This window comes from Xenorhabdus vietnamensis (assembly GCF_002127535.1).
GTDB lineage: Bacteria > Pseudomonadota > Gammaproteobacteria > Enterobacterales > Enterobacteriaceae > Xenorhabdus > Xenorhabdus vietnamensis.
In genome coordinates this window covers 1-57,671 of sequence record NZ_MUBJ01000007.1, presented here as the reverse complement: position 1 = coordinate 57,671, position 57,671 = coordinate 1, and the positions used below count along the sequence as shown (strand labels likewise).

General features: G+C 41.6%; 45 protein-coding genes, 1 rRNA gene and 2 pseudogenes (1 of these 48 running past the window's edge). 16 read left to right on the top strand and 32 right to left on the bottom strand.

The window, feature by feature from the left end; all coding sequences use genetic code 11:
• Window positions 1-1,216, bottom strand: the 5' portion of a protein-coding gene (gene metE, locus Xvie_RS26440) for a 5-methyltetrahydropteroyltriglutamate--homocysteine S-methyltransferase (RefSeq protein WP_086108866.1). It extends 1,064 nt beyond the left edge of the window; only the first 1,216 of its 2,280 coding nucleotides appear in the window; it begins with the start codon at window positions 1,214-1,216; its stop codon lies off the left edge, out of view.
• 108 nt (window positions 1,217-1,324) lie between these two features.
• On the opposite strand from metE, the gene metR reads away from it, so the two are divergent.
• The gene (gene metR / locus Xvie_RS26435) at window positions 1,325-2,281 is read left to right on the top strand and encodes an HTH-type transcriptional regulator MetR (protein WP_139838836.1); all 957 of its coding nucleotides are present in this window, start codon (window positions 1,325-1,327) and stop codon (window positions 2,279-2,281) included.
• Here the strand turns inward: metR and Xvie_RS26430 are convergent.
• The 3 genes from Xvie_RS26430 to Xvie_RS26420 form a co-directional block, all read right to left on the bottom strand.
• Window positions 2,166-3,065: a carboxylate/amino acid/amine transporter gene (locus Xvie_RS26430; RefSeq protein ID WP_086108865.1), complete on the bottom strand. Its 900-nt coding sequence runs from the start codon at window positions 3,063-3,065 to the stop codon at window positions 2,166-2,168. The two genes, metR and Xvie_RS26430, sit on opposite strands and share 116 nt — an antisense overlap.
• A gap of 22 nt (window positions 3,066-3,087) precedes the next feature.
• Window positions 3,088-4,737, bottom strand: a complete 1,650-nt coding sequence (locus tag Xvie_RS26425; protein WP_086108864.1) for a Na+/H+ antiporter — start codon at window positions 4,735-4,737, stop codon at window positions 3,088-3,090.
• A gap of 285 nt (window positions 4,738-5,022) precedes the next feature.
• On the bottom strand, window positions 5,023-6,369 hold the full coding sequence (locus tag Xvie_RS26420; protein ID WP_086108863.1) for an NCS2 family permease: 1,347 nt from the start codon (window positions 6,367-6,369) through the stop codon (window positions 5,023-5,025).
• 681 nt (window positions 6,370-7,050) lie between these two features.
• Here Xvie_RS26420 and Xvie_RS26415 point away from each other — a divergent pair.
• Window positions 7,051-8,313 (top strand): DUF1479 domain-containing protein, encoded by a 1,263-nt coding sequence (locus tag Xvie_RS26415; RefSeq protein WP_086108861.1) that lies wholly within the window; start codon window positions 7,051-7,053, stop codon window positions 8,311-8,313.
• Between the two features lie 307 nt (window positions 8,314-8,620).
• A complete protein-coding gene (gene glk / locus Xvie_RS26410; protein ID WP_086108860.1) occupies window positions 8,621-9,589 on the top strand; it encodes a glucokinase in 969 nt (322 codons plus the stop codon).
• A gap of 120 nt (window positions 9,590-9,709) precedes the next feature.
• Here the strand turns inward: glk and Xvie_RS26405 are convergent, their stop codons facing one another.
• A complete protein-coding gene (locus Xvie_RS26405) occupies window positions 9,710-10,687 on the bottom strand; it encodes a GlxA family transcriptional regulator (protein WP_086108859.1) in 978 nt (325 codons plus the stop codon).
• 146 nt (window positions 10,688-10,833) lie between these two features.
• On the opposite strand from Xvie_RS26405, the gene Xvie_RS26400 reads away from it, so the two are divergent.
• The 3 genes from Xvie_RS26400 (at window position 10,834) to nirD (ending at window position 15,609) form a co-directional block, all read left to right on the top strand.
• On the top strand, window positions 10,834-12,579 hold the full coding sequence (locus tag Xvie_RS26400) for a beta-ketoacyl synthase (RefSeq protein ID WP_086108858.1): 1,746 nt from the start codon (window positions 10,834-10,836) through the stop codon (window positions 12,577-12,579).
• A gap of 139 nt (window positions 12,580-12,718) precedes the next feature.
• Complete coding sequence (gene nirB, locus Xvie_RS26395) at window positions 12,719-15,271, top strand: nitrite reductase large subunit NirB (RefSeq protein ID WP_086108857.1); 2,553 nt, start codon at window positions 12,719-12,721, stop codon at window positions 15,269-15,271.
• Window positions 15,268-15,609, top strand: a complete 342-nt coding sequence (gene nirD / locus Xvie_RS26390) for a nitrite reductase small subunit NirD (protein WP_086108856.1) — start codon at window positions 15,268-15,270, stop codon at window positions 15,607-15,609. The genes nirB and nirD overlap by 4 nt, the downstream gene beginning before the upstream one ends.
• Window positions 15,610-15,914: 305 nt before the next feature.
• On the opposite strand, the gene Xvie_RS26385 is transcribed toward nirD, so the two are convergent.
• The 6 genes and pseudogenes from Xvie_RS26385 to ssb1 form a co-directional block, all read right to left on the bottom strand.
• Complete coding sequence (locus tag Xvie_RS26385; RefSeq protein ID WP_208612543.1) at window positions 15,915-16,334, bottom strand: 3-oxoacyl-[acyl-carrier-protein] synthase III C-terminal domain-containing protein; 420 nt, start codon at window positions 16,332-16,334, stop codon at window positions 15,915-15,917.
• 56 nt (window positions 16,335-16,390) lie between these two features.
• Entirely contained in the window at window positions 16,391-16,894 is a 504-nt protein-coding gene (locus tag Xvie_RS26380) for a beta-ketoacyl-[acyl-carrier-protein] synthase family protein (protein WP_208612541.1), read from the bottom strand.
• A gap of 447 nt (window positions 16,895-17,341) precedes the next feature.
• Entirely contained in the window at window positions 17,342-18,349 is a 1,008-nt protein-coding gene (locus tag Xvie_RS26375) for a 3-oxoacyl-[acyl-carrier-protein] synthase III C-terminal domain-containing protein (protein ID WP_086108855.1), read from the bottom strand.
• Complete coding sequence (locus Xvie_RS26370; RefSeq protein ID WP_339373946.1) at window positions 18,342-19,481, bottom strand: thiamine pyrophosphate-dependent enzyme; 1,140 nt, start codon at window positions 19,479-19,481, stop codon at window positions 18,342-18,344. The genes Xvie_RS26375 and Xvie_RS26370 overlap by 8 nt, the downstream gene beginning before the upstream one ends.
• 222 nt (window positions 19,482-19,703) lie before the next feature.
• Window positions 19,704-20,030: pseudogene (locus tag Xvie_RS26365) on the bottom strand (thiamine pyrophosphate-binding protein); the annotation flags it as partial.
• Window positions 20,031-21,643: 1,613 nt separating this feature from the next.
• Complete coding sequence (ssb1, locus tag Xvie_RS26360; protein ID WP_086108852.1) at window positions 21,644-22,162, bottom strand: single-stranded DNA-binding protein SSB1; 519 nt, start codon at window positions 22,160-22,162, stop codon at window positions 21,644-21,646.
• A gap of 271 nt (window positions 22,163-22,433) precedes the next feature.
• On the opposite strand from ssb1, the gene uvrA reads away from it, so the two are divergent.
• From uvrA to Xvie_RS26345, 3 genes are all read left to right on the top strand, one after another.
• Entirely contained in the window at window positions 22,434-25,265 is a 2,832-nt protein-coding gene (gene uvrA / locus Xvie_RS26355; protein ID WP_086108851.1) for an excinuclease ABC subunit UvrA, read from the top strand.
• Window positions 25,266-25,522: 257 nt separating this feature from the next.
• A complete protein-coding gene (locus tag Xvie_RS26350; protein ID WP_339373924.1) occupies window positions 25,523-25,681 on the top strand; it encodes a DUF5993 family protein in 159 nt (52 codons plus the stop codon).
• A gap of 12 nt (window positions 25,682-25,693) precedes the next feature.
• The gene (locus Xvie_RS26345) at window positions 25,694-26,260 is read left to right on the top strand and encodes a disulfide bond formation protein B (RefSeq protein ID WP_086108850.1); all 567 of its coding nucleotides are present in this window, start codon (window positions 25,694-25,696) and stop codon (window positions 26,258-26,260) included.
• Between the two features lie 122 nt (window positions 26,261-26,382).
• Here Xvie_RS26345 and Xvie_RS26340 read toward each other — a convergent pair whose 3' ends face one another.
• From Xvie_RS26340 to dnaB, 5 genes are all read right to left on the bottom strand, one after another.
• Window positions 26,383-27,510 (bottom strand): AAA family ATPase, encoded by a 1,128-nt coding sequence (locus Xvie_RS26340; protein ID WP_086108849.1) that lies wholly within the window; start codon window positions 27,508-27,510, stop codon window positions 26,383-26,385.
• Window positions 27,507-28,259, bottom strand: a complete 753-nt coding sequence (locus Xvie_RS26335) for an RNA ligase family protein (protein WP_086108848.1) — start codon at window positions 28,257-28,259, stop codon at window positions 27,507-27,509. The genes Xvie_RS26340 and Xvie_RS26335 overlap by 4 nt, the downstream gene beginning before the upstream one ends.
• A 387-nt stretch (window positions 28,260-28,646) precedes the next feature.
• On the bottom strand, window positions 28,647-29,840 hold the full coding sequence (locus Xvie_RS26330) for an amino acid aminotransferase (protein WP_086108847.1): 1,194 nt from the start codon (window positions 29,838-29,840) through the stop codon (window positions 28,647-28,649).
• Window positions 29,841-29,904: 64 nt separating this feature from the next.
• Window positions 29,905-30,984 carry an alanine racemase gene (alr, locus tag Xvie_RS26325; protein ID WP_086108846.1) on the bottom strand — a complete coding sequence of 360 codons (1,080 nt, stop codon included), beginning with the start codon at window positions 30,982-30,984 and terminating at the stop codon, window positions 29,905-29,907.
• A 103-nt stretch (window positions 30,985-31,087) separates the two neighbouring features.
• Window positions 31,088-32,497, bottom strand: a complete 1,410-nt coding sequence (gene dnaB / locus Xvie_RS26320; protein ID WP_086108845.1) for a replicative DNA helicase — start codon at window positions 32,495-32,497, stop codon at window positions 31,088-31,090.
• A 182-nt stretch (window positions 32,498-32,679) separates the two neighbouring features.
• On the opposite strand from dnaB, the gene Xvie_RS26315 reads away from it, so the two are divergent.
• On the top strand, window positions 32,680-33,663 hold the full coding sequence (locus Xvie_RS26315; RefSeq protein WP_086108844.1) for a quinone oxidoreductase: 984 nt from the start codon (window positions 32,680-32,682) through the stop codon (window positions 33,661-33,663).
• A 35-nt stretch (window positions 33,664-33,698) separates the two neighbouring features.
• Here Xvie_RS26315 and dusA read toward each other — a convergent pair whose 3' ends face one another.
• The 4 genes from dusA to Xvie_RS26295 form a co-directional block, all read right to left on the bottom strand.
• Entirely contained in the window at window positions 33,699-34,673 is a 975-nt protein-coding gene (gene dusA / locus Xvie_RS26310) for a tRNA dihydrouridine(20/20a) synthase DusA (protein ID WP_086108843.1), read from the bottom strand.
• Window positions 34,674-34,862: 189 nt separating this feature from the next.
• Window positions 34,863-35,879 carry a PDDEXK family nuclease gene (locus Xvie_RS26305; RefSeq protein WP_086108842.1) on the bottom strand — a complete coding sequence of 339 codons (1,017 nt, stop codon included), beginning with the start codon at window positions 35,877-35,879 and terminating at the stop codon, window positions 34,863-34,865.
• Window positions 35,880-36,035, bottom strand: coding sequence for a hypothetical protein (locus Xvie_RS26300; protein WP_208612539.1), 156 nt, complete (start codon window positions 36,033-36,035; stop codon window positions 35,880-35,882).
• Window positions 36,036-36,171: 136 nt separating this feature from the next.
• A complete protein-coding gene (locus tag Xvie_RS26295) occupies window positions 36,172-37,320 on the bottom strand; it encodes a DUF1266 domain-containing protein (RefSeq protein WP_086108841.1) in 1,149 nt (382 codons plus the stop codon).
• A 404-nt stretch (window positions 37,321-37,724) separates the two neighbouring features.
• Between Xvie_RS26295 and zur the strand changes: the two genes are divergently transcribed.
• Window positions 37,725-38,237: a zinc uptake transcriptional repressor Zur gene (gene zur / locus Xvie_RS26290; protein ID WP_086108840.1), complete on the top strand. Its 513-nt coding sequence runs from the start codon at window positions 37,725-37,727 to the stop codon at window positions 38,235-38,237.
• Window positions 38,238-38,391: 154 nt separating this feature from the next.
• Here zur and lexA read toward each other — a convergent pair whose 3' ends face one another.
• A complete protein-coding gene (lexA, locus tag Xvie_RS26285) occupies window positions 38,392-39,009 on the bottom strand; it encodes a transcriptional repressor LexA (protein WP_086108839.1) in 618 nt (205 codons plus the stop codon).
• 119 nt (window positions 39,010-39,128) lie between these two features.
• Window positions 39,129-39,500 (bottom strand): diacylglycerol kinase, encoded by a 372-nt coding sequence (locus Xvie_RS26280; RefSeq protein ID WP_086108838.1) that lies wholly within the window; start codon window positions 39,498-39,500, stop codon window positions 39,129-39,131.
• A 137-nt stretch (window positions 39,501-39,637) separates the two neighbouring features.
• Between Xvie_RS26280 and plsB the strand changes: the two genes are divergently transcribed.
• Entirely contained in the window at window positions 39,638-42,106 is a 2,469-nt protein-coding gene (gene plsB / locus Xvie_RS26275) for a glycerol-3-phosphate 1-O-acyltransferase PlsB (protein WP_086108837.1), read from the top strand.
• 74 nt (window positions 42,107-42,180) lie between these two features.
• Here plsB and ubiA read toward each other — a convergent pair whose 3' ends face one another.
• From ubiA to pgi, 3 genes are all read right to left on the bottom strand, one after another.
• Window positions 42,181-43,035 (bottom strand): 4-hydroxybenzoate octaprenyltransferase, encoded by an 855-nt coding sequence (gene ubiA / locus Xvie_RS26270; protein WP_208612538.1) that lies wholly within the window; start codon window positions 43,033-43,035, stop codon window positions 42,181-42,183.
• A 13-nt stretch (window positions 43,036-43,048) separates the two neighbouring features.
• The gene (ubiC, locus tag Xvie_RS26265; RefSeq protein ID WP_086108835.1) at window positions 43,049-43,597 is read right to left on the bottom strand and encodes a chorismate lyase; all 549 of its coding nucleotides are present in this window, start codon (window positions 43,595-43,597) and stop codon (window positions 43,049-43,051) included.
• Window positions 43,598-43,781: 184 nt separating this feature from the next.
• The gene (gene pgi, locus Xvie_RS26260) at window positions 43,782-45,428 is read right to left on the bottom strand and encodes a glucose-6-phosphate isomerase (protein WP_086108834.1); all 1,647 of its coding nucleotides are present in this window, start codon (window positions 45,426-45,428) and stop codon (window positions 43,782-43,784) included.
• Window positions 45,429-45,707: 279 nt separating this feature from the next.
• On the opposite strand from pgi, the gene lysC reads away from it, so the two are divergent.
• Window positions 45,708-47,081, top strand: coding sequence for a lysine-sensitive aspartokinase 3 (gene lysC, locus Xvie_RS26255; RefSeq protein ID WP_086108833.1), 1,374 nt, complete (start codon window positions 45,708-45,710; stop codon window positions 47,079-47,081).
• Between the two features lie 337 nt (window positions 47,082-47,418).
• Here the strand turns inward: lysC and Xvie_RS26250 are convergent.
• Window positions 47,419-48,165 (bottom strand): annotated as a pseudogene (locus tag Xvie_RS26250) (SDR family oxidoreductase).
• Between the two features lie 413 nt (window positions 48,166-48,578).
• Here Xvie_RS26250 and iclR point away from each other — a divergent pair.
• Genes iclR through Xvie_RS26235 form a run of 3 tightly spaced genes read left to right on the top strand, consistent with a single transcriptional unit; the run spans window position 48,579 to window position 50,319 of the window.
• Window positions 48,579-49,409 carry a glyoxylate bypass operon transcriptional repressor IclR gene (iclR, locus tag Xvie_RS26245; protein ID WP_086108832.1) on the top strand — a complete coding sequence of 277 codons (831 nt, stop codon included), beginning with the start codon at window positions 48,579-48,581 and terminating at the stop codon, window positions 49,407-49,409.
• 3 nt (window positions 49,410-49,412) lie between these two features.
• Window positions 49,413-49,631 carry a hypothetical protein gene (locus Xvie_RS26240; protein ID WP_139838832.1) on the top strand — a complete coding sequence of 73 codons (219 nt, stop codon included), beginning with the start codon at window positions 49,413-49,415 and terminating at the stop codon, window positions 49,629-49,631.
• Between the two features lie 46 nt (window positions 49,632-49,677).
• A complete protein-coding gene (locus Xvie_RS26235) occupies window positions 49,678-50,319 on the top strand; it encodes a bifunctional 4-hydroxy-2-oxoglutarate aldolase/2-dehydro-3-deoxy-phosphogluconate aldolase (protein WP_086108831.1) in 642 nt (213 codons plus the stop codon).
• A gap of 150 nt (window positions 50,320-50,469) precedes the next feature.
• Here Xvie_RS26235 and Xvie_RS26230 read toward each other — a convergent pair whose 3' ends face one another.
• The 6 genes from Xvie_RS26230 to rrf all read right to left on the bottom strand — a co-directional run.
• Window positions 50,470-51,030: a hypothetical protein gene (locus Xvie_RS26230; RefSeq protein ID WP_086108830.1), complete on the bottom strand. Its 561-nt coding sequence runs from the start codon at window positions 51,028-51,030 to the stop codon at window positions 50,470-50,472.
• A 226-nt stretch (window positions 51,031-51,256) separates the two neighbouring features.
• Window positions 51,257-53,017, bottom strand: a complete 1,761-nt coding sequence (aceK, locus tag Xvie_RS26225; protein WP_086108829.1) for a bifunctional isocitrate dehydrogenase kinase/phosphatase — start codon at window positions 53,015-53,017, stop codon at window positions 51,257-51,259.
• Between the two features lie 82 nt (window positions 53,018-53,099).
• Complete coding sequence (aceA, locus tag Xvie_RS26220; RefSeq protein WP_086108828.1) at window positions 53,100-54,407, bottom strand: isocitrate lyase; 1,308 nt, start codon at window positions 54,405-54,407, stop codon at window positions 53,100-53,102.
• Window positions 54,408-54,465: 58 nt separating this feature from the next.
• On the bottom strand, window positions 54,466-56,061 hold the full coding sequence (gene aceB / locus Xvie_RS26215; RefSeq protein WP_422645944.1) for a malate synthase A: 1,596 nt from the start codon (window positions 56,059-56,061) through the stop codon (window positions 54,466-54,468).
• 332 nt (window positions 56,062-56,393) lie between these two features.
• Window positions 56,394-57,323 carry a homoserine O-acetyltransferase MetA gene (gene metA / locus Xvie_RS26210; protein ID WP_086108827.1) on the bottom strand — a complete coding sequence of 310 codons (930 nt, stop codon included), beginning with the start codon at window positions 57,321-57,323 and terminating at the stop codon, window positions 56,394-56,396.
• A 238-nt stretch (window positions 57,324-57,561) separates the two neighbouring features.
• Window positions 57,562-57,671, bottom strand: a 5S ribosomal RNA gene (gene rrf, locus Xvie_RS26205); the annotation flags it as partial.

Genomic DNA, 57,671 nt, shown 5'->3' with positions numbered 1-57,671 from the left:
CCTCTGGCTTAATCGCCGCGATACGCTCAGCAACTGATGAATTATTCACCCTTGTAGAACTGCGGCGAGCGCGGATTGGAGCACTGTAGGCATCAAGCTCAGCCTGTTTATGGCCTTCTGGTGCATTTAATGCCTGTGACAGCAAGGAAAGTTCTGCGCATTTCTGCAAGGCGAAAGCAAACCAGCTTTTTACTTCTTCATCCAACCCTGTTTCATCATTCAGATCAATTGGGCTATGCAGCAATGAACAGGAAGTGCCGATCCACACATTTCTCTTATTTACCAGTGGTGCAACAAGTTGATATTTCTCACTCAAATCAGCTCGCCAGACATTGCGGCCATTAATCACTCCCAAGGAAAGCAACCAATCTTCAGGCAAAGTTTTATGCAGATTCTCCAGAGAATCCTGACCTGCAACTAAATCGATGTGCAATCCTTGTACTGGCAGTGACTTTATCGTCTCCAGATTGTGACCGATGCTATCGAAATAGGTCGTCAGCAATAATTTCACTTGTCCTTTAAGTGATTGGTAAGCTGTGGAGAATGCCGCCAGCCAATCTTCTGGTAGTTCCAGTACCAAAGCAGGTTCATCAATCTGTACCCACTCAATGCCACGTTTTGCCAGCTCTGCCAACACTTGCTGGTATACCGGAAGAATATCCTTTAACAGAGACAGACGATCAAAAACTTTGCCTTTTACCTTACCAAGCCATAAATAAGTCACTGGTCCCAAAAGAACAGGTTTTACTTTATGCCCCAATGCCAAAGCTTCATCAACTTCGTCCAACAACTGAGTCCAACCCAGCTTAAATTCCTGCCCTTCCTGAAATTCAGGCACGATATAGTGATAATTTGTGTTAAACCATTTAGTCATTTCCGAAGCAGCCGCAGGTGTACCTGTTGGTGCCCTGCCACGGGCAATACGGAACAGAGTATCCAGATCAATATTGCCATCTTCACTTTGATGACGCGGTGGAACATTGCCTAATAACAGGCTGGTGGTCAATACTTGGTCATACCAGGCAAAATCGCCAACGGGAACTAAATCAACGCCCGCTTCTTTTTGTTGTTGCCAATGATGTGCACGTAATTCACGACCTGTCTCCAGCAATTCCTGTTGGGAAATTTTGTCCGCCCAATAGTTTTCTTGCGCCTTTTTTAGTTCTCTTTTCAATCCGATACGTGGAAAACCTAATGTATGATTCAAAACCGTCATGTCGTCACCCGTAAAATTTTAGCCGTCTAGATGTTTACACTTCTATAATCAACAGGTAGTGTATAAACCACAAGCGCAAATTATTCATTATCATCTTGAAGGTTTTTCATGATCGAAATAAAACACTTAAAAACACTACAAGCACTAAACCATTGTGGCTCACTAGCGGCAGCAGCAAATCATCTGCATCAGACGCAATCTGCTCTTTCACATCAATTCAGTGAGTTGGAACATCGGCTGGGATTTAAATTATTCATTCGGAAAAGCCAACCCTTGAAGCTAACACCTCAAGGAGCGGTGTTATTAAGGTTGGCAGATCAAGTCTTGCCCTTGATTACAGCTTCTTTACGTGAATGCAATGAACCAAAAGAGACCAATTTACGTATTGCCATTGAGTGCCATAGCTGTATTCAATGGCTGACACCTGCACTTAAGCGTTTCCGTGAAAGCTGGCCACAGGTTAATGTGGATTTCAAATCTGGTGTGACATTTGATCCTCAACCTGCGCTACAAAAACGCGAGTTAGATATTGTTCTGACATCTGACATTATTGCAGACAGTCATCTGCATTACACGCCGCTGTTTGATTATGAAGTTAAGCTGGTAATTGCCCCTGATCATCCACTGGCAAATAAGCGCGATATTCGTCCACAAGATCTTGCTGCTGAAACTTTACTGATTTATCCCGTACAGCGACAACGTTTTGACATATGGCGACGCTTTCTCCAGCCAGCAGAAGTTACCCCAACATTAAAAACTGTCGATAATACGCTATTATTGATTCAGATGGTTGCGGCACAATTGGGTATCGCAGCATTGCCACACTGGGCAGTGGAGACATTCGAAAGACAAGGGCTGGTGGTAACCCAAACGTTGGGAGAAGGATTATGGAGCAGATTGTACGCTGCCAACCGAGAAGGAGAGCAGCGTCAACCCGCTATTGATACATTTATTCGTTCTGCTCGCCAGCACGCGGTGGATAAATTACCGTTTGTGAAGCGGGTTTCAGTATCCAGCGGTGATGCACCCAAAGTGATGCAACAATCAGGCTGCCCCCAATGGTAAAACTCAGCCAATTAGGGTGCTGCTGCCAAATTGCAAAATTGACCAACAATCCCGCCGGAACCAGCATATTATTCATGATAGCCAGTGTTCCGGCATCCACTTGAGTTGCCCCATAGTTCCACATAAAGTAGCCAATACCCGACGCCCCGACGCCCAGCCAAATCAAGACCCCCCACTGTAGCTCAGTGGTTGGCAATTTTTGCGGATCACCAAACATCAGCCAGCCGATAATGGCGACAACACAAGCTCCCAGATAGAACCATGAAAATGCCACTTTCTGTGGAATCGGATGAATTTCCATCAGGCGCTTATAACCAACCTGACCAACCGCAAAGAAAATATTTGCCAATTGCACTAATATCAAGCCAATCCAGAAAGATTCACTCAATTGGTCATAACGAATAACCGCTGCGCCAGCCACTGCCAATAAAGAGCTCAAGGCATAGCCCCAGCGTAGTCGCTGACGTCCCATCAAATCGTAAATCAGTGTGACATAGAGCGGCGTCATGATAGTAAACAGTAAAAATTCTGCCACTGTCAGATAGTGATAGGCATGAAATACAAATAAATACATCACACCAAGCTGGCAGGCACCGACAGCCATATACAGTGAAATGATTTTCAGCGATAGCCCCCGCCAGCGCAAAAATGGTAAAAATACCATTGCTGCCAGCACTACCCTGACAAGAACAGAAAACCAGCTATCAACCTGACCAGCAAGATAAACGCCAATCAGGCTAAATGAGGCAGCCCACAAAAATGTTGTGATCGTTAACAGCCACATAATTTATTGATCTTTTACCTTTTTATTGTTCTTTACCCACTAAAAGTGCTTCCAGCAAATCAAGCTCATGCAGCAACGTTTGTAGTGTTTCATTACTAACCTTACGGGTTGCACGCAGGTGATACAGCTCTCCTCGTTCAGCCCTTAATGCCGTCAAACGGAAACGACGTTCCAGCTCTTCAACCATCAGGTTATGCTCAATTTCATCTGTTCCCGCAGTGCGACGCCGCAAATAGCCTGTGACTCGAGAAGCAATTTCACTAATGACTTCTGCATCCAGCTGTTCTTCAGTGCTGGCCGACAAACGCTCTTCCATCTTATTCATACTGACAATAGCAACTTCAGCCATTGCAGATTTTGCCATTCTGATTTCATTGAGATCTGCCTGCTTATCACCTACCGTCATGCCACGTAGCAACAACGGTAAAGAGACGACGCCCACAAAAAGAGAGAGCAGGATCACGCCCGCAGAAATGAAAACCAACATATAACGTGCCGGGAACGGATCACCATCTGGCAAGAATAATGGCACAGACAGCGCACCCGCCAGCGTAATTGCCCCACGAACACCAGCAAATGAAGCCAACAATAATTCACGGGTAGTATAGGAAGTAAACTCAAGCGGTTTATTCTTCATCAGCACCTTGCTGGTATTTTTCATCAGCCATAACCAGCTGAATCGCAGTAATACCAGCGCACCATAAATGATCCCAACAGCAGCGAATAACATCCAAGTATCAACCGATGGGTCACGCTCAGCCTCATTCACTGATGTTTCCCAAATACCCGGTAATTGCAGCCCCAGCATGATGAATACAAGGCCATTGAAGACAAAGGCCAACATTCCCCATACGTTATCAGCACGCAGACGCATATCCAATGGAGCGTTGCGGATCACTCCCGCCTTACTGATAGTCATACCAGCCGCAACCGCAGCCAGAATTCCTGATACACCGATATGTTCAGCAATCATATAGGAGGCAAACGGCAACAACATCATAAACATGATTTGAGTTGCGGGATCATCCCCACTCCAGCGACTCATCAGTCGCAGTGACTTACTGTACAACAATGTGACGGCGATACCCGACGCCAAACCACCAATCGCAACCTTGAAAAATTCCAACGTTGCGCCAGTGACCGTGAAAGCCATCGTTCCCATGGCAATCGCCACGGCGAATTTCAGAGCCACCAGACCAGTAGCATCATTCATTAATGCTTCCCCTTCCAGTACGCTCATCATATTTTTAGGAATGCGCCCTTTTCCAACAATTGAGGACAATGCCACCGCATCCGTTGGTGACAATACAGCCGCCAGTGCAAAAGCAGCAATAAGAGGAATACTTGGCAATAACCAATGGATCAAATAGCCAATACCAACAACCGTCACCAATACCAACACTAAAACTAAGATGACGATTTCACGCCCATGCAGAAAAAATTCTCTGGTTGGTGTTTTCCAACCATCAACAAATAACAAAGGAGGGATAAGTAAAACGAGGAATAGTTCAGGATCGAAAGTAACGTGTAAACCAAAATGAGGCCAGGCCAACAGAGCCCCCATTGCTATTTGCACTATCGGCAAGGGGACACGGAATGGAATCATTTTAGTAAGAACACCAGAAACTGACACCACCAAAATCAAGATCAAGATAGTAAAGAATATTTCCATGTTACCCTTACAAATTGCCAAAAATCCGTCGATGAAGAGATTGTGACTGCTTTTTATCATTAATAACAGCGCTAATAACCGTAAATATTATAGTTATTAAAGAAAATCAAAAAACAATCACATTACGAATCAATGAGCCAAGACTCATTTGTTTATTTTATACTTATCGGCGGGGGTGTGCTGAAAAATTAGCGTATTTGGGAATGTGTTTAACAATATGACGAACAATGTGACTGACAATATAAGAAATGCGCAAACACTAATCGCTTGCGCATACTGTTTTAATTAAATGGCCCAATTTCCGGCATAAAATACAATTAATACAATGGCAAGAATAACCGTACCAATATTCAGCTTACGCCATTCACCAGAAAAAACACGTCCAACAACCAGTGTACTGAATCCCAGCATAATACCTGTCACAATGTTACAAGTCAGTACGATAAATACCGCACACAGCAAACCTGACATTGCATCAACAAAATCATCAAAATTCAGCTTCCGCACATTACTCAGCATCAATAAACCAACGTACATCAAAGCAGGAGCCGTAGCATAGGCAGGAACTAAATACGACAGCGGAGACAAGAATAAAATCAACAGGAACAAAATACCAACAACGGAAGCAGTTAATCCCGTCTTACCACCAGCTGCGGTTCCGGCGGCAGACTCAATATAAACCGCAGCAGGGGAAGAGCCGATGGCTCCCGCAAAAATACTGCTGACAGAATCTGCTGTCAGTGCCTTGCCACCATTAATAATTTGGCCTCTCTTATCCAATAAATTCGCCTGCCCAGCTACAGCCCGAATTGTTCCCGTCGCGTCAAATACTGCCGTCATTACCAATGCCAGAACACTGGGTAATACCATTGGCTGCAAAGCACCCATAATATCCATGCTGAACATCAGGGACAGACCATCTTTTCCTAACGTAGGGAATTTGAAAAATCCTTGGTATTTAACAGCTGGATCGAAAATCAATCCGATAATAGAAATCGCAATAATCACCAGCAAAATACCGCCCGGTACTTTCTTCCGTTCCAACCCGATAATTCCCGCCAGCCCCAATAGAGTCATCACCACGGGGAATGCTGTCAATGAACCAAAGGAAACAGGTAAGCCTGCGTGTGGGTTTTTAATTACCAAACCAACGCCGTTGGCTGCAATCAACAATAGAAATAACCCGATACCAATACCTGTTCCATGTGCAATGCCCATTGGCATATTGCGCAAAATCCACGCCCGCACACCCGTCACTGAAATTATTGTAAACAAGCACCCCATCAGGAAAACTGCACCGAGTGCTACAGGAATACTTACCTGCTGTCCCAATACCAAGCTGAAAGAGGTAAAAGCCGTCAACGAGATCGCACAGCCAATCGCCATTGGCAAATTCACCCACAATCCCATTAATAACGAACCAATACCGGTCACCAAACAGACAGAAATAAACACAGCAATATGGGGAAATCCGGCTTGTCCAAGCATTCCCGGAACCACAATAACGGAATAGACCATCGCTAAAAATGTCGTTAATCCAGCGAGAACTTCCTTACGTACTGTCGACCCGCGTGCAGTAATCTTAAAATACCTATCGAGTTTGCATTGAGTTAGTGCCTGCATACCAGACATGTTGTTCCCCTGCTTCTGTTGAATATGTCGCATTAGAAATCTCTCGCCCATCTTTTCCCATCCAACGAAAACGATTACGTCATAAAATGACAAAAATCAGTACGGCACTTGTTGGCCAAGCCACTCGTTTGCGCAATCGTTTGGCTTTCAAAACAAAAAAATGGTGAAAAAATTTGAGGCGGACGATTATCCAGTGAATCAGGGATAAGAATCAAGCGATAATCACAAATTTTGCAGGGAGATTCTGGAGTATTCATGCGGAATTTTGTTCGCCTAATGTAAATTAGATATTTTCATTTCTAATGAAAATAAATAACAAACACACTATCTAATTTATCAAAAAAATATTTTTTATTTGTAATAAATTTTTAAAATAAATCATATCTGACATATTTTGATACATCCGATAGATTAATATTTTTAGTGTTTATAACCGAATTGTTAAATAAATTATATTACTCTTTTAGAATACTTAATAATAAAGGCTGAAGAGCGTTCTATATGGACGTACACAGCCATCACCTGATTGTTATCAGCAAAAATGAAAAGCTGTGAATTTGTCAGCAGATGAAATGAGTCTTATGACCTATAATAATCAAGAAATTGTTTAATTCCTGTACTCTGACAAAGAAAAAATCATAGGTATGATAAATCAAACATAATGAACACATGGGGTCGGCTATGGATACATCTTTCACCTCTACCCTCTTTCCTGATAATTACCGCCAGAATATCCGGCAAATGAAACAATCCATGCGTAAACAAATTGGCGATGTTGAAGATTTGTTCAAACAAGTTTGCAACAAAGTAGAACAAGAACTCGCAGCGGCTCAGGAAGATGAAAAGAATACAGGCAGCGCTTGGCCTGAAATTCACTTATATGATTTAGCAAAAAATCGAGTCACAGCAGCCACGATACAAAAGATTAAACGCCGGGGATGTTTAGTTGTCAGAGGAAATTTTCCCCGTGATACTGCACTTGCGTGGGATAGATCCATGCTTGATTACCTTGAAATAAACCACTTTGATAGCATTTATCAAGACTCTGGCGATAACTATTTTGGCAGCCTTGAAGCATCTCGTCCGGAAATTTATCCCATTTACTGGTCTCATGCACAGATGCAGGCCCGACAAAGTAAAGAAATTGCGCAGGTACAATCTTTTCTCAATCGTCTATGGAAATTCGAATCAGATAACAAATGTTGGTTTGATCCTGATACCAGCATTATTTATCCTGACCGCATTCGCCGCAGGCCGCCGGGTACGACATCCAAAGGGCTTGGTGCCCATACTGATTCCGGCGCGTTGGAACGTTGGTTACATCCAGCTTACCAAAAAGTGTTCAGACATATTTTCAATAGTCAATTTGCAGAATACGATCCTTGGGATGCCGCATATCGTCCAGAGATAAATGAATACGAGCTGGATAACGTAACCCGATGTTCCGTTTTTCGCACTTTTCAGGGCTGGACGGCGCTATCAGATATGGCGTTCAATCAGGGATTGTTACATGTCGTTCCCGTACCAGAAGCAATAGCCTATCTATTGTTACGGCCTTTACTACATGATGTACCAGAAGATGAACTGTGTGGTGTAGCTCCCGGTAAGGCGCTGCCAACTTTGGAAAAATGGCACCCTCACCTCATTAATGGGCTATGCAGTATTCCTTCTTTACAAGCGGGGGATTCTGTCTGGTGGCACTGTGATCTTATCCATTCTGTTGCTCCTGTGAAAAATCAGCAAGGCTGGGGAAATGTGATGTATATCCCTGCTGCACCTCTGTGTGACAGAAATCTTGCTTATGCGCATAAGGTGGCAAAATCGCTTGAAGATGGCACATCTCCGGCTGATTTTCCCCGTGAAGACTATGAAAAAAACTGGAAAAATCGTTTTACTGCTACCGACTTAACGTCTATCGGCCGACATGGTCTTGGCTTGAATTAAGCCGCTAACCTAGCACCGATGGCTCTTTCGGTGTTAGGTTCCCTGAAATATCGATACATTTTTATGCGGCCTTCGCGCCTGACCTTGTGTAAAATCCCCTCAATTCGGCTTTTGACTGGTTCATTAGGATATATACCCAATGAATTTCAAGATGCGTCGCGACGGCAAGGGAGCGAATCCCCGGGAGCATAGATAACTCTATGTTCATAACAACAGTGACCGGGGTGAGTAAGCGGCGGCCAACAAAGAAGCAACTTGAAATACGAAGGGTATAGCGCATTTTGTAAGACTTAAGGAGAGATAAACTATGACAACTTATGCCCTGGTAGGCGATATCGGCGGTACAAATGCACGACTGGCATTATGTGATGTGGATACTGGACAACTGAGCGCAGTCGAACTCTATCCCTGTGCGCATTATGCTTCACTTGAAATTGTTATCCGCCAATACCTGAAACAGCAAAACTGTGAAGTCAATTATGGTTGCATCGCCATTGCCTGTCCGGTAACGGATGATGTGATCAGCATGACCAACCACAGTTGGCGTTTTTCCGTTAGCCAAATGAAAGCGTCTCTGGGATGGGAACGTTTTGAGGTAATTAACGATTTTACTGCCGTTTCCCTCGCCATTCCGGTTCTTGGGGCAAATGATGTGATTCAGATTGGCGGAAAGCAACCTCAAGCCAAGCGTCCCATCGCGGTTTATGGGGCAGGTACTGGGTTAGGTGTTGCCCATCTCATTCACACAGGAAACCAATGGATGAGCCTGCCCGGTGAAGGTGGTCATGTTGATTTTGCACCGGACAGCGTAGAAGAAGATCATATGTTGAGTGTACTGCGGGAAGAATATGGCCATGTCTCTGCCGAACGTGTCCTTTCCGGGCCTGGCTTGGTGAATATTTATCGTGCTTTGATGAAATTGAACGGTCAACCCGCAGAAGAGCTTACCCCACGCGATATTTCCGACCGTGCACTGAGCGGAAATTGCCCTATCTGCAAACAAGCGTTGGAACTCTTTTGTTCAGCGTTAGGGCGCTTTGGCGGAAACTTAGCACTGAATATTGGTGCATTTGGTGGCGTGTATATTGCGGGTGGGATAGTCCCTCGTTTCCTTGATTTCTTCCAAAAATCAGGATTCAGGCAGGGATTTGAAAGCAAAGGCCGCTTTACAAACTATTTGCAGGATATTCCCGTGTATCTGATTACCCATGATAAACCAGGATTATTGGGAGCAGGATCTTATATCCGACAATCATTGGGTAAAGAAATTGGGTAAATATATTGGGTAAATAACCTCAATATATTTATATCTACTCATGCTATTTATTTGTTTGATTTTCTGCTGAAAAATATAAGCGATATTTAGCATGAGTGTATTATGCATATTATCCATACATTAAGCTTGGAAGACTTTAGCTCTTACCAACTTACGATAAGCGGTTGGAGTCAATTTGAAATGTTGTTCAAACACTTGACTGAAGTAATAAGCATCCCTAAACCCCACTAATTGAGCAACGTGCAATAAGGTTAAACCATTATCCGTCAGCAACTTTTTGGCAGTTAATAAGCGGTGATTCAAAATGTATTTATGAGGTGAGATCCCAACCTGCCCTTTAAACCGGCGAAGCAAAGTACTTTCCGATACCCCAGCATAAGCGGCAATATCCTTAATCGTGATTTGTGAATCAATATGCTGCTTAATATAGTCTTGTGCTATCGAAACCATCTCATCAAATTGTGTATTGCCCCCAATTTGAAAAAATGGTTCTGATTGAAAATTTGAAACCTCATGCAGAAAGTGTTTTTCAATAATTTCAGCAATCGGAATACTGAAAAACTGAGCGATAAGATAAACAAGTAGTTCTGTCTGGGAATTAATACTTCTTACACAATAAATATTGTCACAATATGTAATGCTTGCTTTACGATTCACATCAAGCGTTGGAAAATGGTGCTCAAATTTGTCATAAAAATACCAATGAGTTGTCACTGTTTGTTCTTCAAGCAACCCCGCTTTCGCCAACCAACATACTCCTGTTCCTGTTGCAACGATAAGAGCTTGCTTTTCTTTTTGCCGATTCAACCATTCAAGAATATCGTCTCTGCCAGCCATAGAGGAAAGTGGATTCCCCCACATGGGAGGTAAAAACACTAAATCAAAATCAACCTGATCTGAAAACTGGTGATGTGTATTTAGCGTAATTTGCGGTATTTTTTCATGATTATTCTCCCAATCACCAACAACAGACATATGGAGAGGATCTTCTCTCTGCTGCTTTCGGCTCCGCAAGCTACTCGCGCTATTTAACATATCCGACGCCAAAGTTATCCCGCTTTGTAGTGCCCTATCATATAAAACAAAAGCTATTTTCATGCCTATCTCCGCATATTGTGCATACCTATATTTAACGCTCAAAGAATAGATATAGTGACCATATTTTCTGTTTTAGTGACATTAATGTCAGAGATAATTATTGACTCTAACTGATAGACTTCAAGAAAAATTTTTTGGAGTTAATTATGAGTAAATTACCTGTAATTGTTGGTTTGGGTGGCATCAATGCCGCAGGAAGAAGTTCTGGATTCCACGGGTATAAACGCATTGTGTCCGGCAGTCTGAAAAATGAAATAATGCAAAATACCTGGGCTGATTTATGCCATCGGATGGGCATTATCAAAAATTCAGAATCTGTTACAACCGCCAACATTGAATACGCTAAAAACGGTACACTGATAAGAAAAATCACTCAGTTCGATCCCCAAAAAGTACAAATAAACAAAATACTGACCAGCACTGACAACCATTCAGACAGGTTATTAAAAAGCACGTATACATCACTGTCTGTTACCAGCGCAGGACAATTGCCGGAGGGATTTGAAATTGGTGATTTATATAATGCAAACAACCATCCACGTGGTTTGCGCCTAACTATCTATGGTGCTTCGGATTTGTTAAATTCGATTGGAATTGCATGGTCAGATATCACAGCATTGGTGGAGCCAGATCAGATTTCCGTTTATGCCAGCAGCTCTCTGGGTCAGGTAGACCGTTTCTCAATGGCTGGATTAATCGGCAACCCATTGAATGGCTCACGTGCCAGTTCCAAAATGCTTCCACTTTCCATGGCCGATATGCCGGCTGATTTCATTAATAGCTATGTTATTAATAACCTTGGTACAACTTCGGCCAATCTTGGAGCCTGTGCCAGTTTTCTATATAACCTCAAACAAGGCATCAATGATATCAAGCAAGGTAAGTCAAAAATCTGTTTAGTTGGATGTGCCGAAGCGCCTATCGTTCCAGAAATCATTGAAGGATTCAGAGTAATGGGCGCTCTTGCGGAAGACCACCAGCTCTGCAAGCTTGATGGAACTGATATTGTTAACCATCGCCGCGCTTGTCGCCCATTTTCAACCAATATCGGATTTACTATTGCAGAATCAGCACAATTTGTATTGCTTATGAGTGATGACCTAGCCTTGCAATGCGGCGCAAATATCCTTGGTTCTGTGCCAGATGTTTTTGTTAATGCAGATGCAAACAAAAAGTCAATCTCTTCTCCGGGAATCGGCAATTACATCACTATGATGAAAGCGGCTTCTCTTGCTAACCACTTACTGGATGGAAAGTTGCAATATTCCTACGTTCAGGCACACGGGACAGGAACACCACAAAACAGAGTAACCGAAAGCCATATTATTAATGAGGTAGCTAAAACGTTTGGCCTCCATAACTGGGACATTACCGCCATTAAAGCTCATGTTGGTCACTCTATTGCTGCAGCAGCAGGGGATCAATTAACCTGCGCTTTGGGTGTGTGGCAATATGGTTGGATTCCGGGAGTTACAACGATTGATCACATAGCTGAAGACGTACATGCAACCAATTTGAATATCTTGATGCAAGATAAGTTTGTTGGCGAATATGGCGCAAAGATGAAAGCCACCATCATTAATGCAAAAGGATTCGGCGGTAATAACGCAAGTGCTGTCGTTTTATCTCCACAGCAAACGATGAAAATGCTGAGCAAAAAACACGGTAACTCTGCCATTAGCGTATATTATCAACGCAATGAAATTATCAAGAACAAAAATGAAGAGCAAGATCGAGCAATCTGCAGTGGTGAAGAAACTGTTATTTACAACTTTGGTAATGCGGTACTGCAACCATCAGATATCCGGCTTTCACGACAAGAAGTGAGATTAAATGGATTCAAACAATCTATAAAACTGCCTACCGCAGAAGAGTTCGGTGAATTTTTGTGAAATGATATACATCAGTTTTTTGAGAAAGAATTTTCTGATATTAAGTGTGATTCTTGATTTGCATCAAAGTGCTTCATGCTGTTCTTCTTAAGCTAACCCCAGTATTTTTGTTAACATCATACTGTTACTGGGGTATCAAATGAGCATATTAAGGCTTTGTATTATCGGTAATGGAATGGTCGGTCACCGCCTCATTGAAGACTTAATGGATAAAGCCGGACATGAACAGTTTGAAATTACAGTATTCTGTGCAGAGCTGCACTTAGCTTATGACCGCGTCCATCTCTCCTCTTATTTCTCCCATCATACCGCTGAAAAATTATCCCTTGTCCGAGATGGTTATTATGAAAAACATAATATCCGTATGTTACAAGGTGAACGGGCTGTCCTGATTAATCGGGATGCAAAAGTCATCCATTCCGATACCGGCAAGATAGTGGAATATGACAAACTGATAATAGCCACAGGCTCTTATCCTTGGATACCTCCAATAAAAGGCCATGAAGGTGCTGACTGCTTTGTTTATCGCACAATTGAGGACTTGAACACGATAGAAGCCTGCGCTAAACGCAGTCGCCGAGGAGCCGTTATCGGTGGTGGCCTGCTTGGGCTGGAAGCCGCCGGCGCACTGAAAAATTTAGGAATAGAAACCCATGTCATAGAGTTTGCACCTGTATTAATGGCCGAACAGCTTGATCCGATGGGAGGTGAACAGCTCAGAAAGAAAATCGAGCGGATGGGGGTCAAGGTTCATACCAATAAAAATACATTAGAAATCCTTCATTCAGGCCATAGTTATAATAAAACAATGCTGTTTGCTGATGGCAATTCGCTAGAAGTGGACTTTATTGTATTCTCCACAGGTATTCGCCCTCAGGATACACTGGCTCGCCAATGTGGACTTACCATTGCTGAACGGGGTGGTATTGTCATTAATGATAATTGCCAGACATCTGATGAAGATATCTATGCGATTGGTGAATGTGCTTCATGGCAAGGCAAAGTCTATGGCCTGGTCGCTCCAGGTTATAAGATGGCACAGGTGGCAGCCGATCATATATTGGCAAGGGACAATACTTTTCTTGGAGCCGACCTGAGTGCAAAACTGAAGTTGCTGGGTGTCGATGTCGGAGGGATAGGAGATGTCCGTGGCCGCCAGCCTGACTGTCTCAGCTATATCTATTTAGATGAAAATAAAGAAATTTATAAAAGACTGATAGTCAGCGGGGATAAAAAATCTCTGCTGGGAGCAGTTTTAGTCGGAGATACCGCTGATTACGGCAACCTCCTGCAAATAATGCTGAATAACATCAAACTTCCAGATAATCCAGACTCATTAATATTACCTGCACATGCTGGCAGCGATAAGCCTTTATTGGGAGTAAATGCATTACCTGATACTGCCCAGATATGTTCCTGCTTTGATGTAACAAAAGGCAATATTATTCAGGCTGTGCAAAACGGCTGCCATACAGCAGATGCCATCAAGACAGAAACCAAGGCAGGGAGCGGGTGTGGAGGATGTGTACCGTTAATCAATCAGATTCTCAATGCCGAGTTGAGTCGTCAAGGAATTGAGGCCAATCATCATTTATGCGAGCACTTTGCCTATTCACGACAAGAACTTTATCATCTGATCAAAGTGGATCGGCTCACATCATTCCGACAACTGGTGAAAAAATACGGCAAGGGCTACGGTTGTGAGATCTGTAAACCGACGGTTGCTTCTCTGCTGGCCTCTTGCTGGAATGACTATATTTTGAGTGATGATCTTGTGCCGTTGCAGGATACAAATGATAACTTCTTAGCTAACATCCAAAAAGATGGCACCTATTCTGTCATCCCCCGCTCTCCTGGTGGAGAGATCACGCCGGATGGACTGATAGCAGTGGGAGCGATAGCCAAAGAATTTAATCTATATACCAAAATCACGGGCTCTCAGCGAATAGCGATGTTCGGTGCACAGAAAAATGATCTGCCACTCATCTGGCAACGTCTGATAGATGCCGGCTTCGAAACGGGCCATGCCTATGCCAAGGCGTTAAGAATGGTGAAAACCTGTGTCGGCAATACTTGGTGCCGGTTTGGCGTTGGCGATAGTGTCGGTTTGGGCGTTGAGCTGGAAAATCGTTACAAAGGCATCCGTACTCCCCACAAGATGAAATTCGGTGCCTCCGGCTGTACACGTGAATGCTCAGAGGCTCAAGGTAAAGATGTCGGCATAATTGCGACAAATAAGGGCTGGAACCTGTATGTTTGTGGTAATGGTGGAATGAAACCCCGACATGCAGATCTATTAGCGGCTGATCTCGATAAAGAGATTCTCATGCAATACATTGACCGTTTTATGATGTTCTATATCAGAACTGCCGATAAATTACAGCGCACTTCCGTTTGGCTGGAAAATATGGAAGGCGGAATAGATTATCTCCGCGCAGTTATTATTGATGACAAACTCGGTCTGAATAACCAGCTAGAGCATGATATGACTGAACTGAGAGCCAAATTCTCCTGCGAATGGCAGCAAACCGTCAATGATCCTCATACGCTGATCCGTTTTTCCCACTTTATTAATAGCACTGAGCGAGATCCTAATATTCAGATGGTCGCAGAACGGGCGCAACATCGGCCTGCACATCCACAGGAAAGAATTGCAATCAGGTTGATAAAATCCGAGGAGGAAATGGCATGAATCAATGGATAAACATCTGCCCGCTCGAAAATATTGTTCCCGATACCGGTGTTTGTGCTCTGATTGGGGATCAGCAAGTCGCTATTTTTAGGCCTTTTGATGATGAGCAGCTATTTGCATTAAGCAATATCGATCCCTTTGCTTCTGCAAGCGTACTGTCGCGTGGGTTAATTGTTGAGCATAATGATGTGCTATGGATTGCCAGCCCGTTGAAAAAACAGCGATTTAGGTTAAGTGATGGATTTTGTTTGGAAGATGCAACTTACTCTATCTGCTCATTTCCGGTCAGAGTGAATAATGGGTATGTGCAGGTTTTTCTTGAGCAACATCATGATTGAAGGTGTTGTTGATAGATAAATTGTTAATTGGTGCGTCAGGATTCTTACTATCGAATAGATTGCCTCCGCGTTTATGCGTTAATAGCGGGGGCAATTTTGATCCCAAACTCCAGCAGTCAGGTTAAATTAACTATATTTTTAATAGCAGTAAGAAATACCAGTAACTACAAAAAATAACTGACTTGTCCACATCCAAGTAAATAACAAAAGGAGCTCGCTTAAAGGGTAATCTGATAATCACCGAAACAAAGCCAGTAACAGACAGATCGAGTTTAAGTTATTACAATAATTACTTATAACACCATTTAATATTTCATTAATAGAGCGGTACTTTGCCAACCAGCACCAACCGACCAAAAAATTAGTAAATCACCACGAGTAACTTTTTTTCTTTCTAGTGCTTCATAAAATGCGACAAATGGACTATTGGTCGCAGTGTAACCATATTTATCACCAATAAATAATGCCTTATCCTGATCCACATCAAGTGCTTTACAAAGTAGTCGAATGTTATCTATAGAAAATTGCGAAAACATAAACCCTTTAATATCAGCAGGCACTAAATTATTTCGTGAAAGTAGCAATCGGATCGATTCATATGCAGTGGTGATACAAATAGCATCATCAAAAGGGGTGAATCTGACTTGTGAGGAAACGTCATGTCGATGAATGTTTGATAATCCACATGCAGGGAAAAGTGAATTGTCGATCACAGAGGTTTGCACGTGAAACTCTGAATCTATAAAACCATTACCTTGTTCAGTCTTATGAAGAACGACCGCTACAGCAGACTCTGAAAAACATGAATGGTAGACGGGTTCATTACTACTATGGCCCCAAGATAATCGCTACCTACAACCAGCGCAAGCTGGCATGACGGGCGAGCCATCATCGCTCTGGAAACCATTTCTACCGCAACTAATAACCCCGCACAATTGGCGTTAATATCAAATGCCAGAGTCCTTTCTCCACCTCCAATAGCATGATGTATCTTGAGCGCGGTTGAAGGAATAAGATATTCTGGTGTTTGTGAAGCAAATACTATAAGGTCTAAATCCTTAGCCTGACATCCCAGCTGTTGAATAGCATCATTAGATGCCGCAACTGACATCGTGAGGGTTGTATCCGATGAGTCACGGATCAGATAACGGTTTTTATGCCCCAGTTTATTTAATAAACCGCTAATATCAATACCTTGGGCAGCATAGTGATCTATAAACCAATTATTATCAACCGAGGTTGAAGGATGCCAAATTCCTAATGATGCAATCGCCACTCTTGTCATAATTACTCCTATTTATCCCCCATATTTATTGGAATTATTTGATTTACACTCAATAGTTCCATCAGCAGGGATTTTGTTATAAGAAACTAATTAATTTCTTCATAAATACAATATCATTAATCAATAATTACGTATTAAAATTCACAGGTTAATTTAAATTCGATAAAGTAATAATATAAGTTCATAAAATGAAAGATGTAACACAATAAATACCCTACATCTTCCAATATATTCCACTAGGTCATTCATTAATTTTAATATCAAACGACAGGCTACATAGAATTAGCTCACTTACAAATCAACACTCACTCAAAAATATCACCCCTATACTTTCACGTTAATTTGACATATGAATATAAGATAACATTTTAATAAAAATAAACACCATATAATGAAATACCATTCCAGCTTTGCATGCTAAACTTGCAAAGAATTAAATATTTTCAGCTACACCATTAGGTTACTTAATTTCTCTTTATGATCATAACAATGCACACTGCAAGGAATATTCTGCCACTGTAGTAAAACAGCGGTAGCAGTAGATGAAGGTGAAAATCCCATAACAATCACCCAGTCAAAATCAGTCAGATTTTTATTATTTTGTATTTCCATAAAACCAAAAAAGCTCTGCGCTGGCCCTAAACTTCCGTATTTATGAAAAATGGATACAATCTTATCTTTTTCTACACCTAAAGCTTCCGCAGTGATGCCAGCAACCCATTCGGTCGGATCATAGACATAAAAAGCGCTGATATCATTTAGACCAATCCCGTTTGATTGACATACTTTACTACAACACTGATAAATTGTTTCCTTTAGGTTATTAAATATATATTTCCCTCCTTCAGGCTTATAGCAAACATAACTTTCAGATACTTCATTAAATTTCAATATATCGTAATGTGCGGTATTCAACGTATGGAAACCAGTCACTTTTACACCTTGCTTTCTGCTAATTATTAAACATGCAGCACCATCGCTTAATAATGTTCTTGCGGGATCGCTTTTTGAAAACCAATGCGAATAATTACAGCCAGTAATAACAGCTATGTTATGAAACTCAGCGTTAAGTAGCTTAGCAGTGGCGAGTTCCAATGCAATTACACCACCATTTGTTCCGGCATTTACTGACACCACTGGACAAGATAGTTTTAATGCTCTGGACAATTGCCCGCCTTCATCACACAAAATACTATCAGGCCATACCTGGCTAATAATCAGATAATCAATATCTAAAACATCCATCCGCACCTGTTTTATAGCAGCTAACAAACTTACTTTCATTAATTCAATTAATTCTTCTTTATTATTTAAACGCCATAAAAAACGTGACTTAGATATCTTCTGTCTATCAGGTGCGCTGAATTCATTACAGATATTATCCTCAGGATTAATAATAATTTTTCCCGTAGGGAGAATACCTGCTGCTGCAATAATTGAGATGTTATTATCCATGTGCCTCCTCCTTTAATCTCTTTAAAGTGTTAACTCTATCATTTAGAGGAGGAAGCACATATTTATCAATAAACACATTAATCACTGCTGGTTTCTTTTCTTCAATTGCATGAAAAAGAGCTTCTCGTAATTCTTTTATATTTCTTACGTTATAACCTGTCGCTCCAATAGCTTGCCCAAATAGAGCGAAGTCAACTTGAGGGATATCGCAGTCGAGTTGAGCATTACCCAATAGCTCCACCCCCTGCCTGCACATATTATAACTAGCGTCATTCATTACAAGCCATATTGCAGGTAATCCATATTTGACAGCAGTGCTTACTTCATTCGACATCAACATCGAGCCATCGCCTATGATACCTACCGCACAGCGTTCTTTTGATGCAGCAATCCCTATTAGCCCGCAAGCATAATGCCCCATAGCTCCATAAGCTGTATTTATGCGATATCTCAAAGGGTTAGAAAATTTCAGATAGCGATTAGCCCAAACAAAGGAGTTACCTGCTTCTACAGCAACATAACAATCGAACATATCGATAACTATTTCCTGGATCACACGCATTACATCAAGCGGATGGCACACATTCTTTGCCGGATCTGAATAATATTTATTACTGTCACATAGAGTTGAGATAGTTTTAATATGATCGGAAGGAATTGACTTTTCAGAAACATAGGTATTAATCAAAGTGATAAATGTTTCAATATCGCAATCTATTAATACACTGTGTGGAGGTAGATTCTTTTTAACTTCCTGTACATTTAGACCTATATAATAAACCTTAACTTTATCAAGACTATTTTGGATATATGATGAACTTAGCTCCCCCAATCTGGTTCCCATAATGATAACAGCAGACAAGGAGGGGCAATGTAATATCTTATTAATGCTCTCTGTATCTGAGCCTAATCCACTAGTTCCGACATAGAGGTGGTGTTTTTCATCGAAGATCCCTTTCCCCCTTGGGGTAGATATTACTTGCGAATTTGTTTTTACAGCAATCTGTGTCAATAACGTAGATGCATGCCGTGCACCAAATCCCGCCCAAAAAATAGCATTTTTATTGATAATTAAATCTGCTATTTCCTGTGAATAGTGTTTTACATGATCACCTAAGTCATCATAAGGCAACAGGATCTTCTCATCATTTTCAGAATCAATAATTTCTTGCTGCGCTTTTGTTGTTAAAAATATACCAACTATATAACCTTCTTTCTTATTTAACCCTTTCCTTAATTTCTTCTCAACATCATGGTAATCTTCTTTTTTACTTATAATGATAACTTCATCAAAATAACCGCATCCATCTGAAAGAACTAAACCTTCTATATCTTGTACTGTAGTCTCCTGTAAGCTCCATTTTCCTGAAGGAGCAACAGACGTGATTGATGATATGAATATAACCTTTGCTCCATCTAACTTTGCCGCTTTTAATCCTGTTAAAGCATTGCTTATGCCAGGACCTGCTGTGGCAAAAGCAATTGCTGGAACTTGCTGACACAAACTGAATTCAGATGCAGCAAAGACCCCACCCTACTCATGCCTACAGTGAAATATCTTTATTTTTTCCGATTCTGTTAATGCTTGCCATATAGGTACAATAAAGCCCCCAGAAACACCAAACGCTGCTTTAACCTGACAATCCTCAAGTAACTTAACTAAATTTTTCGCAATACTCATTGTCATACTATATATTTCATCCACTTTTAATAAAAAAATCATTAACTATTACAATAAAAAATAGATTCATTATGTTAATAGTTATAATTAACACGCATTTTCAGAATGCAATAAAATTTTATTCATACGATAAATAATCACATCACCAAACCACATAATGACTCTCAATTTTATATAAATAAATACAACTGCGTTATTCTGGCAGTAAATAAATCCATATTTAATTAAATTATTTACTCAATGTATTAAACACTGAATTTTTTAAATTCAATTAATTAATCACTCATCATAAAATCCATTTATTAAATAATAACCTCATGATCACCTTGTTAATTTACGCCTATAATTCCACCACCAGCTATTTTATTAATCCTTTGTTCTAATAATGATAAATACTTAATTATTAATTTCATAATTTCTTATGCTTACTTTATCCACTATCTATTTTCTGAGTCACTTCTAAGGCGTTCTTAGCAAAGAAATGGGAAGTCAACAAATTGGGACAAATCTGTTTAGGGTTATGCTTTTCGATTCACTTATTTTTCAACCTACTACCAATGTTTGATAAACTTTACTTGAATCGTTCGGCAATGAAAAATCGTTCTTCGTTTAGTCTAATCTGCCACATACGCTTTCAGATACTCATGCATTAATTTTTTTTAATATTACACTCAATCTCGGAAAATATAAAACCATCAGTATATTTATTTTTTAAAATAATTTAAGATATTTTGTTAAGATGTACTACAAAGTAAAGATCATTATCTTAATCTATTTCTTCTATTGTGATAATTATTAACCAATAGCATTCACAAGAAATCTTATAATTCCCCCTATTGAGAGTAATGTTTTCTTCTCCAAATCTATAAAACCTACTGACAATCAACACTTATACTTTTAGTATTACAAAACTTAATAATATTATTATGGTATCCCTATGAAATTAAGGGACAAACCTCTCAAAAAATAAATAAATGCAATTATTCTATACTTCAAATCTCCAAACACCCCAAAGTAATAACCTTATATGTAAGCAATAGATAGCTAGTAAAGAAACATGTCATTACCTTACAGTATTCCGATCATTTCACTCTTTTGTAGATTTTCTCATTACATCTATTTTTAACTATACGTCTACTGTTAACCACATATTGATAAGGTTAATCATTTATTTGTGATAGAGAATTATGTTGAGTTTATAATTTTAGATCAGCATCAATAAACCAATAACATTGATATTATCGTCAATTATGATTTTTATAGGATGCATTATATACATCTTTTGATTAAAAAACATACCAAAAGGTGACTCAAATAAAAAACGCAAGATATTATAAGCACTTATTACACAGCACTGCGAAGAAATTCTAACTAATTGGTCTAACAAAACTAATGATAAAGAATTAGAGGCAAAACGCACTTTTTGATTCGTGCGCGCATTTAACTTCTCTTACCTGAAACCACAGAGTTGAAAGGACTCATTGATGTTTTTACCCTCGACGTCTCGAAAGACTGAGTAAAACAGGCCAACATAACTACCAAAAAACCCAGCTAGAATGCTGGGTTATGGTTTATTTTGCCACTTATCTTTACAGTTTTAGATTAAACATGGTCTAAAACGGAATATCATCATCGAAATCCATTGGTGGCTCATTACTCTGTGGTGCAGGAGACTGTGCCGGGCGAGATGGAGCGCCGCCGCTGAATTGCTGAGATGCTTGTTGTGGCTGCTGTGGTTGTCCCCAACCGCCTTGTGCTGGTGCATCCTGGTTGGCTGCACCACCGCGGCCGCCCAGCATCTGCATGGTGCCACCAACATTTACCACGATTTCAGTGGAGTAACGGTCTTGACCGCTCTGATCCTGCCATTTACGAGTCTGCAAAGAACCTTCGATATAAACCTGAGAACCTTTACGCAGGTACTCTCCGGCGACTTCTGCCAATTTGCCGAATATCACAACCCTGTGCCATTCAGTTTTCTCTCTCATCTCACCGGTTTGCTTATCGCGCCAGCTCTCAGACGTTGCCAGAGTAATGTTGGCGACTGCACCGCCGTTCGGCATATAGCGAACTTCCGGGTCCTGCCCCAAATTACCTACTAAAATAACTTTGTTTACGCCTCTGCTGGCCATTGGGAATACTCCTGATGAAATGAATTTTTGCTAAAAAACGGAATTCTCTAATTATAAGCGAAGTAGTCTACCATGCGAGGACTAAGTTTAAACATAGAGCCGTTATATTATACTTTGCGAAGCTCATCGTACTTTACATTGTCATGGCTACAGCATAATTCCCCATTGAATACTGTATATCCATTCAGCAATGTTTGTGCAATAATGACGCGTTTATGAGTTTTGCACTATTAATAGAGCTTTGCACTATCAATAATCTGGGAAGTGGTATATGGATAACATCGAAGTTCGGGGCGCCCGCACCCATAATCTCAAGAATATTAATTTAATAATTCCCCGCGACAAGCTGATAGTCATTACTGGGCTATCAGGTTCCGGTAAATCATCTCTGGCTTTCGATACCTTGTATGCAGAGGGTCAACGTCGCTATGTTGAATCACTCTCTGCATATGCACGCCAGTTTTTGTCACTGATGGAAAAACCGGATGTCGATCATATTGAGGGGCTATCCCCGGCCATTTCCATTGAACAAAAGTCTACTTCCCACAATCCGCGATCTACGGTCGGTACAATAACTGAAATCCACGATTACCTTCGTCTGTTATTTGCACGAGTGGGAGAGCCGCGCTGCCCTGAGCACGATATCACACTGGCGGCACAAACGGTCAGCCAGATGGTAGATAACGTTTTGGAATTACCGGAAGGCCAGCGCCTGATGCTACTGGCTCCTGTCGTCAAAGAACGTAAAGGCGAGCATACCAAATTGCTGGATAATCTCGCTGCACAGGGCTATATCCGCGCTCGTATTGATGGTGAAGTGTGTGATCTTTCCGATCCACCAAAACTCGAATTACAAAAAAAACACACCATTGAAGTCGTCATCGACCGTTTCAAAGTACGTGCCGACCTCGCCCAACGATTAGCAGAATCATTCGAAACCGCGTTAGAGCTTTCCGGTGGTACTGCTGTCATTGCCAATATGGATGATACTCAGGCAGAAGAGCTGGTCTTCTCCGCCAATTTTGCCTGTTCGGTATGTGGCTATAGTATGAGCGAACTGGAGCCACGCCTGTTTTCCTTCAACAATCCCGCAGGTGCCTGTCCAACTTGTGATGGTTTAGGTATTCAGCAATTTTTCGATCCTGAGCGTGTTATTCAGAATGAATATATTTCCCTTGCAGGCGGTGCAATCCGAAATTGGGATCGCCGTAATTTCTATTACTTCCAGATGTTGAGTTCGCTGGCTGCACACTACAAATTCGATATTGAAGCACCGTTTAATCAACTGAGCCCGGCCATTCAAAAAGTGGTTCTATACGGCTCAGACAAAGAGTCCATCGAGTTCAAATACATCAATGACCGTGGCGATGTGACCGTTCGTCACCATCCGTTCGAAGGCATTTTGCATAATATGGAACGTCGCTATAAAGAGACGGAATCCATCGCAGTACGGGAAGAATTAGCAAAATGTATCAGCAATCGATCTTGTATTTCTTGCGGCGGAACACGATTGCGTAAAGAAGCTCGTTATGTCTTTATCGAAAATACCACGCTACCGCAAATTTCGGATTTCAGTATCGGTCATGCGATGGAGTTTTTCCAAAATATCAAATTGAGTGGACAACGGGCCAAAATTGCCGAAAAAGTCCTGAAAGAGATCCGCGATCGACTGAATTTCTTGGTTAATGTTGGACTGAACTATCTGACTCTTTCTCGTTCAGCAGAAACTCTTTCAGGCGGGGAAGCCCAGCGTATCCGTTTGGCGAGCCAGATTGGAGCAGGCCTTGTTGGTGTGATGTATGTGCTGGATGAACCCTCCATTGGCCTGCATCAACGGGATAATGAGCGTTTGCTGGAAACGTTGCTGCATCTGCGCAATTTAGGCAATACCGTTATCGTGGTCGAACATGATGAAGATGCCATTCGTGCGGCTGACCATATTATTGATATCGGGCCGGGTGCTGGCGTGCATGGTGGCGAGATTGTTGCCGAGGGAACTGTCGTCGATATCATGGGAAACCCAAAATCCCTCACAGGAAAATACCTGAGTGGTGAACGTAAAATTGCTATTCCAGAGCAACGTGTACCAGCCAATCTAGACAAAATGCTGAAATTGATTGGCGCAAAAGGCAATAACCTGAAAAAAGTAACATTAAAACTGCCTGTAGGCCTGTTTACTTGTATCACTGGTGTTTCTGGCTCCGGCAAATCAACATTGATCAACGATACATTGTTCCCTATTGCACAGCGTCAGTTAAATGGGGCAACAAATATTAATCCTGCACCTTATGTCGATATCCAAGGCATTGAGCATTTTGATAAGGTGATAGATATCGACCAAAGTCCGATCGGCAGAACTCCTCGCTCGAATCCTGCCACTTATACTGGCGTATTCACGCCTGTAAGGGAATTATTTTCCGGCGTTCCTGAATCCCGAACCCGTGGTTATACACTGGGGCGTTTCAGTTTCAATGTTAAAGGCGGGCGCTGCGAAGCCTGTCAGGGCGATGGCGTAATTAAAGTTGAGATGCACTTCTTGCCTGATGTTTATGTGCCTTGCGATCAATGCAAAAGTAAACGTTACAACCGTGAAACGTTGGAAATCAAATATAAAGGAAAAAATATTAATGAAGTGCTGAATATGACCATCGAAGAGGCCCGTGAGTTTTTCGATACAGTTCCAGCCCTCGCACGTAAGCTACAAACTTTGATAGATGTTGGTCTCTCCTATATTCGTTTGGGGCAATCCGCTACGACACTTTCAGGTGGGGAAGCACAACGGGTAAAACTGGCGCGAGAGTTATCCAAACGAGGTACAGGCCAGACATTGTATATTCTTGACGAGCCAACAACTGGTCTGCATTTTGCCGATATTCAGCAATTACTGTCCGTTTTGCATCAACTGCGAGATCAAGGGAATACCATTGTCGTCATCGAACATAATCTGGATGTTATCAAAACGGCTGACTGGATTGTCGATCTCGGCCCTGAAGGCGGAAGCGGCGGCGGTGAGATATTGGTATCAGGAACGCCAGAGGAAGTGGCTCAGTGCGAGAAATCTCACACAGCTCGTTTTTTAAAACCAATACTTGATAAAGATTAATTTACTAATTTTGCAACTTAATCATCTACAATATTCCCCACTTTGTGGGGCTTTTTTTATTCATTTTCTATCTAATTGTTAACCAATATTCACCTTCATATGTGTAAAAAAGCCTTTTCTTACGCTCATTTTGCATGAAACAAACTTTCGTAAATCAGGATTGTATTGTTGTTCTAATATTATTAATGATCACATTGCCAACGCATTAATGCCATAATGGCATAACATATGCTTTAAATTTATAATGGAGATTAAACATGTATATGTTTTTACCGTTCTTAATTGCGCTAGTTATAATCGTCACTGTTATTATCGGCAAGAAAAAACTGACATATACGCTTTGGTTTGCTTTATTCATCATCACGGTATTTTGGTTTAAATATCATGCAACTGATGCATTAAACCTTTCTTTCTAATCGGAGGCCGTAATGAATAATACAATGTCAGCATCGCGTAATGTTAACCTCGCAATGGCCTTAAATATCTTGGGCCTGTTCGGTATTAGTGTAATTTTGATAGTCGCGTTTTATTATCAATTGGCGCGTTTTGAACTTCCCTGCCCATTATGTTTATTGCAGCGTGTAGGCATCATCATGATTGGTTTCGGCTTTTTGTTTAATATTTATTTCGGTATAAAAAATACCCATTACAGCCTCTCATTACTCGGCTGTATTGTGACTGGTTTCGTTGCCATGCGTCAAGTTTCTCTCCATATCCTGCCGGGAGATACGGGATATGGCTCAACTTTCTTCGGCCTGCATTTTTATACCTGGGCTGCAGTTATGTCGATTCTGACCATCATTGCTATCGCGGTTATTATGCCTCTGAAAGCAGGTAATACTGATTCGGCAAAATACACACCACCAGCATTAGGCAAAATTGTTATGGGCTTGTTCGCATTTTTAATTGCGGCCAATCTGGTTTCTACCATATTGGAATGTGGCAGTGGACAATGCGATGACAACCCAACGTTCTATCAGTTACTAAAAAAGTAATCCTTTTACACTGAAATCATTAAAATAGAAGGCTACACAATCCCGGCAGCCTTCTATCTTTTCCAATAAAATCTTTTCAGCCAGACTCTTGCCTGAGAAATCACCGGAAATATATTCTGCAATTATCGCTTCAACAGCTCCGAATCAATAAAATAGCAAACTTCATGTGCTTCTTCCGGGGTCGGAACCTCCAGCTTGCCAAGCATCCGATCCATCACTTTATCCGGTACAGCATATTGGCGATTACTGTTCTGCTGACGCCAGCACTTATAGTCTTGTTCAATGTAAATAACCCTAACCCTGGCATCATAACTCACAAATAATTTGATGAGTTGCTGACGCATCTGCCTTGTCAGATTAGTGGCATTCCAAATGAAATTTTGCCCGCTGCGCATTTTCTCTCTGGCTTGCTGCTTTGCCTGCTGAACAACCCAACCATTAGCATCTTTATCTGCCGGGCTAATTTGATGCTCACGACGTATCGCATCCAAACTAATCACGGGCATTCCTTCGCCATGCAATTGGATAAAATGGTCTTTACCCATGCCCGGCAATCCACACAATAAGGTTACCTGACTGCCATAGTTATCATAAGGCTGATAATCTGGCTGTTCGCTATCCGTAAAAAAGTAATGGAAACGGGCTTCGCCAGACGAGAATATCCTCGGTTCCCGCCAGCAATTTTGTTCACGGCAATAAAGTTCAAATAGTTCAATACGCCCCAATAGTTCCTGTGCATCATGACATACACGCCCCAATACATCAGCTTTTGCCAGTAAAGTCAGCAAATAAGTATCGACACGTAATGATGCTGCCAATAGTGCTTTTTGTGGACTGGGCTTTTCCATTAACCACAATGGTAAGCCGTGGAAACGCACAAGCGCGGCAATCTGTTCCCGTATTGCAAATGGTGTTGGTATTTGCTGAAACAGAATTGTTCTGGCTGTTAATTCTCCTTTACGGGCATGCCCCGGAGAAATAATGCGCCCATCCCAATCTACCTGTGTCGTACTACGTTTCTCTACATCATGCAACAATGCCGCCGTCCAAAGAATTTCCTGTTCTTCTTTAGCCAATAATGAATATTCGGGCAATTGCTCTAACTCAGCTAATACCATTTGAGTGTGGATCGCAACATCACCTTCTGCATGATAAATAGGATCTTGTTGAACTCCATCCATATCAGCGATAAAAGAGAAAGTTGAGGATAAATAATCCCATGACTTATTGTAGCTGAATACCCAACTCATTCCCTTTCTCCTTTTGCCCTGTTTTTATTTGAACCAAAAAGGCTTTTATTTGAACCAGAAAAGCGTTCGAAATATAAAGGTGCTCTTTGCCAATGACGTTTCCAATGCATATCCGTTTTGACATGGTTTTTTCGCACATATTTAAAAACATGATGCGGAAAATCAGTCACCAAATATTCTCCTGCATCCCGGCTAACAATGCCTTCCATTGAGCACGGCTGTTTGGTCTGTTTGTCCCAAGAAGCAAAGGAACTTCCCTGCCTTGCCGTTTCAGTAATATTTTGCATAAATGAGGATTCATTCCATGTTTCAGGAATCTTTATTTCAGGGACTGTCGGAAAATCAAATAATGCGGCATAAAATTTGACCTCTTCCCAACTGAGCCAACAATCTTTAATTCGCACTGCAAACACAAAGAAATATTCTTCAATATGAAAATATTCAATGGAGTGAATGGCATAAAGATTTTCACCAAAGATCTCGATATCGCCTAAATCACCTTTGAGCAATTGCCAACGCTGACGAATTTGTTGAGTCCATGCCGATTGCGTTGGTGCAGCATGTGAACGGGCAAATACACCATAGCGACTCAAACAGTTATTCTCACCGTCCAACTTTTCGGTATGAATAAGCTGCTTGATTTTTTTCATATCGTGCCACCAATGATGATTAATACGATCGTCACTGGTCGTGCCTGGCGAGAACGGATAATGGAACGTTCTACCATACTTTCTTGATTGCATATCCATAATGCTTTAACTCTTATGATAATTATCCCAATAAAAACGCGATTGCGCCTTTAAAGACTAATGTTCATCTGAATAACCGATGAAAGAGCTCAAGAGTTGGTATTACATTTTCTTTATTTCCATTTAGTTAATTCTTTTATAAAAAAGGATTAAGTTAACTATTTGATTGGATTTAATATGAACGTGAAAAGTTTTTTTAATTAAGATGACCACTATATATGAAGAAGTTATAGATTAACAGAGCGAATAAATTCCAATCACAAATACCCTATAAAAATCCTCTAATTTGAAACAGTACTTATTTGAGACAATACTTATTTGAAACAACACTTTCAAGTCGCAGCTTTATTGGCCACAACTTGAAATTCTACCAGTAATATAAAATCACTAACTCACAGCTGCAAACGTCTCTGCAATGCGCTGTACGTTATGATGATTCACACCAGCCATACAAACGCGGCCAGAACCTACCAAATAAACACTAAATTCTTCACGCAATCTATCAACTTGTTCCTGACTAAATCCGGTATAACTGAACATGCCGCGCTGTTTCAGTAAATGGTCAAAGTTTTTCTCAGGCAGAGCTTTTTTCAATGCATTTACCAATACTGTTCGCATTTCCAGAATACGCAAACGCATCCGTTCTACTTCCTCCAGCCATTGGCTCTTTAATTCTGTATTACTCAATACCCTGGCAACAACTTGTGCCCCAAAATTTGGAGGGCTGGAGTAAATACGGCGTACTCCTGCTTTCAATTGTCCCAAAACGCATTCAGCCGATTTTGCATCGTCACAGATAATTGATAATCCACCGACCCGCTCACCATACAGTGAGAAGATTTTCGAGAATGAGTTACTGACCAGACAAGGTAGATCCGCATTAGCCATTGCACGGATCGCATAAGCATCTTCTTCCATGCCATCGGCAAAACCCTGATAAGCAATATCAAGGAAAGGGAGTAATTCCCGCTCTTTAGCAACTTGAACCACAAGATCCCATTGATCACTGCTGAGATCGGAGCCTGTTGGGTTATGGCAGCAAGGATGCATTAAAATAATACTTTTTGCAGGTAGTTGCTTAAATGTTGCCAGCATTTCGTCAAATTTTACCCCTTTAGTTTTGTCATCAAAATAAGGGTAATAGTTCACCTTGACGCCTGATCCGGCAAAAATAGCAGCATGGTTTTCCCAAGTTGGATCACTGCACCATACTTCAGAGTCAGGGAAATAACGGTGTAAGAAATCTGCTCCTATTTTCAATGCGCCTGAGCCACCCACTGTTTGAATAGTTGCAATGCGCTTCTGGTTTAACAATGGATGCTCTTTACCGAATAGCAATTCCTGAATTGCCACACGATAGGCAAGCAATCCTTCCATTGGAAGATAAAGGGAAGCAGACTGTGGCAAAGCGCTCATTTGTTCTTCAGCGACAGCAACAGCCTGCAATTTTGGGGTTATACCCTGCTCATCGTAATACAGCCCGATGCTCAGATTAATTTTTTCTGCACGGGGATCGTTTTTAAATGCTTCCATCAACGACAGGATAGGATCGCCTGCATACGCATCAACATTCTGGAACACTACGTTATACTCCCTGCTACCGAGTTTATAAAAAATTCAATAGCAAACAATATAACTTACTGGATTATTCGTCTAGATATTCCATTGCAACGCGTGAGGTCAGTTTCGTAATCAGCTCGTAAGCGCTGATCCCTGAATGTTCCGCAATTCTTTCAACCGGCAGGACATTGCCCCAAAGGATAACTTCATCCCCCACTTTATCCTGACATATTGGCCCCAGATCTACAGTAATCATATCCATAGACACGCGGCCAACCAGCGGCACTTCCCGACCATTGATAAATACAGGTGTACCGGCAGGTGCACTTCGGGGATAACCATCACCATACCCCATCGCCACGACACCAATGCAGGTATCACGTTCACTGCTCCATGTACCGCCGTATCCTACTGACTCCCCTGCTTTATGCTTACGTACTGCAATTAAGCTGGATTTCAGGGTCATAGCAGGGCTTAAATTGAAGTCAGCAGCCGTTTTATCCGCTGTTGGCGAAGCACCATACATCATAATGCCGGGACGAACCCAATCCAGATGTGCCTGCGGCCACAATAAAACCCCTCCCGATGCAGCGATGGATTTTTCGCCAGCTTTATCTGCAATAAATGCCATAAAGCGATCAATTTGTTGCTCAGTCGTATCAACCGTAGGTTCATCTGCACGGCTAAAATGGCTGACTATATTAACGGGTTGTTCAACATTATGGCAGCGACTCAGGCGTTGATAAAATGCTTCAGCCTCATCAATCCTAACCCCCAGACGATGCATACCAGTATCGAGTTTCATCCATACTTTAACTGGGTGGGACAAATCCGCTTGTTCCAATGCTTCAAGCTGCTCAATGCAATGCACCACGGTTTCAATATGATTGACGACCAGTACGGGTAGATCCGCCGCTTCAAAAAAACCTTCCAATAGCAAGATTGGTTTGACGATCCCACCACTACGCAGGGCAAGCGCTTCCCCAATTCGAGCGACACCGAAACAATCAGCATCTTCCATTGTGTACGCAGTTTCTAATAAACCATGTCCATAGGCGTTTGCTTTCACAACTGCAATCAGTTTACTGTCAGGAGCCTGTACTCTAACTTGTTGCAAGTTGTGTCGCAGAGCACGGCGGTCGATAACAGCAGTTGCCGCTTTCATTTCATCCCCTTTTTATAATTTTTCGCTCAGGTTTGATAAATAACAGACTATCTTTGATGTTGATTATTCAAGCTGTTTGAGCATCAGCAATAGACTCTTAGATTTATTCGTCGCTATAACTTGGCCCAGCATAATTATCAAATCGTGACCATTGGCCATTAAACGTCAGCCTTACTGTACCGATAGGGCCGTTACGCTGTTTACCAAGGATGATTTCTGCCACACCTTTCAGTTCACTGCTGTCGTGATAAACCTCGTCACGATAGATAAACATGATCAAGTCAGCATCCTGTTCAATAGAGCCTGATTCACGCAGATCGGAGTTAACCGGCCGCTTATCAGCTCGTTGTTCCAAGCTACGGTTTAGCTGGGAGAGTGCGACAACCGGCACTTGAAGCTCTTTCGCCAATGCTTTCAGTGAGCGGGATATTTCCGCAATCTCCAGCGTTCTGTTGTCAGATAAAGAAGGTACCCGCATCAATTGCAGATAATCGATCATAATCAGGCTAAGCCCGCCGTGTTCGCGGAAAACCCGCCGCGCACGGGAGCGCACTTCTGTTGGTGTCAGACCGGATGAGTCATCAATATACATATTGCGTTTTTCCAGCAAAATCCCCATGGTGCTGGAAATTCGCGCCCAATCCTCATCATCAAGCTGGCCGGTACGAATACGTGTTTGGTCTACACGGGACAGGGATGCCAGCATACGCATCATGATCTGATTGCCGGGCATCTCAAGGCTGAAAATCAAAACTGGCTTATCCTGCATCATCGCTGCGTTTTCACACAGATTCATCGCAAAAGTCGTTTTACCCATTGAAGGACGCGCCGCCACAATAATTAAATCTGATTTCTGCAAGCCGGCAGTCTTCTTATCCAGATCTTGGTAGCCCGTAGAAACCCCTGTCACGCCATCATGTGGGCGCTGATAGAGCATCTCAATTCGCTCAACGGTTTCTTCCAGGATCTGCTCTATACTTTTCGGGCCTTCATCTTTATTCGCCCGATTTTCTGCGATCTGGAATACACGTGATTCTGCCAAATCCAAGAGTTCTTCGCTGGTTCGGCCTTGTGGATCATAGCCTGCATCTGCAATTTCATTTGCCACTGCGATCATATCGCGTACTACCGCACGCTCGCGGACGATATCAGCATAAGCGTTGATATTCGCTGCACTTGGAGTGTTTTTTGACAACTCAGCAAGATAGGCGAACCCGCCGACATTATCGAGATCGCCATTCTGTTCGAGAGATTCAGATAACGTGATCAGGTCGATAGGTTTGCTCCTTTCGAGCAAACGCTGCATTTCAGAGAAAATACGCCTGTGTGGTCGGCTGAAAAAGTCATTGCTGGTAACCCGCTCGGATACATTATCCCAACGTTCATTATCCAGCATCAAACCGCCTAACACGGATTGCTCTGCTTCCAAAGAGTGTGGTGGAAGTTTCAGCCCTTCCACTTGGCGATCTTTTGGTTCAGCCATACTGTTGTTAGTTGGTTTTTTCCCAGCCATGTATACCGCATTAATCCACTAAACAAAAAACGAAATAGCGCATAAGTATACGCCATGAAAACAGCCTTGAGTAATTATATATAGTCTGTAATGATTTCGGACACATTAACGCAGTTTGTATCAATTGCAATGCAAAAGTGCGGGGCTGTTTCCAATATTTTTAACATAATGAGAGAGTTACCATGGCAAAACGTATTGAATTTTCCGCCACTGGCGGCCCAGAAGTACTCCGATATTGTGAATTTACGCCTGTTTATCCTACAGCTGATGAAGTACAAATTGAAAATAAGGCCATTGGTATTAATTATATTGATACCTACATACGTAGCGGGTTATATCCACCAGCTAATCTACCCAGTGGGCTGGGAACAGAAGCGGCAGGTATCGTCACTAAAATTGGGTCAGGTGTAACATCCACTAAGGTCGGGGATCGTGTGGTTTATGCCCTATCTGCTTCTGGCGCTTATAGTGAAATACACAATGTACAAGAAAACAAATTAACCATACTTCCAGATGCTATATCATTCGAACAAGCCGCCGCATCATTCTTGAAAGGCCTGACTGTCTATTATCTTTTCCACCAAACCCACAAGATCCAAACAGGGGAATCTTTCCTATTTCATGCAGCGGCTGGTGGTGTTGGTTTGATTGCGTGCCAATGGGCAAAAGCATTGGGAGCAAAATTGATTGGGACGGTTGGCTCAGATGAAAAAGCCAATCTTGCCAAAGCAGCCGGGGCATGGCAGACCATCAATTATAATCGCGAGAATATCGTAGAGCGTGTTTTGGATATCACTGACGGTAAAAAAGTAGATGTGGTTTACGATTCCGTTGGTCAAGCAACGTGGCTGGATTCTCTCGACTGCCTGAACCCTAGGGGACTGATGGTCAGCTTTGGTAATGCTTCAGGGCCTGTAACAGGGATAAACTTAGGGATCCTCAATCAGAAAGGCTCACTGTTTCTCACTCGTCCTTCTCTGTCTGGTTATATCACTACCCGTGATGAATTGAATGAAGCCAGCAAAGTACTCTTTGATTTCATTGCCAGCGGCAAAATCAATGTAGATGTTCCAGAAAGCCAGAAGTTCCCATTGAGCGAAGCAATAAGAGCACACCGGACACTGGAAAGCCGTGCAACCCACGGTTCCAGCTTATTGATCCCGTAATATCTATTGTCCTGAAATTCTATTCTCTGAGCGGGCTATACCCGCTCAGTTACCATTTCCAGTGCTTTTTCAACAACCATAATATCAGCACCCTGCTTATGGGCATTTTCACTCAAATGGCGACGCCATTGGCGTGCACCGGGAATCCCCTGAAAAATTCCCAAGATATGGCGGGTGATATGACCTAAATAAGTACCTTGAGACAATTCCTGTTCAATATAAGGATAAAGCGACTTAACCGCATCAACCGTATTGGTCACAGGAACTGTTTGGTCAAACAACTCACAATCCACACGTGCCAGAATCGATGGGTTTTGGTAAGCCTCCCGACCAATCATCACACCATCAACATATTGTAAATGCTGCTTTGCTTCTTCCAGTGATTTAATACCACCGTTAAGAGAAAGCGTCAGTTGCGGAAAATCTTTCTTTAATTGATAAACTCGTGGGTAATCCAAAGGCGGAATTTCGCGGTTTTCTTTTGGGCTTAAACCAGACAACCATGCTTTGCGCGCATGAATAACAAAATTATCGCAATCGCTGTTTTTTACGACAGTATCAATGAAATCACACAGAAACTCGTAGCTATCCTGTTCATCAATTCCGATACGGGTTTTGACGGTAACCGGAATATCCACTACATCCTGCATCGCCTTAACACAATCGGCTACCAGCGTCGCTTCTCCCATCAGGCAAGCACCAAAGCGACCGTTTTGCACGCGATCAGAAGGGCAACCAACATTCAAATTGATTTCATCGTAACCCCGTTCCTGCGCAATCTTCGCACACTGCGCCAAGGCTTCAGGATCGCTGCCACCCAATTGTAATGCCAATGGATGTTCTTGTTCGTTATAGGCCAGATAATCCCCTTTGCCATGAATAATCGCGCCCGTTGTGACCATTTCCGTGTAAAGCAGAGCTTCCTTGCTTAATAAGCGATGGAAGTAACGGCAATGACGATCCGTCCAATCTAACATGGGGGCAACGGAGAAGCGAGATGATGGGTGCATATCACAAACCTCATTTAAAAATCAAAAAGATAGCGCCGATATCGTCGCTTTATATTCTGGTCTATTTCGGCTTATTCAGCCATTAGGAAATACTCAGGGGGAATACAAACTCCCCCAAATTATCCAAGGCGGGCGATTATACAGAGCGAGAAGGATCGCTTCAAACTCAACCAAAACTGAATATTTGTATTAGTCCCACTCAAAGCACAGTGCTGAGAATTTCTCTTGAACTTCATTGATAAATCGGTTTGTACTAGAAAAGCTCCAATTTCGAGCAATGTAGTATCCTTCACCTTGATAGCCAAACTCAGGTTCTAACTGAGTACGATACTTTTTGTATTTATCTCCAACTCCTTTAATTTCTTCATATTTTTTCAGTAACTGAAACGAACAAGTTTTATTATTTCGGAGATAATGAAAACCAGATTCATCAATTAGTTTATGATCCTCAAGTGCTTTAATTGTATAAAAACCAATGTCTGACTTATGAAATCCTTGCCGATAAAGTTTCCCATTGACATACAGATTAAGTGATGAGTGATTTTTTTCACTATTACGAGCAGCTCTTTTTTCTCGCTTTTTGGAACGTACCTCTATCTGGTAATCCATCTCTTCAGGAAGCGGGATAATTTGCTCAATATTCAATAAAAGTTTTTCGCTTACTCGAAAAGGTTGCAGGCGAACACAAGTTATGTCCATTCCTATATCATTCATCCACAAAACCGATGTCGTAATCTCTTTAGAAAAGTTACGAGCAGCTAAAACAATGCGTGTCTCTTTAGCAAAATTATCTTTTTGTGGAGAATCCCATGCCAAAAAATCTAACATCGAGCTTTCAGCATCAATATCCTGTCTTGCTTGACTCAAAAATTCCTTATAGGCACTAACGGCCTGTTCCCAAGTTAGATTCGAAACCATAGCTGCGTAACGAATCGCCTGAAGTTCCATGTGACCACCATCATCATCCCGCTTAAGTTCTATAACGACGAGATTGGCGGACTTATCAATACCAAGTAAGTCAAGACGACGATTGGAACCAACAAAATGACTATATTCTTCTGCGATCACTAACGTGTCAGGGCTAATGGCTTCAATTTGTGATTTTAAAAGACGCTGAATATCTTGTCGCTCCTTCAGTTTCTCCGTTTCAAATGAAGTCATCTCAACTTTTACTAGCGTATCTTGTGTTAACTCATATATTGCCACTTAAGTTCCCTTATACCCACTCAACATATCAAAAATTACCAGTGCAAATTGGCGCGTTTTTTCTGAGTCAGAGAGACGTTGTATCATTTGATTTTGGTGCGTTGCACTACTACTTAAAATTGCATCATCAATGGCTTGAGGAAAATCACCTAACATAGCCTATTCACATGTATTATTCGCTATTTAGCTCATGACAGTTTCGCTTTCAGTCAATTTGTCTCGAACGGTGAAAGCATGATTAATCATGTTTTTCCTTTTACTATATAGTGTAAATTCCTATCCCTGTAGGGTATTAGTGCAAAACTCGAATTTCAGTATGGCTACTATCCTCATCCATTATTTCATCATCGAGTGAATCTTCCATTTGATCTCGCAATATGGAATTAACTACATCAGCAAAACCGTCTTTCATATATTGTTCTATAAAAATGCCTTTCGCATTTAACCAAGGTAATTGGGCTATCGGCCAGTCACAATGTTCTTTGTAAAACAAAAATTCTTTCAGGCGCTCTTTCACAGTGTCAAAATCACGACTCCAATAAGCATTTCCTAGTCGGTAATTTGTGTGGAATTCATCAAAACTGCCAAAAATTTCATAAACATAATCGGCTGTTTTAAGTATATTTTTCCACGCTGTTTCTTCACTGATATAACCGGCAGAAAAACAGTTTCGACTCAGTACAATTGCTCGCCAAAGATCAAATCCCCAAAGTAAAGCGGGAGGACGTCCATCAATTGAACGAGAACATTGCTGTACATATTCAGGCTGTTCTTCAATCAAACTACCAAGCACCTTGAACATTTCTCCATCGGTAAAAACCGCATCAACCGCAAAACGTTCTGAATGCATCCCTGCCCATAATTCATGCAATATTTCCCAATAATCTTTTTCATTAAGAATGCCCCAACTTTTGTAAACTTCGGATTGATGAGGCTTTGCATCAGACAGAGGTAAAATACGATATTGATAATTATCGTGAGAAACACGGCTTTCCAAAGGGTAATGTTCTAATGTTTCTGTCCAAAATCCGTCGTAATAGCAGCTGACGATATGCAAGCGTAATGCCTGACGTTTTTCTTCCGACAAAACAGAACACTTTGCCTGTGAGTAATAGCTTTTTTGTTCAATAATAGGAAGGTTTTTGATGCGTTGGAGACTGCAAATGGAGAGATATATACCAAGTGAATTCAAACCAACCAAGCCAGCCCAGAGCAGATACCCCTCTGAAGATATATTAGGGGTATTAAAGATCAATACCGTTATTCCGAGCGATAATACACTCAGCAAAAGTGTTGCAACCCAAAGAATGGTTAAACCAACTGCCTGAATAGGCTTGAGGAATGCCACTCCTTTTCTTTCCTTGAGGATATTTTTGATTATCCGAAAACCATTAACAGGAAACCTTCTATTATTGGGGTGGTTTTGCAGTAATTCTTTCATTTTTAATCCATTAATCAAGTAAGCTGTATTTCAAATGTTTTTAATGCTGAAGTTTTGTCCTTTCCAAACGAAACAATTAGAATGCTATATTTAAAAAAATCACGATTTTAACTACCAATATAATTATCATGATAAACCAACTCAAACCTTCAGATATTATCCAATATTTCCAGTTTTATTTTCTCCGTTTTTTAGCCCATTTTATTGTTCTTATCCACGAATTACTTTTATTTCCAATCAACGTGTATTTGTAAATCAAGTGTCTCATAATGGCAAGATAACCACTCTTCTTTACAGGTATATTACATACCAGAAGAGAACTGAACATTATATGGATTCCACTCCCAACTCCAAAAAAATGGTAACATTAAAGTTATTAGCATCATGTAGGTGTGAGAGGTGTAATGAAAACTATCAATCAAAAAAAGTTACTGGCACAGGCTGAAGCAATCTGTCTGTCAAGAGGGGTTCGTTTGACACCTCAACGCCTTGAAATTCTTCGCTTAATTACAGAGCAACCTGGTGCAATAAGCGCTTATGATTTACTGGATTTATTGCGTGAAGTAGAACCACAAGCAAAGCCTCCAACGGTTTATCGTGGATTGGAGTTTCTACTGGAACAAGGTTTTATTCACAAAATAGAATCTACAAACAGTTATGTTCTTTGTCATCATTTTGAAGAACCCAGCCATACTTCGGCTATGTTTATCTGTGAAGTTTGTAATGCAGTAACCGAGAAAGATGCAAAAGATATTGAGTCCGCTATTCAGCAGTTAGCTCAAGGTACAGGGTTTCATTTGCGAAATAGCGTGATAGAAGTCCATGGTATATGTTCTTCCTGCTATGAGATTGAATCTTGCATGGAGCGTGATACATGCCAGCACAATCATTCAGTTGAAGAGAATAAAAAGAAATAAGAAAAGAACGATTGATGCCGGATTAGGCAATAAGGCGGTCATAACTGAATATAATCACATATTTTTCAATGTACCCGCTAAACTCAAGTTTAACGGGTACTGGGGAAGATGACCGCCCCAGAGAATGGCAAAGTACAATTATCTGTTTTTACAATCAGACCCAGTCCCCGTTACGAATAACGCCTACTGCCAACCCTTCAATAGTGAAACTCTGCTCGCTTAAATCGACAACAATTGGTTGAAATTCTGGATTCTCAGCAATCAACTCGATTTTGTTTCCTGTTTGCTTGAAGCGTTTTACTGTGACTTCATCTTCGATACGCGCCACGATGACTTGCCCATTATGAACATCCTGTGTTTTATGCACAGCCAGTAAATCCCCGTCCATAATGCCGATATCTTTCATAGACATCCCACTCACACGCAACAGAAAATCAGCACTTGGTTTGAATAATTCAGGATCAACCTTATAATGACTTTCAATGTGTTCCTGAGCTAATAGTGGTTCCCCAGCAGCAACACGACCGATCAGCGGCAATCCCGCACCTTCATCTTCCTCCTCAAGAAGCAAACGGATACCTCTGGATGCACCAGATATCATCTCTATCACCCCTTTACGCGCAAGTGCTTTTAAATGCTCTTCTGCTGCGTTAGGTGAACGAAAACCAAGACGTGCTGCAATTTCAGCTCGTGTTGGTGGCATACCCGTTTGCGAAATATGGTCACGCACCAAGTTATAAACTTGCTGCTGCCTAGCAGTTAATGCTTTCATTTCGCCCCCTGTTTGTTTATACAGTCCGACTGTGAGTATATACAGGTAAATTCGAATTGGGAACCTGTCAGCATGTAAAAGCAACTAAATAACGTGCTTTGATGAAAAAACACACCATCTCAACGCATGAAATATGACCAAAAGATCATTCCCCAGATAAACAGCGCCAGAAGTATGGTAAGCAATACTGCCGCAGACCCCATATCTTTCGCCCGACCCGATAATTCATGATATTCACTGCCAATACGATCCACTACCGCTTCTATAGCACTGTTGAGGATTTCGACAATAACTACAAGCATAACAGAGCCAACGAGAAGGAGCCTCTCGAATAAGCCAAAATCTAAAGAAAATGCAATGATGATCGCAAGTATGGCAGCAATTGTTTCCTGCCGAAATGCCGCTTCATTCTGCCATGCCGCCTTAATTCCTTTCGCTGAATACTCAGCCGCTTTAATGATGCGGATCAAACCTGTTGATTGATTTGCCATAAGAACTTTCTTCAGTGAACTTAATATTTGTATGTTTATATAACTTTTAGCTCTTATTATTGTCTTATTTCCACAGATCTCAAAATCTGTTTCTGGTATCCTTGCGACGCGTTGCTAACAAGAGGCTTAAAGCAGTTATGTCAGGCTGGCGTAAAATATACTATAAGTTATTGAATTTACCACTAAAATTATTAGTAAAAAGTAAACTAATCCCTACGGATCCCATTGCGGAGCTGCGTCTTGATACGACTCGGCCCATTTTGTACGTATTACCGTACTACTCAAAAACAGACTTATTGACCTTGCGTCAACAATGTCTGGCGCAAGATTTGCCGGATCCGTTGAATCCTTTGGAAATTGGTGACACACAGCTTCCCAGTTGTGTTTTTATCGATAACGGTCCCCGTGTGTTCCGTTGCTATGCTCCAAAATATGAATCTGTAAAGATTTTCCATTCTTACCTGGATTTGCATCGCAATAATCCTGATTTGAATATCCAGATGGTGCCTGTTTCTGTCATGTTTGGTCGTTCTCCAGGGCGCGAAGGGCAAGAAGGGAATACAGCTCCGCAATTACGTTTACTAAATGGCGTGCAAAAGTTTTTTGCAATCCTATGGCTTGGACGTGATAGTTTCGTGCGTTTCTCCACCCCTGTGTCTCTACGCCGTATGGCCGACGAACATGGTACGGATAATATCATCGCCAATAAACTTGCCCGTGTTGCACGGATACACTACTCCCGTCAACGTCTTGCGGCAGTTGGGCCTCGCTTGCCTGCCAGACAGGATCTGTTCAATAAGTTACTGGCATCAAAGGCAATAGAAAAAGCGATTGCTGATGAAGCACGCAGCAAAAAAATCTCTCCAGAAAAGGCAAAACAGAATGCCATCAATATGTTGGAAGAGGTTGCTGCGGATTTCTCCTATGAAACAGTACGCTTGACCGACCGAGTTTTGAGTTGGACATGGAACCGTTTGTATCAAGGTATCAATGTTCATAATGCCGAACGTGTTCGCCAGTTGGCGCAGGATGGCCATGAGCTGGTTTATGTACCATGCCACCGCAGCCATATGGACTATCTTTTACTCTCTTATGTGCTCTATCACCAAGGGCTGGTTCCACCGCACATTGCCGCGGGAATTAACCTGAATTTTTGGCCTGCCGGCCCGATATTCCGTCGTCTTGGCGCATTTTTCATCCGCCGTACGTTTAAAGGCAATAAGCTCTATTCAACCATCTTTCGTGAATATCTCGGTGAGCTGTTTGCCCGTGGTTATTCGGTTGAATACTTTGTCGAAGGGGGACGCTCCCGCACTGGTCGTTTGCTTGATCCAAAAACCGGAACTCTCTCTATGACATTGCAAGCGATGCTTCGAGGAGAATCTCGACCAATCACTATTGTGCCTATCTATATCGGATATGAACATGTGATGGAAGTGGCGACATATGCCAAAGAACTGCGTGGTGCAACCAAAGAAAAAGAAGGTTTTTTCCAGATGGTGCGGGGACTGCGCAAATTACGTAATCTGGGGCAGGGTTACGTGAACTTTGGTGAGCCGATCCCATTGATACAATACCTGAACCAACATGCTCCAGAATGGCGTGACTCCATTGACCCAATCGAATCCCAGCGTCCAACATGGCTGGCTCCAACAGTCAGTAAACTGGCTGACAATATTATGGTCAATATCAATAATGCTGCTGCGGCCAATGCTATCAATTTATGCACCACGGCATTATTATCATCACGCCAGAGAGCACTTACTCGCGAACAGCTTATTGAGCAGTTGGATTGCTATCTGCAATTACTGCGTAATGTGCCTTACACTAACGATATCACGGTGCCAAACAAAACAGCGGAAGAGTTGTTGGATCATGCTTTGCTGATGAATAAGTTCGAGGTCGAAAAAGATAGTCTAGGGGATATTATTATCCTGCCACGTGAAAGCGCGGTATTGATGACTTATTATCGCAACAATATCCAACACTTGTTGATCCTGCCATCCCTAATTGCCAGTATTGTTATGCATCACCGCCGCATTAGTCGCAGTGAGTTGCTCAGACAAGTAGCGTTGATTTATCCGCTGATCAAGCAAGAGCTTTTCATGCGTTATAGTAAAGAAACGCTCTCTGATGTCGTCAGTACTCTGGTTGATGAGCTGACGCATCAATGCCTTATCTGTAACAAAGAGCAAGAAATGCTGGTGCTGAATCCTGCACGCATTCGCCCATTGCAATTACTGGCGGCAGGTATCAGAGAAACGCTGCAACGTTATGCCATCACGCTTTCTTTGTTGAATGCCACACCTGAAATCAGCCGTGGTGTACTGGAAAAAGAGAGCCGGATGTTAGCTCAACGTCTGTCTGTACTACATGGTATCAATGCACCAGAGTTCTTTGACAAGGCGGTTTTTGCCAGCTCAGTCAATACGCTGCGCGAAGAAGGCTATATTCAAGACAGCGGCGACATAATTACTACCTGCGCTCAGGAACTATATCATGTATTAAGTGAGCTGATGTCACCTGAAATTCGTTTGACGATTGAAAGTGTCAGCATGCCACCAGAACAAAATGAACCTGCACAGGTAGTACAAGAGCAGCAATAACGACGTTAAGCTGGTCATGGAAAATAATAAATCAACGGGCGGTAATCCGCCCGTTATATCAAAGGTATATCATGCTAGACATAGCTGAAAAAGATACCGAGGAATAAAATTAAACCGACGTAGTTATTGTTCATAAATGCCTGAAAGCAGGATGATCTTTCCCGATCTGCAATCAATTTTTGTTGATAAACGAATAGTGCTGTTGCCAACAATATCGTCCAATAATATATCCCTTCCAGATTCACCATATTGCCAACCACAACCAAAAGGCCCAGCATGATGAATTGCAGAATACCAATAATCAATTTATCAAAGCGTCCAAAGAGCACAGCGGTCGATTTCACACCGATTTTCAGGTCATCATCACGATCCACCATGGCATACTGTGTATCATAAATCACAGACCATATGACATTAGCCAAAAATAACAGCCAGCATTCTAAAGGTAAGGACTCACTTACTGCGGCAAATGCCATAGGAATTGACCAGCCATAAGCGGCCCCCAGTACAACTTGTGGCAAATGGCTGACACGCTTGACGAAAGGGTAAGCCCACGCCAATGCTAAACCAACGACCGACAGTGCAATCGTCATTTTATTCAGTGTCAGCACCATCGCAAAAGAAATGAGTACCAGTGTGGCAAACAAGATTTTGCTTTCTTTTTCAGTGATGTCGCCACTAGGAAGAGGACGAGATTTTGTCCGCTCCACATACCCGTCAAATTTTCGGTCTGCAAAATCATTAATGCAACATCCCGCAGCACGCATGGAAAATACACCGATAGTAAAGACTAACAATACATGCAAATTCGGCATGCCTTTTGCGGCGATCCACAATGCCCAATATGTTGGCCATAACAATAATAACGCACCAATGGGTTTATCAATACGCATTAAACGACAATACGCACGCCATTTACTTTGCATCATGCTGGCCTCCAATCTATTTCTCCCTTTTTATTTTGTTTATTTTATATACAGGTGATTCAGGCAGAAAAACTTCCGTGAGCAACAATGGCTTACCCGATAATCTCAGTAAAGAACGTCGTACCCAACGATCTTCCTGCCGACCTATTTGAATATAATCTCGAGTTAGATTATTACCACTAAAAAGATAGCGTCCGAGCGGCGCTGTCCCCACATCAACCAATTGCCTATCCGGTCCAGTCAGTGTTTCTGTCGGAATAACGGTACGCCCCAACAACCAAGGGATGTTATCTCCATATAGAACAATTTCACGCAACCAATATTTTTCACTTAAAGGCAAGTGCTTACTTTCATCTCCTAACTCTTCCGCTGTGATAAAACACTCCCGAAAAGGGGTAACCGATACCTGCTGACAATATTGTTCAAAGCGGCACGTCATTGAGCCTACTTCCATCAGCCAATCTAAAATATCTTCGGGAAGGTCGGTCTCATCAGCCGATAACCAGTCAATAGAAGGTGAAATTAATATGTGGGGTGTTGAAGTTAATATAGTGTCATCTGCCATGTCATTTTCCCATTGCGGGGGTATATCAATTTCCCCGACAGCACAACGAATGGAGAGTGAGGATATCATGTTGCAGACTAATAAAATAAAAAGTTGATAACAAATTATGTAAATTATAAAAAAACTCCCCCCAATAACAATATTTATTGAGGGGAGTAGAGATCAAATAAGATGACGGTTCAGATTAGCGCCATTCTTTGAATCGGTTAATCAAACCATTTGTGGAGCTGTCATGGCTATTTACCACTTCTGCATCGTGCAGTTCAGGCAGAATACGGTTCGCTAATTGTTTACCCAGTTCTACGCCCCATTGATCAAATGAGAAAATATTCAGAATTGCGCCTTGAGCAAAGATTTTATGCTCATACATGGCAATTAACGCGCCCAAACTGAATGGCGTAATTTCGCGCAATAAAATGGAGTTGGTTGGACGGTTCCCTTCAAACACTTTGAATGGCACAACACTCGCCACATCTTGAGCATTTTTTCCTGCTTGCGCAAATTCATCTTCCACCTGAACCTGCGTTTTACCAAATGCCAACGCTTCAGTTTGCGCAAAGAAATTCGATAGTAGTTTGCTATGATGATCGCTAACTGGATTATGGCTAACTGCTGGAGCAATAAAATCACAAGGGATCAGCTTGGTTCCCTGATGGATAAGCTGATAGAAAGCATGCTGACCATTAGTGCCCGGTTCACCCCAGATAATCGGCCCTGTCTGGTAATTCACCGGATTGCCATTGCGATCGATGTACTTACCATTCGATTCCATGTTGCCTTGTTGGAAGTATGCAGCAAAACGGTGCATGTATTGATCATAAGGCAGAATCGCTTCAGTTTCCGCACCAAAGAAATTGTTGTACCAGATGCCGATCAGTGCTAGCAAAACAGGAATGTTCTGTTCAAAGGCGGTTTGCTCAAAGTGTTTATCCATCGCATGAGCACCGCTCAACAATTGTTCAAAATTTTCATAACCAATGGAAAGTGCGATGGATAAGCCAATTGCAGACCAGAGTGAATAACGTCCCCCGACCCAATCCCAAAACTCAAACATGTTTTGAGGATCAATACCAAATTTGCTGACTTCTTGTTCGTTGGTTGATAATGCCGCAAAATGTTTTGCAACATACGTTTCATCAACAGCACTTTGCAGGAACCAATGACGTGCAGAATGTGCATTGGTCATCGTTTCTTGCGTAGTAAAAGTCTTGGAAGCAATCAGGAACAAGGTTGTTTCTGGATTCAAGATTTTTAATGTTTCAGTGATGTGGGTTCCGTCAATATTGGAAACAAAATGCATATTCAGGTGATTTTTATATGCTTTCAATGCTTCTGTCACCATATAAGGGCCAAGATCAGAGCCACCAATTCCAATATTGACGACATCTGTAATGGCTTTGCCTGTATAGCCTTTCCACTCACCCCCAATAATGCGTTCACTGAATGATTTCATTTTCGCCAGCACTGCATTAACTTGCGGCATCACATCTTCCCCATCCACCATAATCGGGGTATTACTGCGATTGCGCAAAGCAATATGCAGTACAGCACGATCTTCAGTGCGATTGATTTTCTCACCAGAAAACATGCTGCGAATTGCACCGGTCAGCTCAGTTTCTTGCGCCAAAGTTTGTAACTTTGCCAATGTTTCCGCGGTAATGCGGTTTTTGGAATAATCCACCAGAATCTGTTGATCAAATGTCGCAGAAAATACCGTAAACCGTTCTTTGTCCTGTTCAAACAGTTCCCGCAAATGCACGTTCTTCATTTGCTCAAAATGTTGTTGCAATGCTTTCCAAGCTTCAGTCTGGCTAGGATTGATGTTTTTCATGAATAATACTCTCTATCAACTGTCAATAAACAATGCCAATAAACAAATAGGAATACACAGATTGTAACGGGTTAATTCTGTGATTGTTCTCCCTTTCCTTGTGATTGCTGATATTGGTCAAAATAGTCAGCAATTTCCAGCCCTAATTATTGAGATAGGCAAAAACGATAATTTCATTTCCATCATGAAATTTATTTATGTTTCATGGTCAAGCATTGACTCAATGCGCCTAACCCGATATTTCTAAAAGTCTATTCTCCGAACAAAAGGTTATCATCCATGTGTGCTGTTTCATCTCCTAAATCGCTGTATGTTGTAGCAAAATTCGGTGGCACTAGTGTGGCAGACTTTGATGCCATGAATAACTGCGCCGATATTATTTTGGCAAACGCAAATGTCCGTGTGGTCGTTCTGTCAGCGTCTGCTGGCGTGACCAATTTGCTGGTTGCATTGGCGGCTGGCTGCGATAGCGACAAGCGGGAGAATTACCTGAAACAGATCCGTGACATTCAATATGCCGTTATTGACCGATTGAGCGAAGTTGCGGTGATTCGCGAAGAAATTGATCGTCTGCTGGAAAATATTGAGATGCTATCGGAAGCAGCATCACTCGCAACCTCAGAAGCACTGACAGATGAATTGGTTAGCCACGGTGAAGTAATGTCTACTTTATTGTTTGTGGAGCTACTGCGCCAACGCAATACTGATGCCGAATGGTTTGATATCCGCCGGATCATGCGAACCAATGATAACTTTGGTCGGGCAGAGCCGGATACTCTTCAGCTCCATACTTTAGCGATGGAGCATCTTCATTCTCGCCTGAACAATACAATTGTTATCACTCAGGGTTTTATTGGCAGAGAAGAAAAAGGCCGCACAACTACACTGGGGCGGGGTGGCAGTGATTATACCGCAGCTTTGCTGGGTGAAGCTCTTGGCTTACAGCGCGTTGATATTTGGACTGATGTTCCGGGTATCTACACTACTGATCCACGGATTGTCCCTACGGCTAAGCGTATTGATAAAATTGCCTTTGATGAAGCGGCAGAAATGGCGACATTTGGTGCCAAAATCCTCCATCCCGCTACATTGTTACCTGCGGTTCGCTGCGGTATTCCAGTATTTGTCGGCTCCAGCAAAGATCCAAATACGGGCGGGACAGTAGTTTGTGATAAAACAGAAAATCCCCCGCTGTTTCGCGCATTAGCATTACGCCGCAAACAAACTTTGCTGACACTACATAGTCTGAAAATGCTCCATGCAAGGGGCTTTCTGGCGGAAGTCTTTACCCTACTGTCGCGTCATAATATTTCGGTGGATTTGATTACCACATCAGAAGTGAGCATCGCCCTGACGCTGGATACCACAGGTTCCACCAGCACTAATGGCAGCCTGCTGACCAATGCGTTGCTAACTGAGCTTGCTACGTTATGCCGTGTGGAAGTCGAAGAAGATATGGCGCTAGTTGCGATTATTGGCAATGAACTTTCACAGGCCAAAGGATTGGGAAAAGGGGTTTTTGGGGTGCTGGAATCATTTAATATTCGCATGATCAGCTGTGGTGCAAGCAGCCATAATATCTGTCTGCTCGTTCCCAGTAAAAATGCGGAGCAAGTGATTCAGACATTGCATCGGAGTTTATTTGAGGTATGACGAAATAAATTCACCATCACGCCAGAATCAGTTGCAATGACACATAACTCTGGTTTGCCTTCTTTATTTATCCCAAAGATTTAACCAAAGCACAGTATTAATGATTGAGCCGGGCATCAAGCCCGGCAATACCAATACAAAGATCCTGCATATAAATATCATTCATTACAAATGAATATCTAGATCCTTATGCGGTGTATAACCTATCTTTTCGTGCAATCATGGAGCATAAGTTTTTACTAGCATGATACGACGTAATTCGAGCACAAAAGACTTTGGAGGTGCAATCAGTACGAAAATACCCTGCCGCGATATTTTGTGGCATAGCTGCCATTCATTATTTTAAGTCCTCACGCGTCGGGCCTTGGAAATAAATTGCGTTCATATGGCAACTACGAGGTTGAGTAAGAACAAATCGTATGGTTTCCCATATTGAACGACCATTAAGTAATTATTGGCCCATTGTTTTATGGTCATCAAGTACCTCATCAAATCCATTGACTTCGAAATCAGGCGGATAAATTCCTGTTACACGGATATTGTCTTTGCTTAACTGATGGGAAATATTTTGGCAAAAACCACTCATGGCATGTTTGGCAGCAAAAAATGCCGGATGAGCAACAGATTGCGTAAAGTTCGGAATACCACAGACAGATACCATTGCAATAATATCGGCGCCTTGTGACTGACGCAGGCTCGGTAATAACGCTTTGGTCAGTAACATGGCCCCTGTCGCGCCTGAATTCACTGTACTGATAATATCGGCATCACTATCATCATCGCCCAGATGACCTTCTAGCCATTGTGCCGCACTCAATATCAGAATGTCGATAGGTTGGCTGTCTTGCAGTAATTGATTGGCAAAACTGCTCACTGATTGTGCATCACTGACATCACATAGGTAGCTTCTTGCAATGCCTCCTTCGCTGTGAATAATTTCACAGGTGGTTTCTGCACTCTCCAACTGACGCGCACAGAGATCGACATGAGCACCTTCACGTGCCAACCAGACAGAAATGGCTTGCCCAAAATCTCGGCCTCCACCTGTCACTACAACTCGCTTACCTTTCAGCCCGTTTAACATAGTGTTAGTTTTCCTTATATCAGTTATAAACCGGGATGAGGAACCGTCGCACTACCGGTTACATCTCCTTAATAAATCTCATTGATGATGTAATCTGCGGTATACCTCACCCATTCTTCTGAGGAAATATAATTTTGATGTTCATCTGGCAAGCATACAGGTAAGAAGACCTGAACAGTATTAACAATACCCAATACATTGACATCTATCACTCCAGCCCATTCTTTTATCCCACCAACAGCACTAAGCTATCTGAAGTTTTCGATGCAAAATCGGCTGAAAGAGAGCATCTAACACATCGGATGTGTTTTTCCCCTCTTTATCATCCATAATAAGAAAACGAAAATAAATTCCATTTTGTATCCATCGCAGCAACCATTGCTGCAAACAGACGATTATTCAGAGGGCATCTTATGAGCACAGCCGTTGCCAGCAAACGCACAAAAAAAACTAAAATAACGACAAACAGTGCCGCTGCAAGCGGTCAGGTTCAATCTTTAAGTCGAGGACTAACCCTTTTGGAATATATTTCCGATTCACTTGTCGGCGTTACCTTGACCGATCTGGCAATTCAAGCTGGCCTCCCTAATTCCACCACTCATCGTCTTCTGACTACCTTGCAGCAACATGGTTTTGTCCGCCAGATAGGTGATCTGGGATTATGGGTGATTGCTTCCCATGCTTTTGTGGTTGGCAGTAGTTTTCTGCAAAGCCGCAATCTGATGGTATTGGTTCATCCAATATTGCGTCAGTTAATGGAGGATTCTGGTGAAACCGTCAATCTTGCCATTCTTAATCTTGATGAATACGAAGCTGTAATTGTCGATCAAGTGCAATGCAATGCGTTGATGAGAATGTCTGCTCCCATCGGTGGAAAATTACCAATGCATGCTTCCGGAGCGGGCAAAGCACTACTTTCTACGTTATCTGAGCAAAAACGCCTCCAATTACTGCATAAGAAAGGAATGCGAGCTTATACACAACATACCTGTACCACCTCAGCAGCATTGACAGAAAATCTTGAACAGATCCGTAAGCAAGGATTTTCGTTTGATGATGAAGAACATGCGTTGGGATTACGCTGTATTGCTGCCTGTATTTATGATGAGCATCATGAAGCTTTTGCCGCTATTTCTATCTCTGGCCCGATATCACGCATCTCTGATGATCGAGTTACTGAACTCGGGGCCCTTGTTATGCGGGCTGCAAAAGCAGTTAGCCGGGAATACGGTGGAATTAAGTAATTTTTGACAAAACCCCATCTAAAAGCTGATTTGTTGACAAGCCGTTACGTTTCAGCTTTAAAAATTGAATGCGGTAATCAGGCTTATGGTTTTGCCGCCTGTCAGAATAATGAAAAAATCATATTGAAAAATATGGTGCATAATGACATCGCCATTATCACCTCTTACAACGATATGCTCTCCACTCACAAGCCTTATGTTGCATTACATTTTAATAAGTGAAGGATTTTAAATCCCTTGTGTTCTTAATTAACGAGAGAAACTGCTCATGAATAATTGGAAAACAACCGCAGAAAATATCCTGACCGACGGCCCAGTCGTCCCTGTCATTGTTATCAATGAAATTGAACATGCTGTTCCTTTGGCAAAGGCATTGGTTGCCGGTGGAATTCGTGTTTTGGAAGTGACATTAAGAACTGCATATGCGCTGGAAGCCATTCGTCTGATCGCTAAAGAAGTTCCCGAAGCAATTATCGGCGCAGGTACTGTTATTAATCCTGAACAATTGGCTGCTGTCACTGAAGCCGGTGCTCAATTTGTCATTAGCCCAGGATTGACTAATGAGCTGTTAAAAGCAGCAACTGCGGGTTCGATACCTCTTATTCCGGGGATCTCTACTGTTTCTGAATTAATGTTGGGGATGAGTTATGGCCTGAAATGCTTTAAATTCTTCCCCGCAGAAGCAAACGGTGGGGTTAAGGCACTGAAAGCCATCGCAGGCCCATTCCCGCAAATACGTTTCTGCCCGACGGGTGGTATTTCTCCTGAAAACTATCGTGATTATCTGGCATTAAATAGCGTTCTGTGTATTGGTGGCTCATGGCTTGTACCGGGTGATGCATTAAGCAAAGGTGATTATGCCCAGATTACAGAACTGGCACGCACTGCCATTGCAGATGCAAAAGCATAATTCCATTGTTTAAATATTTTTTACGCGGAAATTACGTAATCGCTAATTTCCGCGCTGAAAAATAAATAAATTCCATTTAAAAAGTCATTTAGATAATTGATAATGTGACTACAATTAATTTGTTAATAAAGCAATATTAAAAAATTACCATTAACTAATGGCTTTTGATAATGTCCATGTACCGCTGTTATTGTCTCGATTTGATAGCAACGAAGTATAAACTTTATATGCTGTTCCTTGATGATTTGAATGCCCACAGGTATCAAGAAACCCACCATGAACGTTGTTAAAGTTATTCAGTAAATGAATGATATTACCTTCGCGAACTTTTCCATCAAATTCATGAGTCGTATCTGAAAAAAGATGCCATATCGCGGTATCAAGAGCGTGTACGGGCCTGTCTGCGGTGTAAACATTATAAAGTTCAGGTGATGGAGCATTACCACTGACTCTCAGATATCCCCCATTATTCTGATAGAAATTCAATAGAAATATAGTATCACCACTGTAAACTTCTGAGCCTAAACTTTTACCTTCTGCGGATAAAATCTGCCATGAACCGGAGCCTGTATCACGATTCGGAGAAGCAGAAGTGAGGACATTATATTTTTCGCCTAGTGAAGTTGCATGCCCACAAGTGTCAAGGTAGCTGCCATTAGCATACATGTTTTTAATATGCAAAATATCACCGTATAAAATGATATTAGCCATTCCTTCCTCCCTAAGTATTATAAAAAATGAATGGGGATACTCCATTAATGTTTAATATTATAGTTATTAAATTACATAACTATATTTATTCAACCAAATTTCATCGCGACCCATCAGATCATATCATCGAAAATCAATAAATGAATAGCCAGTCATTTTTAAATAGCACTATGTCATCCCTATTATTTATCATTCAATAAAACATTATTTTTATCTATGATAGGCACTATATCGAACTTTTTATTTCATTTGCTTCACCATTGAATTCATTACGTTGGTTGAATCGCTGCCTACGTCGATAAGCAAAAACATCTTCGACATGTCCGTTATTAATGCGATTTTGCAATGCTCGCCAGTAATCTGCTTTGAATAGATCACTGTGACTCTCTTCGAAATAGCACCTGATACGCTTGTCAGTACATAAAAAATGCCGGAATTCTTCTGGAAAAACATCGTTACCAGCTACACTGTACCAAGGTTCACTAGCCAACTCATCTTCTGGATAACGTGGCGGAGGAATCTCTCGAAAGTTTACTTCTGTCATGTAACAAATTTCATCATAATCGTAGAAAATCACCCTTCCGTGACGTGTAACACCGAAGTTTTTAAACAACATATCACCCGGAAAAATATTCGCAGCCGCTAATTGCTTTATGGCATTTCCGTATTCTTCAATCACATCTTTCAATTGCGCTTCATTGACTCGTTCCATATAAATATTCAGCGGCATCATTTTACGTTCCATATAAAGATGCTTTATTAAAATCTTATCTCCCAAATCTTCTAATTTCTCTGATATCTCTTTTTGCAGTTCTTCCATTAACTCAAGACTGATATGACGCTTATCAATAACAAAGTTTTCAAATTCTTGTGTATCAGCCATTCTCCCAACGCGATCATGCTCTTTTACCAAACGGTAACACTCCTGAACACGCTCTTGAGAAACTTCTTTCTGTGGCGCAAATTTATCTTTAATAATTTTAAATACGCGATCGAATGAAGGAGAAGTAAAAACCAGCATCACCATGCCTTTCACGCCCGGTGCGATCGTAAACTGTTCCTGAGTAATATTAATGAATGTCAGATATTCACGGTAGTATTCTGTCTTACCATGCTTCTGACAACCTATTGCCATGTATAATTCTGCCGTAGATTTCGTAGGAAGAATTTCACGCAACCATTCAACTAAAGCCGCAGGCAGGGGGACATAAACCATAAAATAAGAGCGGGCAAAACCAAAAACAATGCTGGCATCATCGTGGCTGGTCAAGCAGGTATCAATAAAAATTCTTCCTGATTCATTGTGATGAATCGGCAACAAGAATGGATAAACGGTCGTTCCCATTCTGATTTTCCCCACCAGCCAGGCTGCTTTATTTCGGTAAAATAATTCATTAGCAATTTGGAATGTGGAGTGTAATAAATCACCTTCTGAAAATATATTCTGTAAATATTGCGTGATATAACCAATATCTCGATCTAAATCCTCCCATTTAAGACGTAATGGCAAATCATTTAAGATAGTTCGCAACATTAATGTGAGGTTATTATCAGGAAAAAAATCCCGTGATAATGGGCGAGAAATATGACGAAAACGGGAAGGTGGTTGAGAAGAAAAGATATATAAATTTTCTGGCTTCAAATTACGATGTTGAAAAAAACGACAGTAAACTGAATTAAAAAAACTTTCTGCAATTTCAAAACGTGGATAGTCAGGCAGTAAACGAGTATAAACAGCTTTGACTTCAGCAATGTAATCTTCATCATGTTGTAATGAAGTATGAATGTGCTTCAATTGTTCCACCACTAATCCAACATGATGATCGTAAAGGTTAATCCTCTTTTTCATAGCCAGCTGTACAGCATGCCAATCAGCCTGTTCAAAACGTTGCTGAGCACCTAAAGTGACTTCCAGAAATCGACCATATTGCGCATCAAATCCCTGCAAAATGGTTTGTGCAATTAAGTGTGCGAGATCTATTCCCATCTTTGGCCACCTTTATCCGACACGTAAAGGGGCATTCCTTTTGGAATCCCCTAATAATTCAGCCTCTATCAATATAATGAACTTAGAATTGTTGCTCTTCTGTCGATCCTGTCAGTGCGGTAACAGAAGAACCTTCTCCTTGAATAATAGTAGTCACTTTATCAAAATATCCCGTTCCTACTTCCTGCTGATGTGAAGAGAATGTATAACCACGCTCAAGGGCAGCGAATTCTTGCTCCTGAACTTTTTCAACATAATGTTTCATTCCTTCACCACGTGCATAATCGTAGGCCAAATCAAACATGTTAAACCACATGCTGTGTATGCCCGCTAATGTGATGAACTGGAATTTATATCCCATGGCAGATAACTGCTCTTGGAAATTGGCGATAGTTTTATCATCCAGATTCTTTTTCCAATTGAAAGAAGGTGAACAATTATAAGCCAACAATTTACCCGGATATTTTGCATGTATAGATTCAGCAAAAAGACGAGCCGCTTCAATATCCGGTGTAGAGGTTTCACACCAGACAACATCAGCGTAAGGAGCATAAGCCAGCCCACGGCTGATCGCTTGTTCAATGCCTGCACGTGTGCAATAGAAACCTTCGCTGGTTCGCTTGCCGGTAATGAACTCCTTATCATAAGGATCGCAATCAGATGTCAGTAGATCGGCTGCATCTGCGTCAGTGCGTGCAATCAACAAGGTTGGCACTCCAGATACATCGGCCGCCAGACGTGCAGCTACCAGCTTCTGAATAGCTTCCTGAGTCGGAACCAATACTTTGCCACCCATGTGCCCACATTTTTTCACCGCAGCCAGTTGGTCTTCAAAATGAACTGCGGCAGCACCAGCTTCAATCATCGCTTTCATCAGTTCAAATGCGTTGAGTACGCCACCAAATCCAGCTTCGGCATCTGCGACAATCGGCAAGAAATAATTAATATATTCCTGACTGCCTGAATCAATACCATTTGACCATTGGATCTGATCTGCACGACGAAAGCTGTTATTGATACGTTTGATCACGTTAGGAACAGAATCGACAGGATATAATGATTGATCTGGATACATACTAGATGCGCTATTTGCATCTGCTGCCACTTGCCAGCCGGAAAGGTAAATCGCCTCAATACCGGCTTTAGCCTGCTGAAGTGCCTGACCTCCTGTCAGTGCCCCAAGAGCATTCACATAGCCTTTTTTCGAGCTGCCATTCAGCAATGCCCACAACTTTTTTGCCCCTATTTGCGCCAAAGTGTGTTCAGGATTGATTGAACCGCGTAATTTAACGACATCTTCAGCATTGTACGGACGAGTAATACCTTTCCAACGTGGTTGTTGCCATTCTTGTTCCAATTGAGCAATTTGTTGTTTCCGGGAAATGGTCATGATGTTCTACTTCCTATTCTTAATTAATCGGATATTTCTGCCATTATTATTTTTTTAATTAGTCTAGTAACTGATAACCAGGTAGCGTCAGGAAATCTATCAAGTCGTCCTGAGTAGTAATTCTTTCCATCAAATTAGACGCTTCCATAAACCGCCCTTGATTAAAGCGTAGCTCACCCACTTCCTGTTTAATAACGTCCAGCTCTTCTTTCAACATTTCCCTGAACAGCTCTTTTGTCACTTTCTTGCCATTAGAAAGTGATTTTTCATGGCGAATCCATTGCCAAATAGAAGTACGGGAAATCTCCGCTGTAGCTGCGTCTTCCATCAAGCCATAAATCGGTACACATCCATTCCCAGAAATCCAAGCTTCTATATACTGGACTGCAACACGAATATTTGCGCGCATACCCTCTTCTGTTCTTTCTCCCGAACACGGTGCGAGCAATTGTTCAGCTGTAATCTCTTCATCTTCTTCACGCAAAACCGTCAATTGGTTTTGATGCTCTCCCAGCTTTGTGTCAAAAACTGTCATGGCAATATCTGCAAGCCCTGGATGTGCGACCCATGTCCCATCGTGACCATTATTTGCTTCCAGTTCTTTATCCGCTCTGACTTTGTCCACTACTTGCTGATTTTGCACAGGATCTTTACTAGGAATAAATGCCGACATTCCTCCCATCGCAAACGCACCACGTTTATGACAGGTTTTAATCAGCAAGCGAGAATAGGCATTCAAAAAAGGTTGTGTCATCGTCACTGATTGACGATCCGGTAAAATACAATCAGCATGGTTTTTCAATGTCTTGATATAACTGAAAATATAATCCCAGCGACCACAATTTAAACCAACGATGTGATGGCGTAAGTGATACAGAATTTCGTCCATCTGGAATACGGCGGGTAATGTTTCAATCAAAACCGTTGCTTTAATCGTGCCTTTTGGCAAATTAAAGCGTGACTCAGTAAAACTGAAAATATCACTCCACCATTGTGCTTCATAGTAGCTCTGTATTTTTGGCAGGTAAAAATAAGGCCCACTGCCTTTTTGCAGTAATTTCTTATAATTCAAGTAGAAATAGAGTGCAAAATCAAACAATCCCCCAGAAATTGGTTCATTCTTGTAGAGGACGTGTTTTTCCGACAAATGTAATCCCCTAACCCGAGCAATCAATACTGCGGGGTCTGCTTTCAACTCATAGCGTTTACCCTGCTCATTAGTGTATGAGATCGTGCCGTTGACAGCATCCCATAAGTTAATTTGCCCATTAATGACTTTATCCCATTCAGGCGCCAATGAGTCTTCAAAATCTGCCATAAATACTTTTACATTTGCATTTAGGGCGTTGATGACCATTTTACGTTCTACGGGGCCTGTTATTTCAACTCGACGATCTTTTAAGTCGTCAGGTATCCCTTGGATTTTCCAATTACCACTTCTAATGGAAGTGGTTTCTGAAATAAAATCAGGTAATAATCCGTTATCTATTTTTTTCTGCCAATGCACACGCTCATTTAATAATTTTGTACGTCTGTCAGAAAATTCGATGGTTAGATCTTCTAAAAATTCAATAGATTCAGAAGATAACACCTGATTTTCTTCCTCTCCAAAAGGCCTAACAAAGGTTAGTTTGGTTGTTGATACCTGCTGCATAATCTCCCCACTGTTTACTTTTAAACACTCATTCTCACTTTTAAACAATCACCTGATTAAGGTTAACCAATTAAAAAAATAAATCAAAACCCATTTCCATTATTTTTGAAATTTATAATTAACTAATAAAAATCAAATAATTAAAGATATTTAAAAGCAAAAAAAATGGGGAAATAAATTCTAAAAAACTACATTCATTAATATTAAGTTTTTGTTATGCATGAGAAATAATGGATGACTATTGAACAACAGTTATGAAAGGAAAATTAACAAAATGAGAAATGGCTCGCTTCAGCAATCTCTCATTTTTCTATCTAAAATTCAAATTGGACTCAATCTAAAGAAGGGTTCATAAAAGCCAGATCATATGGTGTAATTTGATAGACATAATAATTTAACCAATTTGAAAATAGTAAATGACCATGACTACGCCAGGCTGCAATAGGTTTATTCTCAGGATCGTTATTCAGAAAGTAATTGACAGGCAATTCCGGTTCTAAACCTGCGACACAATCACGCGTGTATTCTGCGGCTAATGTACCTACATCATATTCAGGATGCCCTGTCACAAATACTAATCTTTTGTCTTTACTGGCAAATAAATAGGCTCCTGCCTCTGCTGAACAGGCCAAAATATCTAAATCCGTATGTTCCCGAATTAGCCACTCAGGAAAATCAGCAAAACGCGAGTGAGGTGCAAAAAATGTTTCGTCAAATCCGCGTGTTAATAATGCCAAAGGATCTAAAGTTGAATGAGGATAAACACCTGATAGTTTATTTTTTCGGGTATGTTTAGGAAGATGGTAAAGAACTTTCAATGCAGCCTGAACCGCCCAGCAAACAAAAAGTGTCGAGGTAACATGTTTTTTTGCCCAAGCTACGACTCTTTCAACTTCGTCCCAATAAATTACATCTTCAAATTCAACAAGTCCCAAAGGGGCACCTGTTACTATTAAGCCATCGAAGTTTTGATCTTTTATTGAATCAAAATCACAATAAAAAGTATCTAAATGCTCAGCAGGGGTATTTTTACATTGGCGACTATCAATACGTAGTAATTGAATATCGATTTGAAGTGGTGTGTTAGATAATAGCCGAATAAACTGATTTTCTGTTTCTATTTTCTTTGGCATTAGGTTAAGTAACAATACCTTCAATGGACGAATATTCTGAATATTAGCCCGTGTTGACGTCATAACGAAGATGTTTTCATTGCGGAGAATGTTCACCGCAGGTAATTCATCTGGTACACGAATTGGCATTGCTCGAAACCTCAATCATTTTAGTTGAAAAATTTAGACTTCTAGATAGCTAAATTTAACCAAAAGGAAAGGTGGAAGTCGAGTAATTGAACTAAAAATGAAATTATTTCATTTTATTTTATGAAATAGAAAAGAGTAATAAAGAAGATAATTAAGAAGAATAAAGTAATAAGCTGATATGAAATCCCCAACACAAAAAAGCCCCCCGGGGACGGGAGGCTTTCCTGACGCATTGAATGTCTGGCAGTGCCCTACTCTCACATGGGGAGACCCCACACTACCATCGGCGCTACGGCGTTTCACTGCTGAGTTCGGCATGGGGTCAGGTGGGACCACCGCGCTATTGCC

Bases quoted from the DNA above. Each gene is read 5' to 3' on its own strand.
- metR (WP_139838836.1), top strand. From the start codon at position 1,325: ATGATCGAAATAAAACACTTAAAAACACTACAAGCACTAAACCATTGT.
- Xvie_RS26430 (WP_086108865.1), bottom strand. From the start codon at position 3,065: ATGTGGCTGTTAACGATCACAACATTTTTGTGGGCTGCCTCATTTAGC.
- Xvie_RS26425 (WP_086108864.1), bottom strand. From the start codon at position 4,737: ATGGAAATATTCTTTACTATCTTGATCTTGATTTTGGTGGTGTCAGTT.
- Xvie_RS26420 (WP_086108863.1), bottom strand. From the start codon at position 6,369: ATGTCTGGTATGCAGGCACTAACTCAATGCAAACTCGATAGGTATTTT.
- Xvie_RS26415 (WP_086108861.1), top strand. From the start codon at position 7,051: ATGGATACATCTTTCACCTCTACCCTCTTTCCTGATAATTACCGCCAG.
- glk (WP_086108860.1), top strand. From the start codon at position 8,621: ATGACAACTTATGCCCTGGTAGGCGATATCGGCGGTACAAATGCACGA.
- Xvie_RS26405 (WP_086108859.1), bottom strand. From the start codon at position 10,687: ATGAAAATAGCTTTTGTTTTATATGATAGGGCACTACAAAGCGGGATA.
- Xvie_RS26400 (WP_086108858.1), top strand. From the start codon at position 10,834: ATGAGTAAATTACCTGTAATTGTTGGTTTGGGTGGCATCAATGCCGCA.
- nirB (WP_086108857.1), top strand. From the start codon at position 12,719: ATGAGCATATTAAGGCTTTGTATTATCGGTAATGGAATGGTCGGTCAC.
- nirD (WP_086108856.1), top strand. From the start codon at position 15,268: ATGAATCAATGGATAAACATCTGCCCGCTCGAAAATATTGTTCCCGAT.
- Xvie_RS26380 (WP_208612541.1), bottom strand. From the start codon at position 16,894: ATGACAAGAGTGGCGATTGCATCATTAGGAATTTGGCATCCTTCAACC.
- Xvie_RS26375 (WP_086108855.1), bottom strand. From the start codon at position 18,349: ATGGATAATAACATCTCAATTATTGCAGCAGCAGGTATTCTCCCTACG.
- ssb1 (WP_086108852.1), bottom strand. From the start codon at position 22,162: ATGGCCAGCAGAGGCGTAAACAAAGTTATTTTAGTAGGTAATTTGGGG.
- uvrA (WP_086108851.1), top strand. From the start codon at position 22,434: ATGGATAACATCGAAGTTCGGGGCGCCCGCACCCATAATCTCAAGAAT.
- Xvie_RS26350 (WP_339373924.1), top strand. From the start codon at position 25,523: ATGTATATGTTTTTACCGTTCTTAATTGCGCTAGTTATAATCGTCACT.
- Xvie_RS26345 (WP_086108850.1), top strand. From the start codon at position 25,694: ATGAATAATACAATGTCAGCATCGCGTAATGTTAACCTCGCAATGGCC.
- Xvie_RS26340 (WP_086108849.1), bottom strand. From the start codon at position 27,510: ATGAGTTGGGTATTCAGCTACAATAAGTCATGGGATTATTTATCCTCA.
- Xvie_RS26335 (WP_086108848.1), bottom strand. From the start codon at position 28,259: ATGGATATGCAATCAAGAAAGTATGGTAGAACGTTCCATTATCCGTTC.
- alr (WP_086108846.1), bottom strand. From the start codon at position 30,984: ATGAAAGCGGCAACTGCTGTTATCGACCGCCGTGCTCTGCGACACAAC.
- dnaB (WP_086108845.1), bottom strand. From the start codon at position 32,497: ATGGCTGGGAAAAAACCAACTAACAACAGTATGGCTGAACCAAAAGAT.
- Xvie_RS26315 (WP_086108844.1), top strand. From the start codon at position 32,680: ATGGCAAAACGTATTGAATTTTCCGCCACTGGCGGCCCAGAAGTACTC.
- dusA (WP_086108843.1), bottom strand. From the start codon at position 34,673: ATGCACCCATCATCTCGCTTCTCCGTTGCCCCCATGTTAGATTGGACG.
- Xvie_RS26300 (WP_208612539.1), bottom strand. From the start codon at position 36,035: ATGTTAGGTGATTTTCCTCAAGCCATTGATGATGCAATTTTAAGTAGT.
- Xvie_RS26295 (WP_086108841.1), bottom strand. From the start codon at position 37,320: ATGAAAGAATTACTGCAAAACCACCCCAATAATAGAAGGTTTCCTGTT.
- zur (WP_086108840.1), top strand. From the start codon at position 37,725: ATGAAAACTATCAATCAAAAAAAGTTACTGGCACAGGCTGAAGCAATC.
- lexA (WP_086108839.1), bottom strand. From the start codon at position 39,009: ATGAAAGCATTAACTGCTAGGCAGCAGCAAGTTTATAACTTGGTGCGT.
- Xvie_RS26280 (WP_086108838.1), bottom strand. From the start codon at position 39,500: ATGGCAAATCAATCAACAGGTTTGATCCGCATCATTAAAGCGGCTGAG.
- plsB (WP_086108837.1), top strand. From the start codon at position 39,638: ATGTCAGGCTGGCGTAAAATATACTATAAGTTATTGAATTTACCACTA.
- ubiA (WP_208612538.1), bottom strand. From the start codon at position 43,035: ATGATGCAAAGTAAATGGCGTGCGTATTGTCGTTTAATGCGTATTGAT.
- ubiC (WP_086108835.1), bottom strand. From the start codon at position 43,597: ATGGCAGATGACACTATATTAACTTCAACACCCCACATATTAATTTCA.
- pgi (WP_086108834.1), bottom strand. From the start codon at position 45,428: ATGAAAAACATCAATCCTAGCCAGACTGAAGCTTGGAAAGCATTGCAA.
- lysC (WP_086108833.1), top strand. From the start codon at position 45,708: ATGTGTGCTGTTTCATCTCCTAAATCGCTGTATGTTGTAGCAAAATTC.
- iclR (WP_086108832.1), top strand. From the start codon at position 48,579: ATGAGCACAGCCGTTGCCAGCAAACGCACAAAAAAAACTAAAATAACG.
- Xvie_RS26235 (WP_086108831.1), top strand. From the start codon at position 49,678: ATGAATAATTGGAAAACAACCGCAGAAAATATCCTGACCGACGGCCCA.
- Xvie_RS26230 (WP_086108830.1), bottom strand. From the start codon at position 51,030: ATGGCTAATATCATTTTATACGGTGATATTTTGCATATTAAAAACATG.
- aceK (WP_086108829.1), bottom strand. From the start codon at position 53,017: ATGGGAATAGATCTCGCACACTTAATTGCACAAACCATTTTGCAGGGA.
- aceA (WP_086108828.1), bottom strand. From the start codon at position 54,407: ATGACCATTTCCCGGAAACAACAAATTGCTCAATTGGAACAAGAATGG.
- aceB (WP_422645944.1), bottom strand. From the start codon at position 56,061: ATGCAGCAGGTATCAACAACCAAACTAACCTTTGTTAGGCCTTTTGGA.
- metA (WP_086108827.1), bottom strand. From the start codon at position 57,323: ATGCCAATTCGTGTACCAGATGAATTACCTGCGGTGAACATTCTCCGC.